This window comes from Phyllobacterium sp. 0TCS1.6A, assembly GCF_026420825.1.
In the GTDB taxonomy this organism is placed as follows: Bacteria; Pseudomonadota; Alphaproteobacteria; order Rhizobiales; family Rhizobiaceae; genus Phyllobacterium.
In genome coordinates, this window is record NZ_JAPMAB010000015.1 from 1 (window position 1) to 48,585 (window position 48,585).

51 protein-coding genes are annotated in these 48,585 nt (G+C 63.7%); 20 read left to right on the top strand and 31 right to left on the bottom strand.

Annotated elements, in window-relative coordinates; translation table 11 throughout:
• Nucleotides 1-143: 143 nt before the first annotated feature.
• The 3 genes from OSJ75_RS22450 to OSJ75_RS22460 all read right to left on the bottom strand — a co-directional run bounded on the left by OSJ75_RS22450 (nucleotide 144) and on the right by OSJ75_RS22460 (nucleotide 2,219).
• Entirely contained in the window at nucleotides 144-1,145 is a 1,002-nt protein-coding gene (locus OSJ75_RS22450) for an inorganic phosphate transporter (protein ID WP_250017529.1), read from the bottom strand.
• Complete coding sequence (locus OSJ75_RS22455) at nucleotides 1,145-1,789, bottom strand: DUF47 domain-containing protein (protein ID WP_267229614.1); 645 nt, start codon at nucleotides 1,787-1,789, stop codon at nucleotides 1,145-1,147. Before OSJ75_RS22455 ends, OSJ75_RS22450 begins: the two co-directional genes overlap by 1 nt.
• 166 nt (nucleotides 1,790-1,955) lie before the next feature.
• Nucleotides 1,956-2,219 carry a hypothetical protein gene (locus tag OSJ75_RS22460; protein WP_250017525.1) on the bottom strand — a complete coding sequence of 88 codons (264 nt, stop codon included), beginning with the start codon at nucleotides 2,217-2,219 and terminating at the stop codon, nucleotides 1,956-1,958.
• Nucleotides 2,220-2,425: 206 nt separating this feature from the next.
• Here OSJ75_RS22460 and OSJ75_RS22465 point away from each other — a divergent pair, with 206 nt between their 5' ends.
• From OSJ75_RS22465 to OSJ75_RS22475, 3 genes are all read left to right on the top strand, one after another.
• Nucleotides 2,426-2,728 carry a DUF982 domain-containing protein gene (locus tag OSJ75_RS22465; RefSeq protein ID WP_250017522.1) on the top strand — a complete coding sequence of 101 codons (303 nt, stop codon included), beginning with the start codon at nucleotides 2,426-2,428 and terminating at the stop codon, nucleotides 2,726-2,728.
• 125 nt (nucleotides 2,729-2,853) lie between these two features.
• Nucleotides 2,854-3,099: a hypothetical protein gene (locus tag OSJ75_RS22470; RefSeq protein ID WP_267229615.1), complete on the top strand. Its 246-nt coding sequence runs from the start codon at nucleotides 2,854-2,856 to the stop codon at nucleotides 3,097-3,099.
• 57 nt (nucleotides 3,100-3,156) lie between these two features.
• Nucleotides 3,157-3,786, top strand: a complete 630-nt coding sequence (locus OSJ75_RS22475) for a glutathione S-transferase family protein (RefSeq protein ID WP_267229616.1) — start codon at nucleotides 3,157-3,159, stop codon at nucleotides 3,784-3,786.
• 36 nt (nucleotides 3,787-3,822) lie between these two features.
• Here OSJ75_RS22475 and groL read toward each other — a convergent pair whose 3' ends face one another.
• Entirely contained in the window at nucleotides 3,823-5,454 is a 1,632-nt protein-coding gene (groL, locus tag OSJ75_RS22480) for a chaperonin GroEL (protein ID WP_267229617.1), read from the bottom strand.
• Nucleotides 5,455-5,494: 40 nt separating this feature from the next.
• On the bottom strand, nucleotides 5,495-5,809 hold the full coding sequence (locus OSJ75_RS22485; protein ID WP_267229618.1) for a co-chaperone GroES: 315 nt from the start codon (nucleotides 5,807-5,809) through the stop codon (nucleotides 5,495-5,497).
• A 276-nt stretch (nucleotides 5,810-6,085) separates the two neighbouring features.
• Between OSJ75_RS22485 and OSJ75_RS22490 the strand changes: the two genes are divergently transcribed.
• Complete coding sequence (locus tag OSJ75_RS22490; protein ID WP_250017501.1) at nucleotides 6,086-6,358, top strand: usg protein; 273 nt, start codon at nucleotides 6,086-6,088, stop codon at nucleotides 6,356-6,358.
• A gap of 12 nt (nucleotides 6,359-6,370) precedes the next feature.
• Here the strand turns inward: OSJ75_RS22490 and OSJ75_RS22495 are convergent, their stop codons facing one another.
• From OSJ75_RS22495 to OSJ75_RS22515, 5 genes are all read right to left on the bottom strand, one after another.
• The gene (locus tag OSJ75_RS22495; RefSeq protein ID WP_267229619.1) at nucleotides 6,371-7,159 is read right to left on the bottom strand and encodes an ABC transporter permease; all 789 of its coding nucleotides are present in this window, start codon (nucleotides 7,157-7,159) and stop codon (nucleotides 6,371-6,373) included.
• Nucleotides 7,156-8,331 carry an ABC transporter permease gene (locus OSJ75_RS22500; protein WP_267229620.1) on the bottom strand — a complete coding sequence of 392 codons (1,176 nt, stop codon included), beginning with the start codon at nucleotides 8,329-8,331 and terminating at the stop codon, nucleotides 7,156-7,158. The genes OSJ75_RS22495 and OSJ75_RS22500 overlap by 4 nt, the downstream gene beginning before the upstream one ends.
• The gene (locus OSJ75_RS22505) at nucleotides 8,328-9,395 is read right to left on the bottom strand and encodes an ABC transporter ATP-binding protein (protein ID WP_267229621.1); all 1,068 of its coding nucleotides are present in this window, start codon (nucleotides 9,393-9,395) and stop codon (nucleotides 8,328-8,330) included. Before OSJ75_RS22505 ends, OSJ75_RS22500 begins: the two co-directional genes overlap by 4 nt.
• A gap of 99 nt (nucleotides 9,396-9,494) precedes the next feature.
• Nucleotides 9,495-10,538, bottom strand: coding sequence for an ABC transporter substrate-binding protein (locus OSJ75_RS22510; RefSeq protein ID WP_250017491.1), 1,044 nt, complete (start codon nucleotides 10,536-10,538; stop codon nucleotides 9,495-9,497).
• A 105-nt stretch (nucleotides 10,539-10,643) separates the two neighbouring features.
• Nucleotides 10,644-11,192: a cupin domain-containing protein gene (locus tag OSJ75_RS22515; RefSeq protein WP_250017489.1), complete on the bottom strand. Its 549-nt coding sequence runs from the start codon at nucleotides 11,190-11,192 to the stop codon at nucleotides 10,644-10,646.
• Between the two features lie 146 nt (nucleotides 11,193-11,338).
• Here OSJ75_RS22515 and hisD point away from each other — a divergent pair, with 146 nt between their 5' ends.
• Entirely contained in the window at nucleotides 11,339-12,652 is a 1,314-nt protein-coding gene (hisD, locus tag OSJ75_RS22520; protein ID WP_267229622.1) for a histidinol dehydrogenase, read from the top strand.
• A 3-nt stretch (nucleotides 12,653-12,655) separates the two neighbouring features.
• Here the strand turns inward: hisD and OSJ75_RS22525 are convergent, their stop codons facing one another.
• The 4 genes from OSJ75_RS22525 to blh all read right to left on the bottom strand — a co-directional run bounded on the left by OSJ75_RS22525 (nucleotide 12,656) and on the right by blh (nucleotide 16,715).
• Nucleotides 12,656-13,570 (bottom strand): SMP-30/gluconolactonase/LRE family protein, encoded by a 915-nt coding sequence (locus tag OSJ75_RS22525; protein ID WP_416362607.1) that lies wholly within the window; start codon nucleotides 13,568-13,570, stop codon nucleotides 12,656-12,658.
• Between the two features lie 80 nt (nucleotides 13,571-13,650).
• Nucleotides 13,651-14,670, bottom strand: coding sequence for a zinc-binding alcohol dehydrogenase family protein (locus OSJ75_RS22530; RefSeq protein WP_267229624.1), 1,020 nt, complete (start codon nucleotides 14,668-14,670; stop codon nucleotides 13,651-13,653).
• On the bottom strand, nucleotides 14,667-15,368 hold the full coding sequence (locus OSJ75_RS22535) for a FadR/GntR family transcriptional regulator (RefSeq protein WP_267229625.1): 702 nt from the start codon (nucleotides 15,366-15,368) through the stop codon (nucleotides 14,667-14,669). The genes OSJ75_RS22530 and OSJ75_RS22535 overlap by 4 nt, the downstream gene beginning before the upstream one ends.
• A gap of 69 nt (nucleotides 15,369-15,437) precedes the next feature.
• The gene (blh, locus tag OSJ75_RS22540) at nucleotides 15,438-16,715 is read right to left on the bottom strand and encodes a bifunctional sulfur transferase/dioxygenase Blh (RefSeq protein WP_267229626.1); all 1,278 of its coding nucleotides are present in this window, start codon (nucleotides 16,713-16,715) and stop codon (nucleotides 15,438-15,440) included.
• Between the two features lie 172 nt (nucleotides 16,716-16,887).
• Between blh and OSJ75_RS22545 the strand changes: the two genes are divergently transcribed.
• From OSJ75_RS22545 to OSJ75_RS22570, 6 genes are all read left to right on the top strand, one after another.
• Nucleotides 16,888-17,220, top strand: coding sequence for an ArsR/SmtB family transcription factor (locus tag OSJ75_RS22545; RefSeq protein WP_267229627.1), 333 nt, complete (start codon nucleotides 16,888-16,890; stop codon nucleotides 17,218-17,220).
• The gene (locus tag OSJ75_RS22550) at nucleotides 17,217-17,651 is read left to right on the top strand and encodes an SRPBCC family protein (protein WP_250017467.1); all 435 of its coding nucleotides are present in this window, start codon (nucleotides 17,217-17,219) and stop codon (nucleotides 17,649-17,651) included. Before OSJ75_RS22545 ends, OSJ75_RS22550 begins: the two co-directional genes overlap by 4 nt.
• A gap of 6 nt (nucleotides 17,652-17,657) precedes the next feature.
• Nucleotides 17,658-18,113, top strand: a complete 456-nt coding sequence (locus OSJ75_RS22555; protein WP_267229628.1) for a DUF1801 domain-containing protein — start codon at nucleotides 17,658-17,660, stop codon at nucleotides 18,111-18,113.
• Between the two features lie 149 nt (nucleotides 18,114-18,262).
• On the top strand, nucleotides 18,263-19,237 hold the full coding sequence (locus OSJ75_RS22560; protein WP_267229651.1) for an ABC transporter substrate-binding protein: 975 nt from the start codon (nucleotides 18,263-18,265) through the stop codon (nucleotides 19,235-19,237).
• The gene (locus tag OSJ75_RS22565; RefSeq protein ID WP_250017463.1) at nucleotides 19,234-20,274 is read left to right on the top strand and encodes a FecCD family ABC transporter permease; all 1,041 of its coding nucleotides are present in this window, start codon (nucleotides 19,234-19,236) and stop codon (nucleotides 20,272-20,274) included. The genes OSJ75_RS22560 and OSJ75_RS22565 overlap by 4 nt, the downstream gene beginning before the upstream one ends.
• Entirely contained in the window at nucleotides 20,271-21,032 is a 762-nt protein-coding gene (locus tag OSJ75_RS22570) for an ABC transporter ATP-binding protein (protein WP_267229629.1), read from the top strand. The genes OSJ75_RS22565 and OSJ75_RS22570 overlap by 4 nt, the downstream gene beginning before the upstream one ends.
• An 11-nt stretch (nucleotides 21,033-21,043) precedes the next feature.
• On the opposite strand, the gene OSJ75_RS22575 is transcribed toward OSJ75_RS22570, so the two are convergent.
• The 12 genes from OSJ75_RS22575 to OSJ75_RS22630 all read right to left on the bottom strand — a co-directional run bounded on the left by OSJ75_RS22575 (nucleotide 21,044) and on the right by OSJ75_RS22630 (nucleotide 33,708).
• Nucleotides 21,044-21,907: a DUF3313 domain-containing protein gene (locus OSJ75_RS22575; protein ID WP_267229630.1), complete on the bottom strand. Its 864-nt coding sequence runs from the start codon at nucleotides 21,905-21,907 to the stop codon at nucleotides 21,044-21,046.
• A 150-nt stretch (nucleotides 21,908-22,057) separates the two neighbouring features.
• On the bottom strand, nucleotides 22,058-23,392 hold the full coding sequence (locus tag OSJ75_RS22580) for a sensor histidine kinase (protein WP_267229631.1): 1,335 nt from the start codon (nucleotides 23,390-23,392) through the stop codon (nucleotides 22,058-22,060).
• Nucleotides 23,393-23,397: 5 nt separating this feature from the next.
• A complete protein-coding gene (locus OSJ75_RS22585) occupies nucleotides 23,398-24,069 on the bottom strand; it encodes a response regulator transcription factor (RefSeq protein WP_267229632.1) in 672 nt (223 codons plus the stop codon).
• Between the two features lie 130 nt (nucleotides 24,070-24,199).
• Nucleotides 24,200-24,796 (bottom strand): methyltransferase family protein, encoded by a 597-nt coding sequence (locus OSJ75_RS22590; RefSeq protein ID WP_267229633.1) that lies wholly within the window; start codon nucleotides 24,794-24,796, stop codon nucleotides 24,200-24,202.
• A 164-nt stretch (nucleotides 24,797-24,960) separates the two neighbouring features.
• Nucleotides 24,961-26,577, bottom strand: a complete 1,617-nt coding sequence (locus tag OSJ75_RS22595) for a rhodanese homology domain-containing protein (protein ID WP_267229634.1) — start codon at nucleotides 26,575-26,577, stop codon at nucleotides 24,961-24,963.
• 35 nt (nucleotides 26,578-26,612) lie between these two features.
• Nucleotides 26,613-27,851 (bottom strand): acyl-CoA dehydrogenase family protein, encoded by a 1,239-nt coding sequence (locus OSJ75_RS22600; protein ID WP_267229635.1) that lies wholly within the window; start codon nucleotides 27,849-27,851, stop codon nucleotides 26,613-26,615.
• A 24-nt stretch (nucleotides 27,852-27,875) separates the two neighbouring features.
• On the bottom strand, nucleotides 27,876-29,228 hold the full coding sequence (locus OSJ75_RS22605) for an NtaA/DmoA family FMN-dependent monooxygenase (RefSeq protein ID WP_267229636.1): 1,353 nt from the start codon (nucleotides 29,226-29,228) through the stop codon (nucleotides 27,876-27,878).
• Between the two features lie 12 nt (nucleotides 29,229-29,240).
• Entirely contained in the window at nucleotides 29,241-30,251 is a 1,011-nt protein-coding gene (locus tag OSJ75_RS22610) for an NrtA/SsuA/CpmA family ABC transporter substrate-binding protein (RefSeq protein WP_267229637.1), read from the bottom strand.
• The gene (locus OSJ75_RS22615) at nucleotides 30,248-31,048 is read right to left on the bottom strand and encodes an ABC transporter ATP-binding protein (RefSeq protein ID WP_267229638.1); all 801 of its coding nucleotides are present in this window, start codon (nucleotides 31,046-31,048) and stop codon (nucleotides 30,248-30,250) included. The genes OSJ75_RS22610 and OSJ75_RS22615 overlap by 4 nt, the downstream gene beginning before the upstream one ends.
• Nucleotides 31,048-31,785: an ABC transporter permease subunit gene (locus tag OSJ75_RS22620; protein ID WP_267229652.1), complete on the bottom strand. Its 738-nt coding sequence runs from the start codon at nucleotides 31,783-31,785 to the stop codon at nucleotides 31,048-31,050. The genes OSJ75_RS22615 and OSJ75_RS22620 overlap by 1 nt, the downstream gene beginning before the upstream one ends.
• 146 nt (nucleotides 31,786-31,931) lie before the next feature.
• Nucleotides 31,932-32,534, bottom strand: a complete 603-nt coding sequence (locus tag OSJ75_RS22625; RefSeq protein WP_416362612.1) for a flavin reductase family protein — start codon at nucleotides 32,532-32,534, stop codon at nucleotides 31,932-31,934.
• Nucleotides 32,535-32,811: 277 nt separating this feature from the next.
• Nucleotides 32,812-33,708, bottom strand: coding sequence for an aldo/keto reductase family oxidoreductase (locus OSJ75_RS22630; protein ID WP_267229639.1), 897 nt, complete (start codon nucleotides 33,706-33,708; stop codon nucleotides 32,812-32,814).
• Nucleotides 33,709-33,802: 94 nt separating this feature from the next.
• Between OSJ75_RS22630 and OSJ75_RS22635 the strand changes: the two genes are divergently transcribed.
• Entirely contained in the window at nucleotides 33,803-34,714 is a 912-nt protein-coding gene (locus tag OSJ75_RS22635) for a LysR family transcriptional regulator (RefSeq protein ID WP_267229640.1), read from the top strand.
• A 94-nt stretch (nucleotides 34,715-34,808) separates the two neighbouring features.
• Nucleotides 34,809-35,084 carry a hypothetical protein gene (locus OSJ75_RS22640; protein ID WP_267229641.1) on the top strand — a complete coding sequence of 92 codons (276 nt, stop codon included), beginning with the start codon at nucleotides 34,809-34,811 and terminating at the stop codon, nucleotides 35,082-35,084.
• A 42-nt stretch (nucleotides 35,085-35,126) separates the two neighbouring features.
• On the opposite strand, the gene OSJ75_RS22645 is transcribed toward OSJ75_RS22640, so the two are convergent.
• A complete protein-coding gene (locus OSJ75_RS22645; RefSeq protein ID WP_250017434.1) occupies nucleotides 35,127-36,020 on the bottom strand; it encodes a LysR family transcriptional regulator in 894 nt (297 codons plus the stop codon).
• 124 nt (nucleotides 36,021-36,144) lie between these two features.
• Between OSJ75_RS22645 and OSJ75_RS22650 the strand changes: the two genes are divergently transcribed.
• The 4 genes from OSJ75_RS22650 (at nucleotide 36,145) to OSJ75_RS22665 (ending at nucleotide 40,578) form a co-directional block, all read left to right on the top strand.
• Nucleotides 36,145-37,332: an MFS transporter gene (locus tag OSJ75_RS22650; protein ID WP_267229642.1), complete on the top strand. Its 1,188-nt coding sequence runs from the start codon at nucleotides 36,145-36,147 to the stop codon at nucleotides 37,330-37,332.
• 87 nt (nucleotides 37,333-37,419) lie between these two features.
• A complete protein-coding gene (locus OSJ75_RS22655; RefSeq protein ID WP_250017430.1) occupies nucleotides 37,420-38,496 on the top strand; it encodes an alpha/beta hydrolase in 1,077 nt (358 codons plus the stop codon).
• Nucleotides 38,497-38,580: 84 nt separating this feature from the next.
• Nucleotides 38,581-39,327 carry an SDR family oxidoreductase gene (locus tag OSJ75_RS22660; protein ID WP_267229643.1) on the top strand — a complete coding sequence of 249 codons (747 nt, stop codon included), beginning with the start codon at nucleotides 38,581-38,583 and terminating at the stop codon, nucleotides 39,325-39,327.
• A gap of 60 nt (nucleotides 39,328-39,387) precedes the next feature.
• On the top strand, nucleotides 39,388-40,578 hold the full coding sequence (locus OSJ75_RS22665; RefSeq protein WP_267229644.1) for a carboxymuconolactone decarboxylase family protein: 1,191 nt from the start codon (nucleotides 39,388-39,390) through the stop codon (nucleotides 40,576-40,578).
• Nucleotides 40,579-40,593: 15 nt separating this feature from the next.
• On the opposite strand, the gene OSJ75_RS22670 is transcribed toward OSJ75_RS22665, so the two are convergent.
• Nucleotides 40,594-42,045, bottom strand: coding sequence for an alginate export family protein (locus OSJ75_RS22670; protein WP_267229645.1), 1,452 nt, complete (start codon nucleotides 42,043-42,045; stop codon nucleotides 40,594-40,596).
• Between the two features lie 27 nt (nucleotides 42,046-42,072).
• Nucleotides 42,073-42,732: a hydrolase gene (locus OSJ75_RS22675; protein ID WP_267229646.1), complete on the bottom strand. Its 660-nt coding sequence runs from the start codon at nucleotides 42,730-42,732 to the stop codon at nucleotides 42,073-42,075.
• Between the two features lie 145 nt (nucleotides 42,733-42,877).
• On the opposite strand from OSJ75_RS22675, the gene OSJ75_RS22680 reads away from it, so the two are divergent.
• On the top strand, nucleotides 42,878-43,744 hold the full coding sequence (locus OSJ75_RS22680) for a LysR family transcriptional regulator (protein ID WP_267229647.1): 867 nt from the start codon (nucleotides 42,878-42,880) through the stop codon (nucleotides 43,742-43,744).
• 79 nt (nucleotides 43,745-43,823) lie between these two features.
• On the opposite strand, the gene OSJ75_RS22685 is transcribed toward OSJ75_RS22680, so the two are convergent.
• Together OSJ75_RS22685 and OSJ75_RS22690 are read right to left on the bottom strand one after the other, a co-directional pair.
• The gene (locus tag OSJ75_RS22685; RefSeq protein ID WP_267229648.1) at nucleotides 43,824-46,124 is read right to left on the bottom strand and encodes a xanthine dehydrogenase family protein molybdopterin-binding subunit; all 2,301 of its coding nucleotides are present in this window, start codon (nucleotides 46,122-46,124) and stop codon (nucleotides 43,824-43,826) included.
• Between the two features lie 3 nt (nucleotides 46,125-46,127).
• Complete coding sequence (locus OSJ75_RS22690; RefSeq protein WP_250017413.1) at nucleotides 46,128-46,580, bottom strand: (2Fe-2S)-binding protein; 453 nt, start codon at nucleotides 46,578-46,580, stop codon at nucleotides 46,128-46,130.
• 256 nt (nucleotides 46,581-46,836) lie between these two features.
• Between OSJ75_RS22690 and OSJ75_RS22695 the strand changes: the two genes are divergently transcribed.
• Nucleotides 46,837-47,766: an XdhC family protein gene (locus OSJ75_RS22695; protein ID WP_267229649.1), complete on the top strand. Its 930-nt coding sequence runs from the start codon at nucleotides 46,837-46,839 to the stop codon at nucleotides 47,764-47,766.
• Nucleotides 47,763-48,389, top strand: coding sequence for a nucleotidyltransferase family protein (locus OSJ75_RS22700; protein ID WP_267229650.1), 627 nt, complete (start codon nucleotides 47,763-47,765; stop codon nucleotides 48,387-48,389). The genes OSJ75_RS22695 and OSJ75_RS22700 overlap by 4 nt, the downstream gene beginning before the upstream one ends.
• Nucleotides 48,390-48,585: the final 196 nt, after the last annotated feature.

A 48,585-nucleotide genomic window follows, 5' to 3' on the forward strand; every position in this document is an offset into this window, starting at 1 on the left:
ACCTCGACCCTGATACCACTACTGACGCGCTGAAGACCGCCCGTCTCCCCCCATTTTCAATGACCAGACGCGATTTTGCGGGCGTGGTGCGGACTTCCTGCATTCAACTGTGCAGTCCCTCTTTGGAACGTTGCATCGGAAGCCTAGACCACACCGCCCAGCCAGTAGAAGCAGGCGGCGACGAGCGCTGCCGCCGGCATCGTCAGCACCCAGGCGACGACGATATTGCCGGCGAGCTGCCAACGGACGGCTGAAACGCGCCGCGCCGCGCCGACGCCGACAATGGCGCCCGTGATCGTGTGCGTGGTGGACACCGGAATGCCGAGCCATGTCGCGCCGAAAAGCGTGATGGCGCCGCCGGTTTCGGCGCAGAAGCCCTGCATCGGCTTGAGCCGCGTTATCCTCGAACCCATGGTGTGAACGATGCGCCAGCCGCCGAACAATGTCCCGAGCGCCATGGCCGACTGGCACGTTATCACCACCCAGAACGGCACGTGGAACTCGCCGCCGAGATGGCCCTCGGAGAATAGCAGCACGGCGATGATCCCCATCGTCTTCTGCGCATCATTGCCGCCATGGCCGAGCGAGTAGAGCGATGCCGAGACGAATTGCAGGCCGCGGAACGTGCGATCGACCGCGAACGGCGTCTGGCGCACGAACAGCCAGGAGACCAGCAGGACGAGCATCAGAGCCAGGAAGAAGCCGATGGCCGGCGACAGGAAGATGGCGCTGACGGTCTTCAGGAGGCCGGTCCAGACGATGGCGTCGAACCCGGTCCTGGCAAGAGCGGCGCCGACGAGCCCGCCGACGAGCGCATGGGAGGAGCTGGACGGAATGCCGAAGAACCAGGTGATGAGGTTCCACGAAATCGCTCCCATCAGGGCCGCGAAGATCAGCCGCGGCGTGACGCTTCCCGCATCGATGATGCCAGTGCCGAGCGTTTCGGCGACATGCAGGCCGAAGAACAGGAAGGCGATGAAATTGAAGAAGGCCGCCCAGGCCACCGCATAGTGCGGCCGCAGCACCCGTGTCGAGACGATGGTCGCGATGGAATTCGCCGCGTCGTGCAGCCCGTTCAGGAAGTCGAAGAACAGCGCGATGCCGACGAGGCCGATCAACAAAGGCAGGCTGAGGGCCGCGTCCATCAGATGTTCTCGATCACGATACCGCTGATCTCGTCCGCCACATCCTCGAAGCGATCGACGACCTTTTCGAGTTCGCCATAGATCTCGCTGCCGATGATGAAGGCCATGGCATCGGACTTGCCATGGCGCTGATAGAGATCCTTCAGGCCCGCATCGTAGAGATGGTCGGCCTTGTCCTCGAGGCTCACCACTTCCTCGGCAATGGCGCCGAGACGGGCGGCATGGGTGCCGACGCGGACGAGCAGCGGCACCGCCTCCGCGATCAGCCGCGCCGCGGCGGCGATCAGTTCGCCCATCGCCCGCATGCGCGGATCGAAGGACCTTTGCTCGTATAGCTGGATCGTCTTGACGGTCTTGTGCATCATGTCGATGGCATCGTCCATCGACTGGATGAGGTCCTTGATGTCGCTGCGATCGAACGGCGTTATGAAGCTGCGGCGCACCGCCTGCAGCACCTGCCGCGTGATCTCGTCGGCTTCGTCCTCGAGTTCGACGATGCGCGCGCAATGGCCGTCGATATCGCCCTCGCCGGCGAGCAGGGCCTGCAGCGCGTCGGCCGCTTCCACGACCGTCTTCGAATGAAGTGCAAAAAGATCGAAGAACCGATCTTCCCGTGGCAGCAATGCGCGAAACCAGCCTAGCATGAGCGGCGCGTCTCCCTTTGGGCGCCCGATCGGACCTGAATGGGAACAGGGCACAGCCCCGTTTGATCTGGTCGTCTATCCGGCCGAGCGAGATTCCTTTAGCCGACTCATACCACCTGGCGGCCGCGCCGCAAAGTCAGCGGCGTATCGGTCCCGGCGCCGTGGGCTAGCCACGGTTGACGAACTTGTTGAAACGGCTGGTGGAGCCATCCTCCGTTCGCTCCTGGTAGAGAAAGGCGAGCCTGTTCCTGTCGAATATCTCGAAGAATTCATCCCAGTCTATGCGCTCGAATTCCTCGTCCGGCTCGCCGAAATCGATGCGCAGGATGCCGCCCTCGCCCTCGGCGCGGACCACCGAAGGATGGCCGCCCCGGGACTCGGCCCATTTGCGAATAGTACCGCGATTGGTTGTGGTACCCGAATTGCTCATAGGAGCCTCCTTTGAGTTCCAGATCGTCTGTCTGGTACAACCGCGATGGCGGATACTGGTTCCCCATCGCACGAAATGAGGGCTTCGTCACAAGGCTATGACGTTCGGCTGCTATGGTCTTGAACAAAGGGTGAAGCGAACAAATATCTGCGTCGCCGTGTCCGGCAATTCCCAGGAACAGCCCGTTCACCCATGCGGAGGATATGATGAACGAACGAATATTTGACCGGCCCGTCTTTGTCCGGGAGCGCCCTTTCATCGTACGCGAGGTCGCCTCGCTCGATGATGCGCTCGATTTTCTCGACCACTGGCCCGAAGCCGATCGTGGCCTTATCTACCAGACCGCCTGGAAGGCCTGCTGCGATGTTTTCGATGGCCACAAGCCCTTGCCTGTCGCGCGCCACGCCTTTGAAGGCTTTGCCAAGCGCGCCGGCATATTGGAGGATGCCGACGCGGTCCTGCCCTGGATGGGGCGGGGGAAAGGCAGCAGCGGACGCACCAGCGTCTGACCAATCCACATGGCCGCCATCGGCCAGCATCATCGGCAGCAGAAATCGTGCCTGCGCCGGATCGCCGGGAACATTTCGACGCGGCGCCGGTTGCAGACAGGAGTTGAGGCACGAAGGAGCAGGCTATGGCACATGCCGACAAGAAACACTCCGGCCGCGGATCGCAAGGCAAGGGCACCGGCGGCGGCGCGATGACCGACGAGCAGGACGTGACCGAGATCGCGCCGAATACGGTCCTGTCGAATCGTGACAAGGCGCAGCACTCGCGCGAACGGGGTGCGGATGGAAAGTGGATCGAGACCGAGCAATATCACCAGCATACTGCCAACAAGACCGAGGAACAGCTGGACCGCAAGCCGGAGCGGAAATAGGCTGGCCACGGCGCGCGCACGCCGGCGCGATCGAACCGCAGCGAGGGTAATTGCAAAATGGGAAAATATGTCCTGATCGGCTCCCGGGGCTGCGGCTCCGCCATCATCGAACTCGCCATGCTGCAGGCGGGTGCGGAGTATGAGCTCGAGGAGATCCCCTATCTCGAACCGGGGCCGGATCGCGACAGATTGCTGGAGCTGAACCCTCTCGGACAGGTGCCGACGCTGATCATGCCAAGCGGCGAAATCCTGACGGAAAGCGCCGCGATCATACTCCATCTGGCCGACACATTTCCCGATGCCGAACTTGCACCCTCAGCTGCGGACAAGCAGCGGCCGGCGTTCCTGCGTTGGTTGATCTTCATCGTCAGCGAAATTTATCCGACGTGGAATTACAGCGACGATCCCGCGCGTTGGCAATTGCCGGAAGCGAACCACAAGCGCTACCGGAAGGCGCTGGAGGATCATCGCCTCGACCTCTGGCGGCAGGTCGAGGACGTGGCGGATACGCCGTATTTCCTCGGCTCGGACCCGAGCGCACTCGACCTCTATATCGCGGTGATGCGGAACTGGACCCCGGGGGCCGACACGTTTCGCCGCCTGTTCCCGAAACTGACGGATATTGCCGACAATATTGCCGGACAGGACCTGTTCGGGAACGTGCTACGCAGGAATTCCGGCGAATAGGATAAAAAGAGGCCCGCGAACGGGCCTCTCCGGTGATCAGAAGTCCATGCCGGCGCCGGGTCCGGGCATCGCCGGTGCCGCTTCCTTCTTCGGCTTCTCCGCGATCATGGCCTCGGTCGTCACGAGGAGGCTGGCGACGGAGGCCGCATCCTGCAGCGCCGTGCGCACCACCTTGGCGGGGTCGATGACGCCCTGCGCAAAGAGATCGCCATACTCACCGGTCTGGGCATTCCAGCCCCACGAGAACTCGTTCTTCTCGCGCAGCTTGCCGACGACGATCGAACCTTCCGCGCCGGCATTCTCGGCGATCTGGCGCACCGGAGCCTCGATGGCCTTGCGAACGATGTCGACGCCGACCTTCTGGTCCTGATTGGCCGCGGCGAGGCCCTCGAGCGCCTTCACCGCGCGCAGGAGCGCGACGCCGCCGCCCGGAAGTATGCCTTCCTCCACCGCAGCGCGGGTGGCATGGAGGGCGTCGTCGACGCGGTCCTTCTTCTCCTTGACCTCGACTTCGGTCGAGCCGCCGACGCGGATGACGGCGACGCCGCCTGCGAGCTTCGCCAGCCGCTCCTGCAGCTTCTCGCGGTCGTAGTCGGAGGTGGTTTCCTCGATCTGCACGCGGATCTGCGCCACGCGTCCATCGATCTCGGCTCTCGAACCCGCACCGTCGACAATGGTGGTGTTCTCTTTCTCGATGACGACCTTCTTGGCGCGGCCGAGCATTTCCAGCGTCACATTCTCGAGCTTCACGCCGAGATCTTCGGAAATGACGGTACCGCCGGTCAGGATGGCGATGTCTTCGAGCATGGCCTTGCGGCGATCGCCGAAGCCCGGCGCCTTCACGGCCGCGATTTTCAGGCCACCGCGCAATTTGTTGACGACGAGCGTCGCAAGCGCCTCGCCTTCCACGTCCTCGGCGATGATGATCAGGGGCTTGCCCGACTGCACGACGGCTTCGAGCACGGGAAGCATCGACTGGAGGTTCGAAAGCTTCTTCTCATGTATCAGCACATAGGGCTCTTCCAGCTCCACGCGCATCTTGTCCTGGTTGGTGATGAAATAGGGCGAGAGGTAGCCGCGGTCGAACTGCATGCCCTCGACCACTTCGAGCTCGGTCTCCGCCGTCTTCGCCTCCTCGACGGTGATCACGCCTTCATTGCCGACCTTCTCCATCGCCTCGGCGAGATAGCGGCCGATCTCTGCATCGCCATTGGCCGAAATGGTGCCGACCTGCGCGATTTCCGAATTGTTCGATATCTTGCGGGCATTGCCCTTGAGATCGGCGACGACCGCATCGACAGCCAGGTCGATGCCGCGCTTCAGGTCCATCGGATTGATGCCCGAAGCCACCGCCTTGGCGCCTTCCTTGACGATCGCCTGCGCCAGCACCGTCGCCGTCGTCGTGCCGTCGCCGGCAAGGTCGTTGGTCTTCGACGCCACCTCGCGCAACATCTGCGCGCCCATGTTCTCGAACTTGTCTTCGAGCTCGATTTCCTTTGCGACCGAAACGCCGTCCTTGGTGATGCGAGGCGCACCGAACGATTTGTCGATGACGACATTGCGGCCTTTCGGGCCAAGCGTGACCTTCACCGCATTGGCGAGGGTATCGACGCCGCGCAACATCCGTTCACGCGCGTCCGTACTGAATTTCACTTCCTTAGCAGCCATTTTTCACTCCTTTTTGGCAGCAATATTGACTGTCCTGTTCTCAAGCGGCCTTTTGCCCGACGACTTCCGCATCGATGATGCCAAGCACGTCGCTTTCCTTCATGATCAACAGGTCCTCGCCATCGAGCTTGATCTCGGTGCCCGACCATTTGCCGAACAGGATGCGGTCTCCCGCCTTCACGTCCAGCGGCTGCACCTGACCCGATTCATTGCGAGCGCCGCGACCGACCGCGATCACCTCGCCCTCCTGCGGCTTTTCCTGCGCCGTGTCGGGGATGATGATTCCGCCGGCGGATTTCGACGTCGATTCGACCCGCCTGACGAGTATGCGATCGTGAAGTGGTTGGAACGTCATGTTTTCCTCCTGGACAAACAATAATGAACATCGCCCTCCGAGATCCTGCCGGTTCTCCGAAGGACCGCCGATCCTTGTGCAAGCGATCGGCGCAGGTGATCTGGTTTGGCCATGTTTCGATTTCAAGAGCCTGGCGAGAAAAAATTAGCACTCGCCTCGGAATGCTGCCAACATGCTGATAAACAACATGAATTACTCGTTCGTCGGGCAAGTTTTTCTTGATCGAATCGCTGGAAGTTGGCACGATTCATCCATTGGCAATGGAGGTTGTTCCTGATGAGCTTCACGTCGAATTTCGAGCGCCAATTGCAGGGATATGGCTTGACCACCGCGCACATCCTCTATCGGCGGCCAGACTTCAAATCCCTGCTGCAGACCTATATCTGGCAGGACTACGATCTGGCCCCGGATTTCCCGGAAATGCGCAAATTCCTGGAGTTCTGGCAGGAAAAACTGGAAGGACCGCTGCATTCGATCCGTTTCACGCATCAGCGCCTGATCGGGCCGAACGAATGGCGCAAGGTCGACGGAGAAATCATGCTGCACTGACGCAGCCGGGCTTCAGGCCTGGCCCTGCCGCATGCCGCGCGCAAAGCGCATGATGAGCGCAAGCAGGATCGTGCCGAGAATGAACACGAAGGCCACGGCGGCAATTGCCGGGCTGATATTCTCGCGGATCGTCGAAAACATCTGCCGTGCGAGCGTCCGCTGATTGGGCCCGGCGACGAACAGCGTCAGCACCACCTCGTCGAGCGAGGTCGCGAAGGCGAAGACCGCACCGGACAATATGCCCGGCAGGGCCAGCGGCAGGGTGACTTTCCGCAATACGGTCGTCGGGGAAGCGCCAAGGCTGGCCGCCGCCTGTTCCAGCCGCCGGTCGATCCCCTGCAGGGCGGCGAGGACATTGACGACGACGAACGGCACCGCCACCACCGTATGGGCGACGATGACGCCGATATAGCTGTTGGTGAGACTATACTGCGCGAACATCAGCTGCATGCCGACACCGAGCACCACCGCCGGCACCACCAGCGGCAGCAGGAACAGCGTCTTGATCGTGGCCAGCAGGAGCGAGAGCCGTTTCTCCCTCAGGCCGAGCGCGCTGATCGTGCCGAGAAGGGTGGCGAGCAGCGTGGTGCCAAGCCCGATGATCAGGCTGTTGACGATCGACCGGCGCCACACATCCGCCGTGACCAGTTCCTCGAACCAGCGGGTGGAATAGGCCGGGATCGGGTAGTTGAGGAAGACGCTGTCGGTAAAGGCCAGCGGCAGGATGGCGATGAGCGGCGCGATCAGGAAGAATATCACCGCCGCGCCGAATATGAGCCGTGCAAGAGGCAATGTTTTCATGCCCGCGCCTCCCTTTCGGACGAAAGGCGAAGGTAGATGGCGTAGAGGATCATGGTGGCGACCAGCAGCACCAGGCCAAGCGCTCCCGCCATGCCCCAATTCGCCGCGCCGGTGGCGTAATAGGCGATGACGGAGCTGATCATCTGGTCCTTGGCGCCGCCGATGAGCGCCGGCGTGATGTAATAGCCGAGCGCGGTCATGAAGACGAGAAGCGAGCCGGACACCACGCCGCGCAGCGACAGCGGCAGCAGCACATGGAAGAAGGCGCGCAGCGGATGGGCACCGAGCGACGCCGCCGCGGGCATCAGATTGCGCGGTATGCCGATCAGCACGCTGAAGATCGGCAGCACCATGAAGGGCAGCAGCACATGGGTCATGGCGATGACGACGCCGACCCGGTTGAAGATCAGCGGCAGCGGCGCCGAAACGATGCCGAGCTGCATCAATGCCGAATTGATCAACCCCCTGTCCTGCAGCAGAATGAACCAGGCGGCGGTGCGCACCAGAAGCGAGGTCCACAGCGGCAGCAGGACGGCCCCGAGCAGCAATTGGCGTTTCCAGCCATCGACCGACGCCGCGATCATCGCATAGGGAAGACCGATCAGCGCGCAGGCGATGGTCACCGTCAGCGCCATCAGGAAAGTGCGCAGCATGATCGCCCGGTTGGCCGAGGCACCGGCCGGCAGCGCCTCGATCTCGCCGGAAGCGTCGCGCTGCAGATCGACGGCGGCGAGCAGGTTGCGGTCCGTTATGCTGGAAGCTGCCGCAACGCTGACGGCGCGCCAATAGGCGGGGTCGGCCCAGCGCTTGTCGATGCCGACAAGATCGGCATTGTCGGCATTCTCCTTCACCGCCGTGCGGGTCTTGCCCATCAGCGTGCGAAAGCCGGATTTGGCGCTGTTGAGCCGGCGGACGAGATCGCCGAACAGCTGGTCGTCCTCGATCTGCCGGATATCATTGGCGAGCGCCGCCTGCATCTCGGCCGTCGGCGGGCTGGAATTGTCCCAGCCGGCGACGGCGCTGGCCGTTTCGGGCAGGGCCCGGGCCGCAACAGGATCGGAAACGGCCGATTTCATCATCGTCGCCAGCGGCATGGCGAAGAAGACGACAAGAAACAGCAGCAGCGGCGCCACCAGCAAGAGCGGGACCAGGCGTCCGTAGCGCGGCTTCATTGCCGGATCACCCAGCAATCGGCCGGCTGGAAGGAAAGGTCGACCGCGGTGCCGACAGCCGGCGGCTGCGCGCTTCGATCGGTCTTGGCGACGAAGGACGCGCCCTCGCAGGACAGCAGCAACCGCAGGTGATCGCCGTGATAGACGATGTCCGAGACCGTCGCACGCAGGGTGTTCGCCGGGCCGGCGGCGGGCCGCAGCTTGATCCGCTCGGGACGGATCGACAGGCAGACGCGCTCGTCGGGCGCATAATCCTGGCTCGATTCCACCATGATCTCCTGGCCGCCCGCCAGCTCCACCCGCGCCGTGCCGCCATCGGATTTCCGGATGGGCCCGTTGACGAGGTTGGTCTCGCCGATGAACTCCGCGACGAAGCGCGTGTTCGGATGATCGTAGATTTCCGCAGGCCCGCCGATCTGCTCGATCTTGCCGCGATTGAATATGGCGATCCGGTCCGACATGGTCAGCGCCTCGGATTGATCATGCGTGACAAATACGATCGTCAGGCCGAGGCGGCGGTGCAGCTCGCGAATGTCCAGTTGCATCTGCTCGCGCAGCTGCTTGTCCAGCGCGCCGAGCGGCTCGTCCATCAGCACGACTTCCGGCTCGAAGATCAGCGCCCGCGCCAGCGCCACGCGCTGCTGCTGGCCGCCCGACAATTGCGACGGACGCCGGTCGGAGAGCGCATCCATCTGCACCATGTCCAGCGCCTTCTTCACCCGTTCGGCCGTGTCGGCCCTGGCGGCACCGCGCATCTTCAGCGGGAAGCCGATATTCTCCGACACCGTCATGTGCGGGAACAGCGCATAATTCTGGAAGACCACGCCCATGTTGCGCTTGTGCGGCGGCAGCCCGTCGATCCGCTTGCCATCGGCCCAGATCGTGCCGCTTGTCGGGTTCTCGAAACCCGCCAGCATCATCAGGATGGTGGTCTTGCCGGAACCCGAAGGCCCGAGCAGACTGACGAACTCCCCCCGTTCGATCTCCAGATCAAGCCCCTCGACGACGGTAAGCGCGCCGAAAGATTTGGTAACGCCCTCCAAGCGGATGAATGGGTTGCTCATCGATGTCGGTCCTGACTTTGTACAATGTCCCGCAACGGTGCGGCGTCGCACCGTTGCGTCGGCGAAGGGAAAGCGGTCAGCGCTCTTCCGTGCGGATCGTCATTGTGCAAGCCATGCGTTGAACCTCTGGGTCAAAGCTTCCGAATTGTCGGTCCAGAAATCGACATCGAGGGCGATGGCGTCCTTCAGATTGTCGGGCGCCGTCGGCAGCTCCGCCTGGTACTTTTCCGGCACGAGCTTGCCCGCCTCGGTATTCGGCAGGCCGTAGGCGATATATTCCGGCAGCTTCGACTGGTTGTCCGGCTCGCTGGCAAAGGCGATGAAATCCATCGCGGCGTCCTTGTTCGGGCTGTCCTTCAGGATGACCCAGCTGTCGATCGCATAGATGCTGCCCGGAAAGACGAAGCCGAAATGCTTGCCCTCGGTCCGGTTCAGGCCGCTGATGCGGCCATTATAGGCGGTGGTCATGACCACCTCGCCGGAAGAAAGCAGCTGCAGCGGCTGCGCGCCTGCCTCCCACCATACGATGTTCGGCTTCAGTTCATCGAGCTTCTTGAACGCCCGGTCGACGCCTTCCGGCGTCGCGAGCAGCGAATAGACCTCTCCGGCTGCGACGCCATCGGCCATCAGCGCGAATTCAAGCGCATATTTGGCGCCCTTGCGCAGGCCGCGCTTGCCCGGAAATTTCGTCGTGTCCCAGAAATCCGCCCAGGATTTCGGCGCGTCCTTGAGCTTGTCGCCATCATAGGAGATGCCGGTGGACCAGACGATGGCGCCGACGCCGCATTCGTTGACGGCAGCGGGCAGATATTTGGCTTCCCCGCCCAGCTTCTCCCAATCGATCTTTTCATAGATGCCATCGGCGCAGCCGAGCGCCAGTTCCTCGGATTCGACCTGGATGGCATCCCAGTTCGGCACGCCGGCCTTTACCTTGGCCTGCAGGACGCCGTAGCCGCCGTCCCAGCTCTCGTCCAGCACGGGCTTGCCGAGCTTCTTCGAGAAAGGCTCGAAATAGATTTTCCGCTGGGCGTCCTGATAGTTGCCTCCCCAGGACACCACCGTCAGGTCGCGGGCCTGCGCCGTCGTCGCCGCGCTGCCGGCGGTCAGAGCAAGCATGATCAAGGTTGCATTCAGAAGCTTCATCGTCGTTCCCCTTTTTATTATGATGAACAGCAAGAAAACCACAGTTTGAGAGGATTGAAAGCACATTTCCGGTCGGCGGTGAGAATAATCACCGATCGGGGCCGGCTAATAGGTCGGCGGCGTGATGGCGCTGAGGATTTCGCTCTTTTCCGTGCCGACATTGCGGAAACGATGCGGCAGCCGGCTGTCGAAATAGTAGCCATCGCCTTTGCGGAGCACCTTCTTCTCGCCGCCGACCGTCACCTCCACCGCGCCGCTGATCACCATGCCCGCCTCCTGCGCCGCATGGGAGAAGGCCTCGCCGGTATCCGCGCCGACCGCATAGGTCTCGTGCAGCATGAGGAGCTGCCTGTTGGGGTGGTTGAGCCCGATCACCCGGTAGGAAACGGTCTCCACCTTGCCGATCTCCACTAGTTCCTCCGCCTGATAGAACGGCGTATAGGGCAGGCTCGACTGCAGATCGCTGAAGAAGCCGGGCAAGGTCGTGCCAAGGGCATCGAGGACCGCCCCGAGCGTATCGACCGAAGGGCTCATCTTGTCGCGCTCGATCAGCGAGATGGTGGAATGCGAAATGCCGGAACGCCCCGCCAGTTCGCGCACGCTCAGGTCGCGGCGCCGCCGCATCTCGCGCAATTTGCTGCCGATCTTCGGCATGAACAGCTTCCTCTCTCCTGTCGGTTTTCAATGCCCGGCCAGCTTTGCTGCTGGTGAGCATAATGAACAGTGCCGCTACCCCCGATTGCAGTCAAGGCGAGGCTGACTGAATGTGACGCAGGTTTCACAGGCAAGATGAGAACAGCATGGCAACGCCCCCCAGCAATCGGCCCCCCAGCAGCAACTCGATCGACACTGTCGAATATATCAAGCGACCCGGCGTCGATGCGGTGGCAGACACTGCCGCGATCGAAGGCCTGGTGAAGGAAATCATCGCCAATGTGCGGGATCGCGGCGACGCCGCCGTCCGCGACTATGCGCAACGGTTCGATTCGGTCGATATCGAGGCATTCGAAGTCGGCAGCGCCGAGCGCGACGCGGCGCTTGCGGCGCTCGATCCGCAGACCCGCAAGGATACCGAATTCGCGATCGAGCGCGTTACCGCCTTCGCCGAGGCGCAGTTGCGCACGATCCTGCCGCTCGAATTCGATGCGCTGCCGGGCCTGCATCTCGGCCACCGCGTGATCCCGATCGAGACGATCGGCGCCTATGTGCCGGGCGGCCGCTATCCCATTCTTTCGGCCCCGGTGATGACGCTGGTGCCGGCCAAGGTCGCGGGCTGCGACAATGTCATTGCCTGCCTGCCGCCCAATGCCCACCCGGCCATGATCGCCGGCTGCCACATGGCGGGCGCGGACCGGATCTTCAAGGTCGGCGGTGCGCAGGCCATCGCCGCCATGGCCTATGGAACCGAGACCATCCCGCCGGTCGACAAGATCGTCGGCCCCGGCAATGCCTATGTGAACGAGGCCAAGCGGCAGGTATTCGGCCGGGTCGGCATCGACCAGCTCGCCGGTCCGAGCGAGATATTCACCGTTGCCGACGACACGGGCGATGCGGAGATGATCGCCACCGATCTTCTCGCCCAGGCGGAACATGATGTGCGCACGCGCGTCGGCCTCATCACCACCGACCGGAGCCTGGCCGAGGCGGTTCTGGCGGAGATTTCAAGGCAGCTCCAGACCCTGCCCACCGCCGATGTCGCCGGTGCGGCATGGCGCGATTTCGGCGAGATCACCCTTTGCCAGGACGAGGCGCAGATGATTGCCTATTCCGATCATATCGCCGCCGAACACCTGCAGGTCCACACGCGCGACGCCCATGAAACCGCGCTGAAACTGCGCAATTACGGCTCGCTGTTCGTCGGCCCGCTGGCAAGCGTGGTCTATTCCGACAAATGCTGCGGCACCAACCATACATTGCCGACGATGGCGGCGGGCCGCTACACCGGCGGGCTCTGGGTCGGGTCCTATGTCAAGATATGCACGCATCAATGGCTCGACGAGCGCGGCGTCGAAGCCGTCGCGCCGCCGGCCGTTCGCCAGAGCCGCACCGAGGGCATGGAAGGGCACCGGCGCGCCGCGGCATTGCGGCTGGAGCGCCAGGGCAAGACCGCATGAGGCCTAGGGATATTGCGCCCCGGTCGCCGTCACATAGACGGAATAGAGCGATCGGGTCGCAGTGATGAAGAGCCGGTTGCGGCGCGGGCCGCCAAAGGTGAGGTTGGAGACGATCTGGGGCACCAATATCTTGCCGAGCAGGCTGCCGTCCGGCGCGAAGCAATGCACGCCATCGGCGGCGCTCGTCCAGATATTGCCGTCGAGATCCGCCCGCATCCCATCGGGATTGCCGTTGTCGATGGTGCAGAACACCCTGCCATTGGCTAGTTTCGTACCATCGACCACATCGAACACCCTGATATGGCGGGGCACGGTGCCGTCATGGCTGGCGCCTGAATCGGCGATATAGAGCTTCGATTCGTCCGGCGAGAAAGCGAGGCCGTTCGGCTGGGCGAAATCGCTCACCACCGCTTCGATCGCGCCCGTGTCGGGCTGCAGCCGGTAGACATTGCGGGAAGCCTGTTCCGGCTCCGCCTTGTAGCCTTCATAGTTCGACAGGATGCCGTAGGTGGGATCGGTGAACCAGATCGAGCCATCCGACTTGACGACGACATCATTGGGCGAGTTGAGGCGCCTGCCCTGATAGGCGTCGGCCAGTATCGTGATGCTGCCATCCGGCTCGGTGCGCGTGACACGGCGCGGGCCATGTTCGCAGGAGACCAGCCGCCCCTGCCTGTCGCGGCTATGGCCATTGGCGAAGTTGGAGGGCGAGCGGAATGTCGAAACGCCGCCCTCCGGCACCCAGCGCAGCATGCGCTCATTCGGGATATCGCTCCAGAGCAGGCAATTCAGGTCCGAGAACCACACCGGTCCCTCCGCCCACCTGCAGCCCGAATAGAGCTCCTCCAGCTCGGCGGTCTTGACGATCAGCGCATTGAAGCGCGGATCATGAACTTCGTAAGGTGAATTGGCGGCCACGGACATCTTCCCCCGGCGTTGATCGAATCGGCATCAGCTTTTCCTCAAATCGCCGATTCCGCAACCGCCGAAAGCAGGCTTCATCCCCGCTCGATGACGATCTTGAGGACGTCGCGGTTGCCGCTCCAATAGGGCAAGGCCTGTTCCGCATCGTCGAATGCGAATACCCGCGATATCAGCCGGTCGGCGGCATCGCCCATCTTCTCCATATGGGCGATGACGTTGCGGAAATCGGCAAGGGTGGCATTGCGCGAACCCATGATGTCGAGTTCCTTCAGATTGAAGAACTGCGTCTGGTAGGTGACGGGCGCCTTGGAATAACCGACATAGACGACGCGGCCGGCAAATCCGGCGAGATCTATCGCCTGGGTGAATGTCGCGGGCAGCCCGACCGCTTCGAAGGCGACATCGACGCCATCGTCGGCGGTAAGTTCATGGACCCTGGCGACCAGCTCCTCGCCGCCGGCGGGCAGCACGTGCTGCGCACCGAAGGCCTGCGCCAGCGCCAGTTTCTCATCGCTCGGATCGATGGCGATGATGCGGGCGCCGCGCGCCGCCGCCCCGATGATCACGCCCATGCCGATCATCCCGCAGCCGATCACGGCGACCGTATCGCCGGCCCCGACACGGCCGCGCTCGACCGCATGGAACCCGACGGAGAGCGGTTCGACCAGGGCGAGGTGACGCGGCTGCAGCGTATCGTTCAGGATGACCTTGTCGGCCGGCAGCACGATTTCCTCGGCAAGCCCGCCATCCTGCTGGACGCCGAGCGTCCTGTTGTAGCGGCAGGCATTGGTGCGCCCCTTGCGGCAGGACGAACATTTTCCGCAGGACGTATAGGGCATGACGATGACGCGGCGGCCGGGGCGATAGTCAGGGCCGACCCTGCTGCCGGCGGCGACGATCTCCCCGCCGATCTCGTGCCCCGGGATGCGCGGCAGCTGGACCAGCGGATTGAGGCCCTTGAACGTATTGAGATCGCTGCCGCAAAGCCCGACATGGCGCACGGCGATGCGGACATCCTCCTCGCCCATCGGCGCCCTTTCCACGGAATGGAACTTCGCCAGATTCTCTTCGACTATTCTCAGTACCTTGTTCATATCGCTTCCGTTGTCGCATCCTGGCCCTGATCCTTCCGGTAGGCCGAAAGGAGGTTGGCTTCACTATATCCGTAATGTTCGTCGAAGGCCTGCCGCGCGGCGCGCAACGACCGTTGCCGCAGGGCCTCCAATATCGCTCCGTGCTGCGCCGACGTCCGCGCGCCATTGCCGCTCTTGCCGATCTCCATGTAGAAGACCAGCGTGTGCTCGAGCACCTTGTAGAGCTTGGCCAGCACGTCATTGCCCGAGATGCGGATGATCTCGCTGTGAAAGGCATAATCCGCCAGCGCCGCCTCATGCGCCGTCAGCGCATCGCCCATCCGCCTCACCTGCTCCTCGAGGGCGGCGATATCCGCGTCGGTGATGTTCTCGACGACGCCTTGCAGCACGCCGATATCGATCATCCGCCTGAAATCGAGCAGGTCCTGGCAGGTCTTGAGGCTGCGGTCGAAATACTGGTCCATGACATGGAAGACCGCCGCGACATTCGGCGCGCAGACGCGCGGCCCGCGCTGCGTCTTCTCGATCAGCCCGAAGGCTTCGAGGTGGATGAGCGCCTCCCGAACCGTGTTGCGCCCGACGCCGAACCGCTCGGCGATCTGCCGTTCATTCGGCAGAAGACTGCCCGGCCGATAATTCTGCCGAATGTCGCTGCGAATGCTGTCGACGATGTTCTGGACGGTGCTGTTGCGGTTCATCCTGCTTCCTTGGTCCAACAATGGGACCAAGGTGGTGATAGCACAGCTCGACTTCGCCTGTCGACAGCTCTAAAGCGCGTCGAGCGGAAATTTCAGGTAGCGCCTGCCATTTTCCTCCGGCTCCGGCAGGCGCCCGCCGCGGATGTTCACCTGCAGCGCATGCAGGATCAGGCTCGGCATTGGCAGGGTCTTGTCGCGCTCGCTCCGCCGCTGGATGAATTCCTGTTCCGACAGCGCAAGGTGCGGGTTGTTCTGCCGCTGCTCGAGGACCGTGCTTTCCCAGCGGGCATGCCGGCCGCCCGGCTGGTAGTCATGGCCGGTGAACAGGCGCGTGTCGCCCGGCAGCGCCAGGATGGACTGGATCGAGTTCCACAGCACGGCGGCGCTGCCGCCGGGGAAATCCGCCCGCGCGGTGCCGCCATCCGGCATGAACAGCGTATCGTGGACGAATGCCGCATCGCCGATGACATAGGTGATGGAAGCCAGCGTATGGCCGGGCGAGAACATGATGCGACCGTCGATGGAACCGAGCCTGAACGTCTCGCCATCGGCAAAGAGATGGTCCCATTGCGAGCCGTCCGTCGCCAGCTCGGGCCAGTTATAGATCTGCTTCCAGATTTCCTGGACCTTGCCGATCCTGTCGCCGATGGCCGTGGGCGCGCCGGTCCTGCCCTTGAGATAATGCGCTGCCGAAAAATGATCGGCATGGGGATGGGTGTCGAGTATCCATTCAAGTTCCAGCCCGTTCGCCGCGATGAAATCGAGCATCTCGTCGGCGCTTCGCGTCGAGATCGCCCCGGACTTCTCGTCGAAGTTCAGCACCGGATCGATGATCGCGCATTTGCCGGTCGCCGGATCGGAGGCGACATACTGGATGCTGGAACTGCGGCTTTCGAAGAAGGCGCGCACATGCGGGCGGCGGGCAAAATGCTTCTCCAGCCATGCACTTGCCGGGCCGAGGTCGAACCCGTGCCGCCGGCCAAGGATGGGGATTTCCGCCAGCGCCAACCGCCCGTCGAGCACATCGCCGATCACTTGCAGCGTCAAAGCGCGCACGCCCGATTTGCAATGGGCGAGAACCGGGCCATCCGCCCGCGCCATGGCGTCCCGGAAGGCGCGGATGTCGGCCTCGGTGATGCTGCGCAGCGTCACCGGCACGAAATCATAGGAGAGGCCGGCCGCTTTCGCCGCGGCTTCCTCGGCCGCCGTGCCGGGCTGGTCGGCATCCTCGCCATCGGGGCGGGCATTGATCAGCGCCGCGAAGCCCTGCTTGCGAAGATCGCCGAATTCCCCGGTGTCCGGCTGCGGTGCGATCGAAAGTCTGTCATTGATGCGGATGAGTTGCATCGGCTTCTCCCCTGAAGTCATGCGCCCCAATCTAATGCACTCCTTCGATTTGGCCAGTGGACCTAGCCAGTGGATCTGGCAAGTGGATCTGGCAATGAGCATATTGGCGCGCGACGAAGCTGTTGACTATTCATAGCCATGCGGCTATATAACAATCCATAGCCAATTAGGTATGGATACGTTGCAGACCCAACATGATCTCCTTTTCAAGGCCCTCGCCGATCCCACCCGGCGCGCTCTGTTCGAACGGCTCTGCCGCGAGGGCGAAAGGACGGTCGGCGTGCTGACGGCCGGGGCCGGCGTCTCCCAGCCGGTTGTGTCGAAGCACCTTGCGGCGCTGAAGCGTGCTGGCCTCGTCAGTGACCGCCATGAGGGGCGCCAGACGCATTACAGTGCCCAGCCGGGCGGCCTCGCCCCGCTATCCGACTGGACGCGCGACATGGCCGGTTTCTGGCAAAGCCGGTTCGACGATCTCGAAACATTGCTCAACAGGATGGACCAATGACCCGGACTTCAGCCGAACTGCGCACCGTCATCGTCGAGCGCGAGCTTCCGCATCCGCCCGAAAAGGTGTGGCGGGCTCTCACCCAGCCGCACCTGATCGAGGAATGGCTGATGAAGAACGATTTCAACCTCGCCGTCGGCCACCGCTTCAAGCTGCGCGGCGAATGGGGCGGCATCCTCGATTGCGAGGTTCTCGAGGTGGAGCCGAACAGGCGGCTGGCCTATAGCTGGGATCACGCGCATGAGGATGCAGCCTATGCCCTGCAGAGCACGGTGACGTTCACGCTTCATCCGACGCCGGCGGGAACGCAGTTGCGCATGGAACAGGCCGGGTTCGGGCCCGAGCAGAAACAGGCCTATGGCGGCGCCATGGCCGGCTGGCAGAAGTTCCTCGCCGATCTCGACCGGGTGCTCGGGCAACAGATGGAGTAAGACGCCATGACCAGAAAGCCTGCGAAAACGTCGAAATCCCCGAAAGCCGGAGGCGACGGCCAGCCGGTGCTTCTTTCCGGCGGCAATCCGCAGATCGCCAAGGCCTATGGCGATGCGCCCGTCCAGGCCTATATCGCCGCCATGCCCGGCTGGAAGACCGGTCTCGGGCGCAGGCTGGACGAGATCATCACCCGCACGGTGCCGGATGTGCACAAGGCGGTGAAGTGGAATTCGCCCTTCTATGGCATCGAGGGCGAAGGCTGGTTCCTCAGCTTTCACTGCTTCGCCCGCTATGTGAAGGTTGCGTTTTTCCGCGGCGCAGCGCTCGATCCCGTTCCGCCCGGCACGTCGAAGCAGAAGGACGTGCGCTATCTCGACATTTATGAGGATGACGAACTGGACGAGGCGAGGTTCGCCGATTGGGTCAGGCAGGCGAGCCTGCTGCCCGGCGAACGCATGTAGAAATCCCGCTCGCTCGAAACATGAGCAGCCTTGTCTTGTTATCTTGAACGGCGGGGGATATACGGCGCGACAGCTTCCATAATGACAAAGCGAGTATATCCGTGTTTGAGAGACCCCTCCTCGTCGCTGCCGCGCTCTGTGCCATCCTCATGCACGCAGCCCTTCCGGCCAATGCCGCTTCGACGGCCTATCCGCTCACCATCGAGAATTGCGGCGCGAAGGTCACTTTCGCCAAGGCGCCGCAACGGGCGATCGGCCTTGGCCAGAACAGCGCGGAAATCCTCCTGCTGCTCGGACTGGAGGACCGCATGGCGGGAACCGCGTTCTGGCCGAGCAAGGTTCTCCCCGCGCTTGCCGAGGCCAATGCCAAGGTGAAGCTGCTCACGGTGGAATTCCCCACCTTCGAATCCATCCTTGCCGAAGAGCCCGATTTCGTCGCTGCCGCGCTGCCGAGCCTGCTTGGGCCGACCAGCAAGGTCGCCAAGCGCGAGGATTTCGACAAGCTCGGCGTCCCGACCTATCTTTCGCCGAGCACCTGCCTCAGCACCGCCGAGGTCAAGGATCAATATGGCAGCCGCGCGCAATTGTGGAACATGGACCTGCTCTACAGGGAGATCGACGAGCTTTCGCAGATTTTCGACGTTGCCGATCGCGGCCAGGCGCTCATCGCCGATTTCAGGGCGCGCGAGGCCGCCCTCCGCGCCGGCGTTTCCAAGGATGGCAAGGACCTGTCCTATGTCTTCTGGTTCTCCAGCCCGAGCCCATCCGCCGACGCCTATCTCGGCGGCAAGAACGGCGCATCCGGCTTCATCGCCGACGTGCTCGGCGGCCATAATGCGATCACGGCGGAGGCCGAATGGCCGACGGTCGGCTGGGAGGGCATCATCGCCGCCAATCCGGACGTCATCGTCGTCGCCAGCCTCGACCGCAATCGCTGGGAGCTGGACAAGCCCGAGGCCAAGATCGAGTTCCTGACGACCGATCCGGTGGTCAGCCAGATTGCCGCCGTCAGGAACAAGGCGCTGGTGGTGATGGATGGCCAGGCGATGAACCCCACCGTCAGGACCATCTATGGCGCCGAGCAGGTGGCGCAGCAATTGAAGGCGCTCGGCCTTTTGAAGTGACGCGCGCCAGCCAGATCCTGCGGCGGTCGGCCGCCCTCGGCGCCCTGCTCGCCGCCGCCTTCGCAGCCATCGCCCTGGTCGTCGGCATCAGCGTCGGCATCGGCGACCTGCCGATACCGCTGGCGACGACATTCCTCGCCGTGACGAACCGGCTCGGCTGGACGGCGGCGGAACTCAACCGCATCCACGAGGCCGTCATCTGGGACTACCGGCTCAGCCGGGCGCTGGTCGCGGCCTTCTGCGGTGCGGGACTGGCGCTGTCGGGAGCGATCATGCAGTCGCTGCTGCGCAATCCGCTGGCCGAACCCTATGTGCTCGGCATCTCGGCCGGCGCCTCGACGGGCGCGGTTTCGATCCTCATCTTCGGCCTTGGCGCCGGCGTGGTCTCGCTGTCGGCCGGCGCCTTCGCCGGCGCCTTTGCGGCATTCCTGTTCGTGGCCCTGCTTTCCAACGGCACCCGCGGCGGCAACGACCGCACGATCCTCGCCGGCGTTGCCGCGTCGCAGCTGTTCAATGCCACCACCTCCTATATCGTCACCACCTCCGGCAATGCGCAGCAGGCGCGCGACGTGATGTTCTGGCTGCTCGGCAGCTTCGGCGGCGTGCGCTGGCCCGAACTCGTCCTCGTCGCGGCGATCATCGGCGCGGGCCTCGTCGCCTGCCTGTTCTATGCGCGCGTGCTCGATGCCTTCGCTTTCGGCGACGAAGCCGCGGCGTCGCTCGGCGTCAATGTCGGCAGGACGCGCGTGGCGCTGTTCGCGCTGACCGCGCTGATGACCGCGACCATCGTCAGCATGGTCGGATCGATCGGCTTCGTCGGCCTCGTCGTGCCCCATGTCGCGCGCTTTTTCGCCGGGCCGCTGCACATGCGCCTGCTACCGGCCTGCGCCATAGGCGGCGCGATCTTCATGGTCCTCGCCGATATCGGCTCGCGTTCCATCGTGCCGCAGCAGGTGCTGCCCATCGGCGTGGTGACGGCGCTTGTCGGCGTGCCGTTCTTCTCCGTCATCCTCTACCGGTTCCAGCGCGCATCATGAGCTTCAGGACCGACAATCTCACCTGGAAGATCGGCAGGAAGACGATCCTCGACGGCATCAGCTTCGAGGCGCAGCCGGGCAAGATGCTCGGCCTGCTCGGGCCGAACGGTTCCGGCAAGACCTCGCTGCTGCGGCTGCTCGCCGGGCTCAAGCGGCCGCATTCCGGCAGGATCAGCCTCGGCGGCACCGATATCGGCCAGATCGGGCGCAAGGCGCTGGCCAAGCGGGTCGCCTTCGTCGAGCAACATGCCACCACCACCGCCAATCTGCGCGTCGTCGATGTCGTGCGCCTCGGCCGTTTTCCACATCGCACCATGTTTTCCGGCTGGTCGCCCGGCGACGAGGAAGCCGTCGAGACCGCCATCGAACGGGCCGGCATGGCCGAAAAGCGCAATGACCCCTGGTCCAGCCTGTCGGGCGGCGAAAAGCAGCGGACCCACATAGCCCGCGCATTGGCGCAGGCTCCGCACGAGCTGATCCTCGACGAGCCGACCAACCATCTCGACATCCAGCACCAGCTCGGCCTCATGCGCCTCGTATCGAGCCTGTCGATCACCAGCATCATCGCGCTGCACGATCTGAACCATGCCGCCGTCTTCTGCGACACGCTGATCATCCTGCAGCAGGGAAAGATCGTCGCGTCGGGAACGCCGGAAGAGGTGTTGACGGAGCGCCTGCTCCGGGACGTCTTCTCCGTCGAGGCCCGCGTCGAGCGATCGCCCTATCACGCGCGGCCCCTCGTCCAGTATCTCGGCTAACTGGTCCTCGATCAGTATGTTTTCGGCTTCTTCTCCGTCCATTGCGGCGGCAGGCCGTAATTGGAGGCGACGACGCCGAGCAGTCCCGGCGCACGGCCGTAGGATTCGCAGGCGGCATATTTCGGCTTGCCGCCGAGCCAGGATCGCACGCGTTGTCTCGACGGCAGCGCCATGGAAAACGCTTTCGGCTCCCTTCCGGCGATGAGCATCTTCGAATAGTCGGAGGCGAATTTGGTGGCTAGGCCATAGGCGTCGCCGACTTCCGAATAGCGCGGATTGTCCTGGATCGAATTCGCGCCCCGCGCCCATACCATCGCCGCGCGCTGGACGCCGACGCTGTCGACCGCTTCCGCCTCGACCGCCAGCCCGCCAAGGCCGAATGGCAGCCGCGGCACGCTGACGGGAATATTGCTCGGCATGGCAAAGCCGCTGCCGACGGTCACGGCGGCGGAAATTCCGGCCATGGCCTTGTTGGTGGGAACGACGTCGGTGATGACGGAACGGATGATGATATCCGCCGGCTGGCCGGGCTGGACCATCCGGTATTTGTCGCTGAGCGCGACGCAGAGCGCGCGATCCATGACATTGGTCACCAGGGCGCGGTCAGCTGCCGATTTGACATCGGATGCGGCGCCGGGCGCATAGGTGGTCGGCATGATGCTGGCGGTCTTCACCGCCGCAAGCGCCGGCCCGTCGACATAGATGCGCTTTTTGGCGATCTTCCCCTTGGGCGCGCCGAGATTGCCGTACGAGGTCAGCGTTCCGCCTTCCTTCAGCGGCACCGAGGCGCAGCCGGCGACCGCCAGGCTCAGGGACAAGGCCAGGCCCAGGGGCAAGGCCGGGCAGAGGGGCAAGGCAGGGCGGAGCGAGCGCATGAGCGACCGATGGGCGGAACGTCGAAACAATGAAACCGGGACTGGAACTGGTGGGTTGTTGGGCACGTCTGTGGCCTCCGTCACGAATGATCGGGCGGACCTTGCGAGCCGAGAATTGCCGCAACATTACGGCTTGAAACATATGCGTATTCAGGGGATCCGAATTGCCACGCGCGTTCCGGCGGCACCGCTTTCGAGGATGATCCGCCCGCCATGGTGCGCCACGATCTGCTTGACGAGACTGAGCCCGAGGCCGGCGCCGATACTCTTCGGCGCGACCCGGTAGAAGGGCTCGAACACGAGTTCCCGATGCTCCGGCGCTATGCCCGGCCCCTCGTCGGCCACTTCGATCTCGCCGCCGCCCGAAACCGCAACCGTGATCGTCCCGGCATTGCCGCCATGCTCGATCGCATTGCGCACGAGATTGCCGATCGCGCGCGGCAGGGTGGTCGGGCTGCCCATGCGCTGCAATCGCTCGACCTCGCTCTGGAACGATATCTGGTAGCCGCCGGCAATGGCCAGGGGCGCAAGATCGGCGACGACCATCCGGGCGATCTCGACGAGATCGACCAGTTCATGCTGGTCCGTCCCCTGGTCGTTGCGCTCGAAATCGAGCAGTTGCTCGGCCGTCTCCGCCAGGCGGGCAACGTCCTTCAGCAGCGTCGTCCTGGCCGCTCCCTCCGCCATCCCGTCGATGCGCGTCTGCATGATGGCGATCGGCGTGCGCAGCTCATGGGCGGCATCGACGAGGAAGCGCCGGCGCTTCTCGAATTCGGCCTCGAGCCGATCCAGCGCACCGTTGAAGGCGACGACGAGCGGAGCGACCTCCCGGGGGATGCCCTCGACGGGAAGGCGCGCGCCATGGCGCTGCGGCTCGATCTCCGCTGCCTTGCGCGCGACATCGTCCACCCTTGCGAGCGACCGCCTGACGATCCTCGGCACGGTCAGGAAGATCGCCGGCAGCGAAAGGACGATCAGGGGAACATAGATCGGATAGCTGGCGATCAGGAAAGCGAGGACGGGCCAGCCCTGGTGGGCGAAGCCGCCGAACAATATCCGCACTTCGCCCGCCGCCGTATCGACGCGCTCGACCGAGGCGATCTCGTCGGTCGCCGTGGCGCCGCGAATATCCGCCGCCTGGAACACATGCGCCAGCGCCGCGAGCCCGGCATAGGGCGCGGGGATGACGCCATGGGAGACCGAGGCGCCATCCCTGGTGGCGACGACATACCAGAGCCGGCTGTTGCGCCGCTTGAGGTCGCGCAGGGCCTGTGTGTCGGCGATGACGAAGCCGCCCTTGCCGTCGCGCTGCACCGCCTCGGCCATCACCGAACCGATCTCGCGTTCCACGGCGAAATTGGGCGACCTGATCGTCGTCGCCCAGAAACAGAGGCCGACGATCACCGCGGCGACGACGGCGGTGATCACCAGGCTGAGCCGCCAGCTCAGCTTCCACCAAAGCGACGGGTTCGCCGTTGTTGCCATGCGCGTCACTCTTCCTTCAGGAGATAGCCGACACCGCGAATATTGTGGATCGCCACGCCGGCACTGGCGTCCTGTAGCCGCTTGCGCAGCCGGGAAATATGCGAGTCGAGCGCGTTGGACTGGATCTCTTCCTCGTAATTATAGACCGCAGCCTCGAGCGTGGACCTGAGGACGGTCCTGCCCTTGCGCTTCGCCAGCGCCACGAGCACGAGCAGCTCGCGCCGCGGCAGGTCGAGCACGGCGGTATCGAGCATGACGTTCAGGTGCAGCGGATCGATCACCATATGCCCCGCCGCGATGCTCGGCTCGGCGAGCTGTGTCGGCCGCCGCAGCACCGCCCGCACCCGCGCGATCAGTTCTTCGACGAGGAACGGCTTGCCGAGATAATCGTCGGCGCCGATGTTCAGGCCCTCTACCCGTTCGAGCGGCTCGTTGCGCGCCGTCAGGATGATGATGGCGGACTTGACACCAGCCCGCCTGAGCTTCGGAATGAATGTCAGCCCGTCGCCATCCGGCAGGCGGCGATCGAGCAGGATCGCGTCGTAATCATTCTGCAGCGTCAGTTCGAAAGCGTTGGTCAGCTGCATCGTATGGTCTGTGACGACGCCGTGCTTCTTCAGCGCGACCGAAAGCGCCGCCGCCAGTTCTTTCTCGTCTTCTATCAGCAGAAGTCTCATTGTGCCCGCCCGTCCGTTCGGTTCTTTTCCGTAATGAAGATTGCCGCAGCATTACGGAAAGGGCCGTTCCGCTCGGGACGCGCCGCAGGTTCCGGGTGGTGCGTCCAATGTCGCGCCCAGCGAGCGCCTGCTAGTGGATCCAGAAGAGAACCGGGATCCAGCCCGCCTGCTGTCCTTGCTCGATCAGCTCGAAAAACGGTATCGAAAGCAGGAATACCAGGCCGTCGAGCAGCGTCCTGTTGAGAAGGTGCGGCCTGAATGTGACGTGGTCGTCATCCCTGAAAAGCCACGGCTTCGGGAAGAAGCGCGGCACGGAGGCCCGGTAGGACCGATACGAAGCGCCGAGCCTTGCAGTCAGATAGCGCTCTTCGCGCAGCGTCACGATGTAGAATGCGCAGGCGCACAGGACAGGCACGATCACCGTGACCGCCAGGGTGCCGGTCTGCGCGCCGACGCCGACGGATGCCAGCGTCGAGAAGAAATAAAGCGGGTTGCGCATGATCGAATAGGGCCCGGTGGTGACGACCTCCGCCGATTTGCGCCCGCCAATATAGAGCGTCGACCACAACCGCCCGCCAATCCCGATCAACATGAGGGCAAGGCCCAGCATTTCGATGCGCTCATGCGTCGGCTCGTCATTGAGTGAACCTGTGAACACGAGAAAGAGACAGATCAGGGCGATGATCATGCCCAGAACGATCCGCCTCCATGCCTGATAGGAAGACATTGCACTTGCAGACTCGCGATCCATGTGAAGAGCCCCGGTTGAGAACCCGCACAAAATTCAACTGCAACTAGGCCGATTTGCGGCGTGAAAACGCCAGCATGAAGGTCGTTCCGGCGGCCTGCAAACTGCAGGCCAGCCGGAGAACGACCGGACCACACCGAATATCAGATCACATGGAAGAAATGCGTGCCGTCGCGGTCCAACTGGCCGACAAGGCCATATTCCCATTCGAGATAGTCTTCCATGGCCCTGCGCGGCGCATCGGTCCCTTCATAGGGCCGGCGATAGCGGTCGATGCGCGGCGACGCCAGCCGTTCCTCGCCGGATGACAGCGCGCGCCCGCTCGCGGCCCATGCCTCGGTGCCGCCGGCAAGCAGGAACGCTTCGGCGAAACCCAGCTCCTGCAGGTCCTGCACCACAAATCGCGCCAGCGCTCCCGTCGCGCAGGTGACGACATAGCGCTGCGCGGGCCCGATCGCCTGCAAGGCCTGTTGCAGCTGCGACCGCAGCGCCCACCACGCGCCGGGGATATGACCCTTCACATGTCTCGCCGACGCCGTGACGTCGATGACCGCCGCCGTTCCGGCTGCCAGCCATTCCTCGAGCTGCTGCGGATCGACCTCCGGGACATCCGGCGCATGCGGGGCAAGCGCTGCGGTACTGGCGCTGCCCGCCTGCTGCTGGCCCGGTTCGGCGTCGATCACATAGGTCTCCCAGCCCATCTGTATGAGCCAGGACGCCGTCATGTCGGCGCGGGTTCCATCATCGTCGGCGAGCAGGATCGCAGCGCCGCGGACGGGAGCGGCGTGGTCGGTCTCCTGTACCAGCTGCCCGCCGGGGACATTCTGGAACCCCGGCAGATGACCCTCGGCAAACTCTTCCGCCGTGCGCACGTCGATACGGTAGACCGTCCTGCCGGGCGCGATGAGCCTGCCTGCCTCGGCTAGCGCGATATGGCGCACGCCGGCGCGCTCCGCCACGGCGCGCGCATTCTCGCGGGCAGCCTTGCGCGCGGCGGTCGAGGTCTCGTCCGCGAAGCGGCGGGTGGCGCCATGTTCGAGCGAGAGCCCGGCGAGCGTCCAGCCGATGGTGCCGTTGCGCAAGCCGGCGACCGGGTTGGGAATGCCCGCATTGATGAGGGACTGGGTGCCGATGATCGAGCGCGTCCTGCCGGCGCAATTGACGATCACCGTCGTTCGCGGGTCCGGTGCGAGATCGCGCACCCGCAACACAAGCTCGCCGCCCGGCACGGAGGTTCCTGTCGGGATGTTCATCGTATTGAATTCGTCGAACCGCCTGGCATCGAGGATGACCGGCGGCGTATCGGATTCGATCAGCCTCTGCACCTCCTCGGCCGGCAGCAGCGGCGTATGGCGCAGGCCCTCGACGAGCTCGCCGAAAGCCTTGGACGGAACATTCACGTCGATGAAGGTCTCGTAACCCGCCTGCTGCCATGCGGCGAGCCCGCCCTCCAGCAGGTGGACATTGCCATATCCCCACGCCCTGAGCTTCTGCGCCGCAATCGGCGCAAGGTCCCGCAAGCCGTCATGGCCATAGAGCACGATGAGGACGTCCGGGTTGGGTACCCGCCGCCGGACTTCCAGCTCCAGCTTGCTGAGCGGCAAATTCGCGGCCCAGAGCGGATGGGCTTCGGCGAACTGGGCTTCCTCGCGCAGGTCCGCGAACAATATTTCGCGCCGGGCCAGCAATTCGGCGCGGACCTCGGCCGGTGAGCGGGTCGGGAATGTGGAGTGGATATCGGCGGGCAATGGCTTGGTCATGTCGGTGCTTTCAGATTTCAGCGATGGGGTTTTGCTCAGAAATATGCGCCCGTGGGCGGCAACCGCCCGTCGAGCAGGTTCTGGCCGAGGAAGCGCTCCTTGTAAAGCCGGGGATTATGCGAGGCGATGACCTTGATGTTGCGCCAGTGCCGGTCGAGGCCGCGCCTGCTCGACACGGCCGAGCCGGAGCCGAGATCGATCAGCCAGCTTGCGACCTGCGGCGCGAGATCGTCGATCACCACTTTCGCTTCGCAGGCCGAGAGCGTGGCCGCCAGCACGGCATCATGTTCCGCCGGCGTGCCATGACTGTCCCAGGCCTCCTGCAGGGCCGCGATCGCCCGGTCGATGGTCGCCTCGATGGAAGCCGCATAGGCGCGGATGCGGCCGAGCTGCGATTGCAGCACCGGCTCGTCGAGCGGGTCCGGCGCCTCGCCATGGTAGAAGTTGCGCCCGCGCCGGCGCAGCACGTCGACGCCGTCGACGGCGATCCGCCTTGCGACGCCGGCGATGCAATTGGTCAGGTAGACCTGATGGAAGGTGAAGCGCCACGGCGCGGCGCCTTCATGCGGGGCGGGATCGGGCGGATAGACCCGGTCTGCCGCAATGGCGACGGAGCTGAAACCCGCAGTGCCCGAGCCGGTGAGCCTCTGGCCGAAGCCGTCCCAGTCGTCCTCGTCCGAGACGCCCTCGCCGCGCTCCAGAATATACTGGACGGTGCTGTTGCGGCGGTTCTCGATCGCGCTGCCGACAAAGGCATCATTATAGAGATTGCCCGTCGCATAGACCTTTTTGCCCGAGCCGCGGTAGACCTGGTTCGCCTCGTCCCATTCGAGCCGCGACAGCACTTTCGACGGCAATGCGCCGGCGGCGGTGGCGTCGCTGTCGGTGAAGCTCAGCCCGATGGTCTTCTTCTGCCCGGCAAGCGACAGGACCCCGGCATGGAACGGATGTTCGCGCCGGCGCAGGGCGGCCTCCACCTGCCAGAGATGATTGCGGAAGGCATGGGCGATATTGGAATCCGCCGCGGCGATATCGCGCGCGACCTCGAACAGCTCCGACAGGGAAATCCCGGCGCCGCCTTCTTCCGCCGGCAGGCGCAGGCAGCCGAAGCCGAGCCGCTTCAGTTCGGCGATTTCATCATGCGGATGCCGGTGCTCGACCTCGCGTTCGACGGCGAGCCGGGCGATGCGCTCGATCGTACCGGCAAGGCCGAGCGAGCGGGAACGGGGCGATGCGAGCCGGGAGAATTCGCCGGCGCTGGCACTGTGCAACATGTCGTTCAATCCTGTGGGTGACGCTCAGCCGGCGGCCGCGAGGCTGTTCTGCGTCCGGGCATCGAACCGCGGCAGGCCGAGATTGTCGCGCAGGGTCCTGCCCTCATAGGCGGTGCGATAGCGGCCGAGTTTCTGCAGCACCGGGATGACCTCGTCGGCGATCAGGTCGAGACCGACCGGCTGGACGTCGATATTCAGATTGAACCCGTCGGCGCCCCCGGTGTCGATCCAGTGCAGCATGTCATGGGCGAAGCCTTCCGGCGTGCCGACATAGACGCGGTGTCCGCCGGTGATGTTGGAGAACAGCAATTCGCGGATGTTCCAGCCATATTGCCGCGCCTCCTTCAGCATTTCCGCCCGGTGCCAGCGCGACGCCAGCGGCACGAGCGACGCGTTGGCCTCGCTTTCGGCATAGGGGATCGGCGCATCGAGATCGGCCAGCGACGCCGCGTCGACGGCCAGATGCCGCGCAAGTTCCGCGCGCAGGGAGATCGAATCCAGCCGGTCGTCGAGGCTGCGCTTGTGGCGCTTCGCCTCTTCTTCGCTCGAGGCGAGGATCGGAAACAGGCCGGGCATCACCAGCAGATGATCCGGGTTGCGGCCGAAGCTCTTCGCCAGCGTCTTCACCTCCGAATAGAACGACCGCGCGCTTTCGATGAGCCGCTGTCCCGTAAACAGCGCATCCGCATGGCGCGCACCGAATGCACGGCTGTCGGAGGACTGGCCGGCCTGGAAGATCACCGGCCTGCCTTGCGGCGTTTCCGGCACGGAGGAGGTGCCGCGGGCAGTGAAATGCGTGCCGGCGAAATCCAGCGGCCGCAGGCGGGCCGGATTGAGATAGACGCTGGTATCGGCATCGGCCTCGACCGCATCGTCGGGCAGGCTGTCCCAGAAGGCGGTGACGATCTGCACGAATTCCTCGGCGCGCCTGTAGCGCTCCGCCTGGTCCCAGCCCTTGCCGACACCATAGGCATCGAGCGCGGGCGGGTTCTGCGAGGTGATGATGTTCCACGCGGCGCGGCCGCCGCTGATATGGTCGATCGAGGCGATCTGCCGGGCGATCGTATAGGGATGGCCGAAAAGCGTCGTCGTGGTGCAGACGAGGCCGACATGTTCCGTATGCGCCGCGAGATTGGCGACGAGCACGGCGGGATCGAGCGCGCGCCACGGGCGGGTGTGGGATTCGGCGACGAGGCCGCCGGGATTGTCGGCGAGGAATATCGCATCGATCAGCCCGCGCTCCGCCGCTTTCGCGATGGCGACGAAATGGCCGATGTCCGTTGCGAGATGGCGCTTGTCCTCGAAGGTCTTCCAGGCGGCATCGTGACGCCCGGAGGCGAGGACGTTGACGCCGAGACGGATATGGTTTCGTGACATCGGAATACCTCCCTAGACCTGCACGCTGTGATCGGCGACCTTGAGATGCGACTTGATGATCTTGCGGTCGGCCAGCCAATCGGCGGCGCGCTGGAACTCCTGCACGAACTCCGTGTCCTTCGGCTCGTAGAACTGGTTCACGCGCTTCAGGCTGGCGAGATAGTCGCGGACCTCATCGGCATATTTGCCCTCGCCCTGGGCGATGCGCTCGGCTTCCGCCGGATTGCCGGACTGCCATTCGCCTTCCTTGTAGTAGGCGTCGAGCACGGCGCGCACCAGTTCCGAATTCTCCTCCGAGAATTGCCGCGTCGAGACGAGGGAGCTGTAATCGACGAGGAATTTGATGTCCCGGCCCTCGTTGAAGACATCCTTGGCATCATTCTCGAAGCGGGAAATATCGACCCCCGGCGACCACATGGACCAGGCATCGACCTTGCCCTGCGCGAAGGCCGGCGCCGCATCCGGCGGGTTGAGATAGACAAACTCGACCTTGCTGCGGTCGATGCCGTTCTGTTCCAGCGCGGCGACGACGAGGAACTCGCCGAGCCCCGCCTTGTTGACGGCCACGCGCTTGCCGACGAGATCGGCGACGCTGTTGATACCGCTGGTCTTCTTGGCGATCACCGCCGTCGAGCGCGGAGAATAGATGTTGAAGCCGTTGAAGACCAGTTCCGAGCCGGCCAGCATCGCGGCAAGGGCGGGCGTGGTCGATCCCCAGAAGCCGAAATCCGCGCTGCCGCCGACCACCGCCTGGAGCGAGGGCGCATGGTTCGGAAACGGGCCGACCCACTCGACCTTGATGCCCTTGTCGGCGAGTTCCTTTTCGAGGACGCCGCGCTGCCTGGCGATGAGCGGGATGCCGCCCCGGCCCCAGCCGAGCCGCACCACGTCGATATTGCGGGTGAGCTTCTTCGGTTCCTGCGCGAAGGAAGGCGCAACGCCGGCTGCCGCCGCGGCTGCGCCTGCCAGGAGCATGCCGCCGCTCTGCAGGAGCTGGCGCCGTCGCTGATCGATAGTCGTCATTTGTCGGTCCTTGATTTCAATTTGTCTGGTTTGGAAGACGCGCCCGGGGCAGAAGCCCGGGAGGCGATCACGCCGAGCTCGCTCAGCAGCAATGATCTGAGCTTCACCGGATCATGATCGATGGGGCGGTGGGATGCGGAAATCTGGCCGTCGCGCATGACGAGGATGCGGTCGGCGAGGCCGATCGCCTCTTCGACGTCATGCGTCACGATCAGCACGCCGGGGCGGTGGCGGGAGACGAGTTCGCGCACCAGCGCGTGCATCTTGATCCGCGTCAGCGCATCCAGCGCGGCAAAGGGCTCGTCCAGCAGCAGCAGTTTCGGATCGCGCACGAGCGCCCTTGCCAGCGCCACGCGCTGCGCCTGTCCGCCGGAAAGGTTGCGCGGCCAATCCTCCTCGCGGCCGGCAAGGCCGACTTCCGCCAGCGCACGAACCGCGCCGGCCCGTCCGATCGTCTTTTCATGGCCGAGCGCCACATTCGCCCAGAGCGATGCCCAGGGAAGCAGGCGGTGCTCCTGGAACACGACGCCGGGGGCGCCGGGGGCCTCGATGGTTCCGGCATCGGGCTTGTCGAGGCCCGCAAGCGCGCGCAGGAGCGTGGTCTTGCCGCAGCCGCTTTCGCCGAGCAGCGCGACGAACTCGCCTTCGCGGATGTCAAGGTCGACGGATTTGATGACCAGGCGCTCACCATAGCGCCGTTGCAATCCGCTGACCGATACGGCCAGGGGCGAACCTGCGAACAGGTCGTCGGGCAAATGGCGGTCGTGGATGCCGGTCTGGATTGCAGCAAGGTTCATCACCGCGCTCCTTTCGCGAAATTGGGATGCCAGCCGAGCAATCTCGTCTCGAGCAGCCGGGCGAGTGAATCCGCGCCGACGCCGATGGTGGCGTAGATGATGATCGACAGGAGGATGACGTCGGTCTGCAGGAATTCACGCGCATCCATGGCGAGGAACCCGATGCCCCGCGTCGTCGCCAGCGTCTCGGCCACCACGAGCGCCAGCCAGGCATGCGCCAGGGCATAGCGAACGCCGGTCAGCACCGACGGCATGGCGCCGGGGATGATGATCCGCCTGACGACGGCGAACCACGGCATGCCCGTGATCTTGCCGAGCTCCAGCAGCTTGGGGTCGATCTGGCGGATGCCCAGTACGGTGTTGATATAGACGGGAAAGAGCACGGCGAGCGACACGAGGAAAATCTTGCCGCTCTCGTCGACCCCGAACCAGACGATCACCAGCGGCAGCAGCGCCAGGAATGGAATGGCGCGGATCATCTGGATCGAGCGGTCCAGCAGCGCATGGGCGAGCGGCGAGAAACCCACCGCGAGGGCCAGCGCGAAACCGATCGTGCCGCCGAGCACGAAGCCGCCCGCGGCCCGCAGCAGGGAAGCGCCGAGATGCACGAACAATTCGCCCGTCCGCGCCAGTTCCCATGCCGTCTCGGCGACGCGGCTCGGTGCCGGCATGACCTGCGGCGCGATCCAGCCCAGCCGCGACGCGGTTTCCCAGACGCACAGGATGACCACCGGCATCAGCCACGAAAGCCACGGGTAGTGCGCCTTGTTGTGGAAGCCGGCCCTTGCGGGTTTCGGTGCAGCGATTTCTTGGTAGGGAGAAGCGATGTCAGCCATGGTTCCATTGCCGTTCGAGGAGGAGGCGCGCGATCTCGACCATCGCCCTAGACGATCACCGGCTCGTTGCGCCCATAGGCACCATATCGCCCCTGGCTATAGACCAGCGCCGGGCCAGCATCGCCGAGCCGGATGGCGCGGACCGCCCCGAAGATGAACGCATGGCTGTGGCGCTCGACCACATGTTCGACCTCGCAATCGATGGCAGCGAGGGCGCCATCGAGAGCCAGCGCCCCGGTTTCGAGCGGCAGCCAGCGGGCGCCTTCGTAGCGGGCAGGCCCCTTGAGGCCGCCGCGCCCGGCAAAGCGATCGGCGATGGCCGAATGATCGGCGCCGAGCAGATTGACGCAGAAATGCCGGTGCGCCCTGATCGCAGTCCAGGTCGACGAGCTGAGATTGATGCTGACGAGCATTGTTTCCGGCTCGACCGAAAGCGAATGCGCCGACGTGACGGTGGCGCCGGTGCGCGCCTCGCCGATGCCCGCCGTGACGACGCAGACGCCGCCGACGAGGTGGCGCATCGCCTGCTTCAATCCCGGCGCCGCATTGGCGGGTTCGTGCCGGACTCCAGCCACCGGCGTGCCCGCCGTGGATACATGGGGAGATGAATGGAGGGATGATTTCGGCGATGAATAAAGCGTCTGTGACATTCGGGCAGGTCCTCGTCAGTCAATGGGTGAGCGTGATCGCGGCCGGGCTGATAGGCAGCCCGAACCGTCGCGTGCGGCAGGATCATTGGTGGGATCGATCATCGACTCCCCGGGGTTTCATCGGTCTTGGCGATGATCCTATGGGGCGGAAGCGGGGCTTGGGGAGCAAATATCTACTAAATTAGTAGAGTAAAGGTAGAAATATATCCTGACTACACCCAGAGATGGCAGATGGGCGGGGCGGGGTTGCCTCGCCGCAATAGAGCGGCGAAGCGCTTCAGGCAGCGTGGTTCGGCCCGCTACCATCATTCCCATTGCCGATGCCGTCCAGTTCCGCCAGCACGTCGTCCGGCAGGACGAGTCGGGCCGAAGCCAGGTTTTCCCGCAGATGGGCGATGGAAGACGTGCCCGGGATCAACAGGATATTCGGCGCCCGGTGCAGCAACCATGCGAGCGCAACCTGCATCGGCGTAGCACCCAGACGCTCGGCAACGCCCGACAGAATGGACGATTGCAGCGGGTTCAGGCCGCCAAGCGGGAAGAACGGCACATAGGCGATGCCGTCGCGCCCGAGCGCTTCAATCAGCGGATCATCGGCACGCCGGGCGATATTGTAAAGGTTCTGCACGCAGACGATCCGTGTGATCCGGCTTGCCTCGGCGACCTGCGTCGCGGTGACGTTGCTCAGGCCGATATGGCGGATCAACCCGCGTTGCTGAAGCTCGGCCAGCGCGGTCAACGGCGCTTCGATCGACCCTTCCATCGGGGCAAACGCGTCGAACATGATGCGCAGATTGACCACGTCCAGCACGTCGAGCTTGAGGTTGCGCAAATTGTCGTGCACGGCCTGCGTCAGTTCCCCGGCCGAAAACGCCGGTAGCCATGCCGCATCTTCGCCGCGCCGGGCCCCAACCTTGGTGACGATGACAAGGTCGTCCGGATAGGGCGCGAGCGCTTCGCGGATCAGCTGGTTTGTCACATGCGGCCCGTAGAAATCGCTGGTGTCGATGTGATCGACCCCCTGTGCAATGGCCTCGCGCAAGACGGCCAGGGCAGCGCCGTGATCCTTCGGCGGGCCGAAGACGCCGGGCCCCGCCAGCTGCATGGCGCCATAGCCGAGCCGCTTCACCCTATGCTCGCCAAGGGCGAATGTTTCGCTGTCGATGGTGTTCATGATCGCATCCTTTCTCTAACGAGGCAAAGATGGGCATTGTCCCGGCGTGCAATAAGTCGCTACAATCGGTACAGGCTGTACGGAGAAGCGAACAGTGGCGATCGATCTTGGTGACCTGAATTCATTCCTGACGGTGGCGCGCGCCAAGGGATTTCGCGACGGCGCGCGCATGAGCGGCGCCAGCGCCTCCGGCCTCAGCGAAGCCGTCCGCCGGCTGGAAGAACAGCTCGGCGTGAGGCTGTTGAACCGGACGACGCGCAGCGTGGTGCCGACCGAAGCCGGCCGCAGTCTGCTGGAACGACTGGGCCCGGCCCTGACCGAGGTGGAAGCGGCGCTCGACGTGGTGAATGGCTACCGCGACCAGGCGGCCGGATCGTTGCGGATCAACGTTCCCGTCAGCGCCATCCGCCTGGTGCTGCCGCGCATCGTGCCGCCCTTCCTCGCCGCCTATCCGGGCATACGGCTTGAAATTGTCGCCGAGGAGAGTTTCGTCGATATCCTTGCCGCTGGCTGCGATGCCGGCATCCGCTACGAGGAACGGCTGGAGCAGGACATGATTGCCGTGCCCATCGGCCCGCGCGTCCAGCGCTTCGCCACCGCTGCTTCCACCGCCTATCTCGACCGCCACGGCCGGCCCGAGCACCCGCGCGACCTGCTGGGCCATGCCTGCCTGAATGGCCGCTTTCCAAGCGGCGCCTTGATGACGCCATGGGAGTTCGAGCGCGGCGGCGAAGTGGTGCGCGTCGATCCGGCGGGGCCGCTGATCGTCGGCCTCGGCGGCGGCGTGGACCTCGCCGTCGATGCCGCGATTGCCGGCACCGGCATCGTCGCACTGTTCGAGGACTGGTTGCGCCCCCATTTCGCCAGCGGCGTGCTGGAACCCGTCCTCGAACCCTGGTGGCAGGCGTTTTCGGGACCATTTCTCTATTATCCGGGGCGGCGTCTCGTGCCTGCCCCGCTGCGCGCGTTCATCGATTTCGTCAAGGCATCGGCCGGCCGGATTTGACCTTCGGCGCTCATTGGCCGATTATTGCGGACCGGCAGCAGAGCAGATGCTGGCGGATGATCGAAAGACGGCATAGCAAGCGAAGGAAAGACGAATGGGCAATTATTCGAAGTTGATCGGATCGATCGTCGGCGGCGTCATCGGCTGGCTCGGTTCGAAATATGCACTACCGCAAAGCCTGACATCGCCCGAGATCCAGACCGCCGCCACGATCATTCTGAGCGCGATCGCGACCTATCTGTTTCCCGCAAACGCAACAAGTGCGCCGCCGCAAGGCGAACAGCCGGCCAACCCCGCGCCCTCGCAACCAGCCAACCCAGCCCCCTCGCAGCCGGCAAATCCCACCCCTCCGCAATCCGCAAAGCAATAGACCGTATCGGCTCTGGCCGGCGTCGGAACCAGCCTGGCCGGTTCAGCCTCGGTGCCGGAGTGCGTTGACGATCACGGTCATCGCCGGGGACATCTGGCGCCTGCTTGGGTAGTACAGATGATAGCCGGTAAAGGGCTGGCTCCAGTCGTCCAGCACGGCCTGCAGCCTCCCCGCGGCAATGTCTTCTTCCACGAGGTCTTCCGGAATATAGGCGATCCCATAACCCTTCAGCGCCGCATCGATCTGGGCGATCGAGGAATTGAAGCTGAGCTGCCCGTCGACCCTGACCCGCAGCTCCCTTCCGTCCTTTTCGAATTCCCATGAGTAGAACCCGCCCCACGTCGCCTGGCGCGTATTGATGCACACATGCCGAACCAGGTCCTGCGGCGTAAGCGGGATGCCCTGCCGGGCGAAATATTCCGGCGAAGCCACCGCCCGGAGCCGCCAGTCCGGGCCGATGCGTACGGCGATCATGTCCTTGTCGACGCTCTCTCCAAGCCGCACGCCCGCATCGAAGCGCTCCTCCACGATATTGCGCATGCCGTTATCGCTGTAGAGTTCCACCCTTATATCCGGATAGTCGGCCAATACGCGGCTCAGCTTCGGCCACACCGTCATCTGCTGGGCATGGTCCGACAATGTCAGTCGAATGGTGCCGGACGGCTTCTCGCGAAAGGCGACCAGGGCTGCCAGATCCGCCTCGATCTCCTGAAATCGTGGAGCCAGGGACTGGAACAGCCGCTCGCCCGCTTCTGTCGTCGCCACGTTTCGCGTCGTCCTTGTAAGCAGCCGCACGCCGAGGCGGGTCTCCAGCTGCTTGATCGTATGGCTGAGCGTCGGCTGCGACGTTCCAAGCGCTGCCGCAGCCTTGGTGAAGCTTTGCTCCCTCGCCACCTCCAGGAACCAGAGCAGGTCCCTCATATCCTCGCGCTGCATCGCCTATACCCTGACTTATATTGAAAATAGATAAGTTCATGTGGATTAGCACGGATAGTCCACAAAGTCTCGCAACATTACCTTGTGCCCATCAGCAAGCAATTGCCAATCAGGATCGAGGCACATGACACTGACCTATGACGAGACCATTCGCGACCGACGCTCGGCGTGGGGCGCTGTCTCCTCCATGACATTATGCGTATTCGTGCTCATCGCGTCGGAGTTCATGCCCGTGAGCCTGCTGACGCCGATTGCCGCGGATCTCGGCGTATCCGAGGGAAACACCGGGCAGGCAATCTCCATCTCGGGCGTTTTCGCCGTATTGACCAGCCTGTGCATTGCCGCGCTCGCCCGCCGCCTCGACCGGCGCGTGGTCGTGCTGGCCTTGACGCTACTCCTGATACTCTCGGGCATCGCCGTCACCTTCGCGCCTTCCTATCCCGTATTGATGCTGGGCCGGGCATTGCTCGGAATTTCCATCGGCGGCTTCTGGTCGATGTCGACGTCGATCGTGATGCGCCTCGTCCCGCAAGACCAGGTGCCGAAGGCGCTTGCCCTGCTCAATGCCGGCAATGCGATCGCGGCGACCGTCTCCGCACCTTTGGGCAGCCTGCTTGGCTCCTATATCGGCTGGCGTGGCGCCTTCTTCCTCATCGTCCCTGTCGGACTGCTCGCGCTCCTCTGGCAGTGGATCAGCCTGCCGACGCTTCCGCCGCGCCGCGACCCGGCAAGCTCGAACGTCTTCCGGTTGCTGGGGCGTCCTCCGGTCGCCATCGGCATGGCGGCCATCCTCATGCTGTTCATGGGCCAGTTCGCGCTCTTCACCTATCTGCGGCCGTTCCTGGAGCAGGTGACGCGGCTCGGCATCGAAACGCTGTCGCTCGTCCTTCTGCTGATGGGACTGGCGGGAGCTGCCGGAACCTGGGCCGTTGGCCGGCTGCTCAACCATCGCCTGTTCAGCATCTTGATAGCCATCCCCTTCCTCATGGCCTTTATCGCCCTGGCGATGATCGCATTCGGCGACATGCCGGTCCCGGTGTTCATGTCCCTGATCGGCTGGGGCTTCCTCGGAACCGCGGCGCCCGTGGGCTGGGGCACCTGGCTGAGCCGCGTTCTTGCCGACGATGCCGAAGCCGGGGGCGGCCTGCAGGTCGCCGTGATCCAGCTTGCCATCACGGCCGGAGCGTCTCTCGGCGGGCTTCTTTTCGACGTTGCGGGTTGGCAATCGACCTTCGTGCTCAGCGCCGCACTTCTGGGCGGTTCCTCGCTCGCCTCCTTCGCCGCATGGCGTGCGATCCGGAGCGGAAGATGAGCAGGACCGAAATTTTCCCACCCGCGATGTCCGGCATCAGCCGAGCATCCGATACATCACAACTTCAATGGCTAAGGAGACCCTGCCATGAGCAAGCACATCGATAGTGACAATACCTGCAATACCAGCAGGCGCAGCCTGATAAAGGGAGCGGGCCTCGCCGTCGCGGCCAGCATGGTCCCCGCCGCGACCGCAACACGAGCGCTGGCGCAGGCCCCGGAATGGGACAAGGTTTTTGCGAAGAGCGACAATGTCGATCACCAGAAGGTGTCGTTCAAAAACCGCTACGGCATCACACTGGTGGGCGACTTCTATCAGCCGAGGAACGGCGGCAACGCAGCGCTGCCCGCTATTGTCGTCAGCGGACCCTTCGGCGCGGTGAAGGAGCAATCGTCGGGCCTCTATGCTCAGACCATGGCGGAGCGCGGTTTCGCAACTCTTGCCTTCGACCCCTCCTATACCGGCGAAAGTGGCGGCGAGCCGCGCAACATTGCGTCTCCGGACATCAATACCGAGGATTTCAGTGCCGCAGTGGATTTCATCGGCCTGCGGCCCGAAATCGACCGCGAGCGCATCGGCGTGATCGGCATCTGCGGCTGGGGCGGCATGGCATTGAATGCCGTCGCCGTGGACAAGCGCGTCAAGGCGGTCGTTGCAAGCACCATGTACGACATGACCCGCGCCATGTCGAAAGGCTACAATGACAGCGTCACTCCGGAGGCGCGCGCCAGAACGCTCGAACAGTTGAGCCTCCAGCGCTGGGCGGATGCGGAGAAAGGAACGCCGGCATATCAGCCGCCATATAACGAACTCAAGGGCGGCGAAGCGCAGTTCCTCGTCGACTATCACGATTATTACATGACGCCGCGTGGCTATCATCCCCGCGCGGTCAATTCCGGCAATGCCTGGTCGCAGACGACGCCGCTGTCGTTCATGAACATGCCGATCCTGACCTATATCGCCGAGATTTCCCCGCGCCCGCTCCTGCTCATCCACGGTGAGAACGCCCATTCGCGATATTTCAGCGAAACAGCCTTCGCGGCGGCAGCGGAGCCCAAGGAACTGATGATCATCCCGAACGCCAACCACACCGACCTCTACGACCGCATGGACAAAATCCCCTTCGACCGGATCGCGGCGTTCTTCGGCCAGCACCTGGCCTAGGCGAAGCCACTCATCGCGGCGGCGACCGGCGCAGGGTGCGCAGTCGTCGTCCCTTGCTCGACCCTCTTAATCAGGAGACATGAAATGACCGACAACATTACTGGCAAGACGATCGTCATCACCGGCGCTTCAAGCGGGATGGGCGCCGCAGCGGCGCGCCATCTCGGCGCCAGGGGCGCGAAAATCGTCCTCGGCGCGCGCCGGGCCGACCGTATCGATGCGCTTGCCGCCGAGATCGACGCCGCCGGCGGCAAGGCCATTGCCCTCGCTACCGATGTCACCAGGCAGGCGGACCTGCGGAAGCTGGTGGACACTGCAGTCGCGACCTATGGACGTATCGACGTGCTCATCAACAATGCCGGCGTCATGCCGCTCTCGCCGATGGATCGGCTGAAGGTCGACGAATGGGACCAGATGATCGACGTCAATATCAAGGGCGTCCTCTACGGCATCGCTGCCGCGCTTCCGCACATGAAGGAGCAGAAATCCGGCCACGTCATCAATCTCGCCTCCGTGGCGGGCCACAAGCTTTTTGGCGGCTCGGCCGTCTATTCCGCCACCAAATTTGCCGTGCGGGCGCTGTCTGAGGGGCTTCGGCAGGAGATGGCTGCCTACAATATCCGCACCACGATCATCTCTCCCGGCGCCGTCAAGACGGAACTGCTCGATCACATCAGCGAAAAGGACGTGCAGCAGGCGAACCAGGACTATGTGGGCCAGGTCGGCGTGCCAGCCGAGACATTCGCCCGAATGGTGGCCTTTGCGATCAGCGAGCCCGAAGATGTCGCAATCAACGAGATCCTCTTCCGGCCGACCGCCCAGGAACTTTGACGCGAGCAAAGACGGCCATCCTGATACAGCCATCCTGATACAGCTAGAGGAAACCCACAGATGAAGAAAATCGCCGCAAGCATTGCCCTATCGGCTCTCGCCGCCACGGGCGTCGACGCACAGGAAGACCGCAGGCGGGTTGCCCCGGCGGCGGTCTACGACGTCGCGCCCGGCCTCGGGCATTTCACCGACGATGTCCTGTTCGGCGAAGTCTGGGAGCGCCGGGAATTGGCCCCGCGCGACCGCAGCCTCGTCACCCTTTCGGCACTCATATCGACAGGAAAACTTGCGCAGATCGGCTCGCATGTCGGCCGCGCGCTGGACAATGGCGTCAAGCCGGAGGAGATCGGCGAACTGATCACCCAGCTCGCGTTCTATTCGGGCTGGCCGAATGCGATCTCGGCCGTGACCGAGACCAAGAAGCTGTTCGACGAACGCGGTATCGCACCCGTCGGCGACAGCAAGGCCGCTCGCATCGAACTGGAGGCCGCAGCCGAGGCTGCCCGCCGGACAGCGGTCGACAATGCGGTTGCCCCGACGGCCGCGGCGCTTGCGGAACTCACCAATCGCGTCCTGTTCGGCGATCTGTGGCAGCGTCCCGACCTTGCCGCGCGCGACCGCAGCCTGGTGACGATGTCGGCGCTGATAGCCATCGGACAGCCGGAGCAATTGCCGTTCCACGCCAACCGCGCCATGGACAATGGCCTGTTGCAGACGGAAGCTTCCGAAGTCCTGGCCCATGTTGCGTTCTACGCAGGCTGGCCGCGAGCCATGTCCGCCGTGCCGGTGCTCAAGCAGGTCTTCGAAAGCAGGAAAGGCACCGCCGTGAACGCAGCCGAGGCAGACCTCAGGATCACGCCGGCGGGAAGCGGCGCTGCGTCGGCACCGGAGCAGTATTTCACCGGGAAGGTCGAGATTTCCGGCCTCTACCAGGCTGACGCGCCTGCGCGTGTCGGTGGGGCAACCGTATCCTTCACGGCGGGCGCACGCACGGCCTGGCACACGCACCCGCTCGGGCAGACCCTGTTCATCGTCAGCGGAAACGGCTGGGTGCAGAAGGAAGGCGAACAGGTCCAGCAGGTCGGTCCCGGAGACGTGGTCTGGATTCCGCCGAACGTCAGGCACTGGCATGGCGCAACCCGGGCGGCGGCGATGACCCATTTCGCCGTGGCCGAGGCCAGGGACGGAACCTCCGTTACCTGGATGGAGAAGGTTTCGGACGAGGATTATGGTCGAGCCGCCGGGCTTTGATCGATAGGCCCGACACTACCAGGCGAATTTCAGTTCCGCCCGGAAGTAGTTGCTGTCGCGGCCTCCGGCGTCGCGAAGCGTCGAGCCGACCCGGTAGTGGACCGCTTCGACCGAGCCCGTGAGATTTTGATTGAACCTGTAGTCGGCCCTCACTTGGGCGTAGGCCCCGGTCCACGGCGAACCCCCGGCAGCGGTTCCGGCGACCGGGACACTCGGCATGGTATAGACGGCATCGTCCGTCGTCAGGCGCCACAGCAGCCCGGCTCCGGCCATCAGGGTCAAATCTTCTGACGGCTGGACGGTGATCGATGGCTTGAGGTGGACGAGGTTGGCGTATCCGGTATGGCCGCCGAGCGAGAAATAGAAGCCGTTTGGAAACAGCGGATTGAACGTGCCAAGCCTGCCATCGTCCGCATCCCGGTCGCCTGATGCCATGTCGAACTGCAGGCCGATCCTCGGCGACCAGCCAATATTCTGGAATGTATAGCCTGTCCTCGCTCCCACCGCCCAGGCCAGCACATCGGCCGAACCGACCTTGCCGACCTGGCCCATTGCCTCCACATCCCAGTCGAAGCCGGCATATTTGCCGGCCGTCCGGATATTGAGCATATGCCTGTCCTCCTCACCCGACGCGGCGAGAAAAGCGGCGTCCTTGCGCTGGTAAAGCGCGTAATAAGTCGAGGCTTCGATATCCTGCGAAAGCTGCCATTCAATGCGCGCGCCGCTGAACAGCACATCGCCGCTTGAGCGATCGTCAAATGGATCATCATCCCGATTCTCGACGGGTTGGCTGACGAGACCGTAGAAGCGCCATGCCTCCGTCTCCCATCCGGCCCAGATCGCATCGAACGACTGACGGACATTCGGCCCGTCACGCAACGATACGAAGCGCTCGAGGTCAAACGCGAAGTCCTGGCGGCCGATCCTCGCCCTGAACGTTCCCGCGTCGGTCTCCTGCGTGTAGCCGATGAATGCCAGCCGAAGGTCGAACCGGTTTGCGTCATTGGGGCCGACCACCGTCTTGTCGAAGGCACGCACATCCTCGAACTGCGTGAACAATTGCCAGTTTTCATTCAGGTGAACGTCGATATGGAACTGCGCGCGCTGCAACCAATAGGAATCGGCGGGATTCGCAGGCACGGTTCCGAAAGCCGGCGCGTCGCTGACTTCGAATATTTCGCGAAGGTTGAGCCCCAATGAGATGTAGCTGTCGCGATTGGAGGAAAACAGCGGAATGTATTTGAACCCATCCAGCGGTTGCGTACGCAGTTTCGGATCGGCCAGAAACGACCAGTCCTCCTGCGACCGGTCGGTTTTTATCGTGGGCCTCTCCAGCGTGGATGCGTCGTTCGCGAAGGCCGCTTCGTGGTCGATCTGAAAGAGGGCAAGTGCTGCCAGGGATAGAGCAAGCTTCCGGGAGGGACGACGAGAATGGACCGATCGTCCGCAATCTTGCGACGCATTCATCGATATCCTCGTCGTCCCGGCCAGGTTCTAGTGCCCGCCCTTGGTCGTCGGGATCGGCGTGTTGAGCAATTGCTGCTCCCACAGATAGGCGATGCCGCTGCCGCTCATGTGCGAAATGAGCACTTCCGTAAGCTCTTCGACGTGTTCGAGGCGCGCCCAGTCCCGCTGCCATTCGCCGGCAAGCGCCATCCAGGTCATCATGTTGACGCCGGCAGCGATCATCCGCTGGATGGCGACCTGGTGAGACTCGGTCGAGCTTCCGCCCGATGCGTCGGTGATGACGGTCACGTCCCAGCCTTCGCCGGCGGCCTGAATCGCGGGCATCGCCACGCAAACCTCGGTCCACAGGCCGGCGATGATCAATTGCTTGCGGCCGGTCGCCTTGACCAGGTCCACCACCTTCTCGTCCTCCCAGGTATTCACCCAGGTGCGGTCGATCACTTCCTGCTCCGGGAAGACATCGGTGATTTGCTTGAAGAGCTTGCCACCACGATCCGCGATCACGCTGGTGAGGATCGTCGGGACATTGAACGCTTTTGCCAGCTTTGCCAGCGCGGTTACATTGTTGACGACGGCCTGAGGATCATGGCTATTGAGGTTGGCCAGCTGGTATGCCTGATGATCGATCAGAACGAGGACGGAATCTTCGGGACGAAGCAGAGAATTGAGGCCGTTACGAAAGGTCATGAATATATCCTTTATTGGCGGTTCGTTGAGGCATTTTGTGAGGACACCCTCATCGGAGAGCCATCCGCGGCGAACCTGTCATTCTCGCCTGCCACCGGGTAGTCCCCGGTCGCGTAACGCCCTGTTGCAAGAAACGGAACGCGAAGTGGAACTTGAGGATCTGAAAATATTCGTCGAGGTTGCCGATGCGGGCGGCGTATCGTCAGCGGCGCTGCGGCTCGGCATCTCCAAATCGGTGGTCAGCCGCAGGATCACCCAGCTCGAGGCAGAGCTCGGTGCGCAATTGCTTTCGCGAACGACCCGCGGCATAGCGCTCACGGAGGCAGGCGCTACGTTCCGGGACTACGCAGCCCGGATTTCCGCCGAACTGGATGTGGCGCGCGAAACGATCCTCCCTGCCGGCGAGCTTCGCGGCCGCATGCGCATAGCCGTGCCACTCTCGTTCGGCCCGACGCATTTTGCGCCCGTCCTCTCCCGGATGGCGCTTCGGCATCCGCAACTGCACATTGATTCCTCCTATACCGATCGCTTCGTGGATCTTGTCGGAGAGGGTTTCGATTGCGCTATTCGCGTAGGACATCTGCCGGATTCCAACCTCCTCGCGCGGCGGGTCGGACCGATCTTCGGCAAGCTGGTTGCGAGCCCCGCCTATATCGAGGCGCACGGCGTTCCCGCAACACCGGACGATATCATGAACCACCAGACCGTGATGCGGCCCACCGAGACGTGGCAATTCATGGATGGCGACAAGATCGTCTTGATACGTCCCCAGGGACGTTTCGTAGCCGATAACGGAGTATCGCTCGTCGCGGCTGCCCTGGAGGGGGTCGGCGTCGCCTATCTGCCGGAGCCGCTCGTCGCCGATCATATTCGTTCAGGCGCGCTGGTGCCGATCATGGCGCATCATCCGATTCCGCCGGCCGGCATCTTCGTCCTCCGGCCGCCCAGCCAGTATCCCTCCCGGAAAGTGAGGATTCTCACCGAGATGCTCATCGAATGTTTCCCCGGTTAGCCTCTGGTCAGGGCCAGCAACAACAAGCCGGAGCGATCTGATCGCTCCGGCTTGTTGCTTGTAACAGGCGTCGTGCGCCCTATGCGAGTTGGTCGCGGATCGGCAGTGCCCTTATTCGCTTGCCCGTCGCCGCGAAGAGGGCGTTGGTCAGCGCCGGAGCCACCGGAGGCAGTCCGGGCTCGCCGACGCCGCCAAGCGGTTTGTCGTAACCCGACTCCATCAGATGGACATGTATCTCCTTCGGCGCCGCATCGATCCGCGTCACCTCGTAGCCGTCGAAATTGGTCTGTTCGGTACGGCCGTTCTTGAAGGTGATTTCGCCGATCGTCGCAAGGCTGATGCCCTGCAACACCGCGCCTTCGAGTTGCGACTTCACACGGTCGGGATTGATCACCGGTCCGCAATCGAAGGCGATGTCCACCCGGGGAACCGTGAATGCGCCGCCGTCTTCCACGGCAACCTCGACCACGACCGCCGTGTAGCTGACGAAGCTGCGATGGGCGGCGATGCCCAGGCCGCGTCCGGCCGGCAATGAGCGACCCCAGCCGGCTTCCTTCGCCACCCGCTCGACGACCTGCCGCAGACGCGCGGTTTCGAACGGGTACCGCTTCGGATCTTCTCCATAGTTCCACGCCAGCGGGGAATTCTCGAAGGCGCTTCTGTCAGACCCGATCAATTCCAGCAGATAATCCTTGGGATCGCGCCCGGCAGCCGCGGCGAGTTCGGCCGCAAAGCTCTGGATCGCGAAGGCGTGGGGAATGTTGGAAACCGACCGGAGCCAGCCGATGCGCGTGTGGGCCGGCGCCTCGGGATTCTCGATCCGTATGTTGGGTATGGCGAAGGGCACATCGACAGCGCCCATCTCAAGCTCGAATTGCGACTCGTGCTTGGGGTCGGGCATGAAAATCGATGTGATCGATGGCGCGACAGTACGATGCAGCCAGGCGACGGGTTTTCCGTCCGCATCCAGCCCCGCTTCCAGCCGCTCCACCGATACCGTATGGAAAAAGCTGTGCTGGATATCGTCTTCGCGGGTGAAGACCAGCTTGACCGGCCGGCCCTCCATCGCCCGCGAGAGGATTGCGGCCTCGCTCGCGAAGTCCGGCTTGGACTTGCGCCCGAACCCGCCACCGAGCAGCATCGTGTGGACAGTGACCTTCTCGAGCGGAATGTTGAACCGCTTGGAAAGATCGATGCGGATCGCCTCCGGCGCCTGGACGCTGCTCCAGACCTCGCATTCGTCACCGGTCACGCGCGCAGTTGCCGTTGGCGGCTCCATCGGCGCCTGGGCCAGGTGGGGGATGTAATAGGATGCGTCGAGCCGTTTCGTGGCGCTTTCCAGGGCGGCGTAGGCATCGCCGTCATTGCGCACGACCTTGCCATCCTTGGTTGTCGAGGCCGTCTCAAGGGTTTTCCTGTATTCGACCGAATCATAGCTCCCGTTCGCGCCGTCATCCCACTCGATCTTCAGCAGGGAGCGCCCCTTGATCGCGGCAAAGGTGTTTTCCGCCACCACCGCAACGCCGCCAAGGGGCTGGAATGCAGACGGAATTCCCGGCGCGTCGATCGGAACGACCTTGAGGACGCCCGGCACCTTCAGGGTCTCGGTGTCGACAACGCTCCGCACCTTGCCTCCGAGGACCGGAGGCCGGGCGACGACGGCATAGGCCATGCCCTCGACCCGAACATCCATGCCGTAGACAGCCTTGCCCGTCGTGATGTCGAAATTGTCGACCAGGGAAATCTTGTCGCGTCCGATATAGCGGAACTGCTCCGGATTCTTGAATGCGAGCGTATCCTGGGCCGGGACTGCTCTTTTCGCGGCTCCGTCGGCGAGTTCACCGAAACCGAGACGGCGTCCACTCGCGGCGTGGACGATTTCATGATTGTCCGCCTTCACCTCGGTGGCGGCGACATTCCAGCGTGCGGCCGCCTCCTGCTCCAGCATCTGCCGGGCGGCGGCGCCGATGCGGCGCAGCGGCTCATAATGATGACGCATGCTTCGCGAACCATCGGTATTCTGGTTGCCGAAACGCGTCTCGTCACCCGGCGCCTGAAGCACCGTCACGCGCGCCAGATCTGCTTCCAGTTCGTCGGCGACCACCATCGCCCAGCTGGTTCGCACCCCCTGTCCCATCTCGGCCCGATTGCAGAGCAGGGTGACAGTTCCGTCATCCCCGATCGACAGGAAGATTCGAGGATCGTCCTTGAGACCACCTTCCATTGCATCGCCGCCGTATTTCGTCGGCTTTTCCTGCGCCAGAGCGGAAGGCGATCCTATCGCCAGAACCAGGGCGCCGGCGCCGAGCCCGAGCAGCAGTGAGCGACGGCTGAGGTTAAGGACCCCGGATGCTTCGCTCGTCGGTATGTTGATGGTCATGGTTCACGCCCCCCCGGCTGCAAGTTTGATCGCCGCGCGAATGCGGGGATAGGCGCCGCACCGGCAGATGTTTCCACTCATCGCCGCATCGATATCGGCATCCGTGGGGTTCGGCGTATCGTTGAGGAGGGAGACCGCCTGCATGATCTGGCCGACCTGGCAATAGCCGCACTGGGCGACATTGAGTTCGCGCCACGCCTTCTGCAACGGATGCATTCCGTCCGGAGAAAGTCCCTCGATCGTCACGACGGCCTGACCTTCGATGTCACCCATCAAGGTCTGGCAGGAGCGAACCGCGGTTCCTTCGACATGTACCGTACAGGCGCCGCAAAGCGCTTGCCCGCAGCCGAACTTGGTACCCGTCATTCCTGCAACGTCGCGAAGATACCAAAGCAAAGGCATCTCCGGGTCGCCATCAAATGTGTGAGCTGATCCGTTGATGGTGAATGTCGCCATGAACTCGCCTCCATCTGCCGTGATGATCCAGGTTGATCCCGCCCGCGTTCAAACAGTGAGACGGTCGTCGAAATATAACGCGGCCGGCGTTTCTTTGTAAGGGCCGGAAAGCTGATTGAACTTATCGATGCAGCACATAAATGTGACTGCGTGCGCCGGTTCAGTCGACTATTCAACGCATTGCCCAGCACCTATCTTGCCGCGTATGTTGCACTTTCGGCAAGCCCGAAATCAGCTCCAGGACAGGATGTCGCCGATGCGAGCAGTAAATCGCTACTCAAACCTCGCAGAAATCGAACTGCGGCCGGTCGCACCGGTTGACCGTCCGAGGGAGATATTCGCCTTCCTTCGCGACGCCGTTGCGGACGGGCAGCGATGCGCCCTCGTGACGTTGGCCGAGATCACCGATGGTGCCTCGCGCGCGCTCGGCGCGCATATGGCGGTCACCGGGGACGGCCGCTATTGCGGTTACGTGTCCGGCGGCTGCATCGAAGCCGCGGTTGCGCGCGAAGCTCTCGAAGCGATCGCCGAAGACGCCGACCGTGTCTGCCGCCTCGGCAAGGGTTCACCATTTTTCGACATTGTCCTGCCCTGCGGAGGCGGGCTCAGCCTGACGATCCATGTCCTGCGAGAGGCTGCGACCATCGACCATCTCCTCGACGAAATGGTCGTCGCACGCAAGCCCGTCAGCCTGGTTTACGATCCCGGCGGCCAGCGGCTGTCCGTTCGGGCGGGGCTGTCCGCGACGGGCTGGGAAGACGATCGCCTGGTGACGACTTACAGGCCCGATCCTCGGATATTTCTTGCCGGAAAGGGCATCGAAAGCCGCGTATTTTCCGACATTGCCACCGCGGCCGGCCTCGAGATCGTTCCGATCGATGCCGATGATATCGCAAGGCAGGCCGATGGCGAATCTGCGATCGTCCTGCTTCATCATGACATCGAGAAGGAACTGCCGGTGTTGCGGCACGCGCTGGCGTCGCCGGCGTTCTATATCGGCTGTCTCGGCGGCCGGCGAACGCATGCCAACCGACGCCAGCGACTGCTCGAAGATGGACACTCGCCCGAACAGCTCGACCGTATTCGCGCACCCATCGGCCTGTTCGGACCGGCGAGGGAAGCACGGTCACTTGCCGTTTCCGTACTTGCCGAGATCATGTCCGTGCTCGAATCGCGAAGACCATGATCGACCTTGCGGCATCGCATTCGACGGCCGTTCTCGTGCTGGGCGCGGGATCGGGTTCCCGTTTTCACCGTGACGACAAGCTAGGTGCCGAGCTGGGCGGCGCGCCGGTCGCCCATCATGTGCTACGCACGCTGCAGCCGTTCCGATGGGCCAGGAAAATACTGGTTTGCAGGCAGAGCACGGACTGGACCGCGGCCTTCCGGGAGGATGGCTACTCGATCGTACACAACGATGCGCCCGAGGAAGGCATGCTCGGATCCCTGCGACGCGGTGTTATGGAAGCGAGCGGCCTTGAAAACGTCCTCGTCTGCCTTGGAGACATGCCGTTCATTCGACGAGAGCACATAGAACGGCTGTTGTCCAAGGCCGCCCAAAGGCGCGGCCAGGTCGTCGCATCGCGCGCGGGCGACCATCGCGGCCCGCCGGCGATCTTCCCGCTCAGTGCATTGGCATACCTGCCGGCAAGCGGCGAAGGCGGTGCAAGGTCGCTGCTCGGCGAGGCAGCATTCGTCGATTGCCGTCTGGACGAAATCTCCGACATCGACACGCAACAGGATCTGGCCGACGCCGAAGCTCACATGGCGGGGACAAGGGTGCCAGTGAGCCAACCTCCCTCATGCTGAGCCTGTCGAAGCACGCACTATTTTGATGCGGTGCCATAAAAAAGCGATTGCACAAACGTTGCTGCGCCCTTCGTGGTTCGACTAGCTCACCATGAGGGCTCAGGATGAGGGAGAGTGGAGTTTGGCAGGGGGATAATTCTGCGAGGTTTCCAACCTGGGCTCCCTGCTTTTCTGCAATCAAATCAATCATCCTCAT

Coding starts and splice junctions, on each gene's coding strand:
- OSJ75_RS22570 (WP_267229629.1), top strand. CDS start 20,271: ATGAGCTTCAGGACCGACAATCTCACCTGGAAGATCGGCAGGAAGACG.
- OSJ75_RS22550 (WP_250017467.1), top strand. CDS start 17,217: ATGACCCGGACTTCAGCCGAACTGCGCACCGTCATCGTCGAGCGCGAG.
- OSJ75_RS22685 (WP_267229648.1), bottom strand. CDS start 46,124: ATGACCATCAACATACCGACGAGCGAAGCATCCGGGGTCCTTAACCTC.
- OSJ75_RS22620 (WP_267229652.1), bottom strand. CDS start 31,785: ATGCCGGTGGTCATCCTGTGCGTCTGGGAAACCGCGTCGCGGCTGGGC.
- OSJ75_RS22485 (WP_267229618.1), bottom strand. CDS start 5,809: ATGACGTTCCAACCACTTCACGATCGCATACTCGTCAGGCGGGTCGAA.
- OSJ75_RS22645 (WP_250017434.1), bottom strand. CDS start 36,020: ATGCAGCGCGAGGATATGAGGGACCTGCTCTGGTTCCTGGAGGTGGCG.
- OSJ75_RS22600 (WP_267229635.1), bottom strand. CDS start 27,851: ATGTTGCACAGTGCCAGCGCCGGCGAATTCTCCCGGCTCGCATCGCCC.
- OSJ75_RS22450 (WP_250017529.1), bottom strand. CDS start 1,145: ATGGACGCGGCCCTCAGCCTGCCTTTGTTGATCGGCCTCGTCGGCATC.
- OSJ75_RS22515 (WP_250017489.1), bottom strand. CDS start 11,192: ATGCCGAAGATCGGCAGCAAATTGCGCGAGATGCGGCGGCGCCGCGAC.
- OSJ75_RS22500 (WP_267229620.1), bottom strand. CDS start 8,331: ATGAAGCCGCGCTACGGACGCCTGGTCCCGCTCTTGCTGGTGGCGCCG.
- OSJ75_RS22495 (WP_267229619.1), bottom strand. CDS start 7,159: ATGAAAACATTGCCTCTTGCACGGCTCATATTCGGCGCGGCGGTGATA.
- OSJ75_RS22535 (WP_267229625.1), bottom strand. CDS start 15,368: ATGAACCGCAACAGCACCGTCCAGAACATCGTCGACAGCATTCGCAGC.
- OSJ75_RS22610 (WP_267229637.1), bottom strand. CDS start 30,251: ATGACGACTATCGATCAGCGACGGCGCCAGCTCCTGCAGAGCGGCGGC.
- OSJ75_RS22580 (WP_267229631.1), bottom strand. CDS start 23,392: ATGGCAACAACGGCGAACCCGTCGCTTTGGTGGAAGCTGAGCTGGCGG.
- OSJ75_RS22555 (WP_267229628.1), top strand. CDS start 17,658: ATGACCAGAAAGCCTGCGAAAACGTCGAAATCCCCGAAAGCCGGAGGC.
- OSJ75_RS22575 (WP_267229630.1), bottom strand. CDS start 21,907: ATGCGCTCGCTCCGCCCTGCCTTGCCCCTCTGCCCGGCCTTGCCCCTG.
- OSJ75_RS22585 (WP_267229632.1), bottom strand. CDS start 24,069: ATGAGACTTCTGCTGATAGAAGACGAGAAAGAACTGGCGGCGGCGCTT.
- OSJ75_RS22665 (WP_267229644.1), top strand. CDS start 39,388: ATGAAGAAAATCGCCGCAAGCATTGCCCTATCGGCTCTCGCCGCCACG.
- OSJ75_RS22655 (WP_250017430.1), top strand. CDS start 37,420: ATGAGCAAGCACATCGATAGTGACAATACCTGCAATACCAGCAGGCGC.
- OSJ75_RS22530 (WP_267229624.1), bottom strand. CDS start 14,670: ATGAACAAGGTACTGAGAATAGTCGAAGAGAATCTGGCGAAGTTCCAT.
- OSJ75_RS22690 (WP_250017413.1), bottom strand. CDS start 46,580: ATGGCGACATTCACCATCAACGGATCAGCTCACACATTTGATGGCGAC.
- OSJ75_RS22595 (WP_267229634.1), bottom strand. CDS start 26,577: ATGACCAAGCCATTGCCCGCCGATATCCACTCCACATTCCCGACCCGC.
- OSJ75_RS22560 (WP_267229651.1), top strand. CDS start 18,263: ATGCACGCAGCCCTTCCGGCCAATGCCGCTTCGACGGCCTATCCGCTC.
- OSJ75_RS22470 (WP_267229615.1), top strand. CDS start 2,854: ATGGCACATGCCGACAAGAAACACTCCGGCCGCGGATCGCAAGGCAAG.
- OSJ75_RS22475 (WP_267229616.1), top strand. CDS start 3,157: ATGGGAAAATATGTCCTGATCGGCTCCCGGGGCTGCGGCTCCGCCATC.
- blh (WP_267229626.1), bottom strand. CDS start 16,715: ATGCAACTCATCCGCATCAATGACAGACTTTCGATCGCACCGCAGCCG.
- OSJ75_RS22615 (WP_267229638.1), bottom strand. CDS start 31,048: ATGAACCTTGCTGCAATCCAGACCGGCATCCACGACCGCCATTTGCCC.
- OSJ75_RS22460 (WP_250017525.1), bottom strand. CDS start 2,219: ATGAGCAATTCGGGTACCACAACCAATCGCGGTACTATTCGCAAATGG.
- OSJ75_RS22675 (WP_267229646.1), bottom strand. CDS start 42,732: ATGACCTTTCGTAACGGCCTCAATTCTCTGCTTCGTCCCGAAGATTCC.
- OSJ75_RS22630 (WP_267229639.1), bottom strand. CDS start 33,708: ATGAACACCATCGACAGCGAAACATTCGCCCTTGGCGAGCATAGGGTG.
- OSJ75_RS22490 (WP_250017501.1), top strand. CDS start 6,086: ATGAGCTTCACGTCGAATTTCGAGCGCCAATTGCAGGGATATGGCTTG.
- OSJ75_RS22625 (WP_416362612.1), bottom strand. CDS start 32,534: ATGTCACAGACGCTTTATTCATCGCCGAAATCATCCCTCCATTCATCT.
- OSJ75_RS22640 (WP_267229641.1), top strand. CDS start 34,809: ATGGGCAATTATTCGAAGTTGATCGGATCGATCGTCGGCGGCGTCATC.
- OSJ75_RS22700 (WP_267229650.1), top strand. CDS start 47,763: ATGATCGACCTTGCGGCATCGCATTCGACGGCCGTTCTCGTGCTGGGC.
- OSJ75_RS22505 (WP_267229621.1), bottom strand. CDS start 9,395: ATGAGCAACCCATTCATCCGCTTGGAGGGCGTTACCAAATCTTTCGGC.
- hisD (WP_267229622.1), top strand. CDS start 11,339: ATGGCAACGCCCCCCAGCAATCGGCCCCCCAGCAGCAACTCGATCGAC.
- OSJ75_RS22660 (WP_267229643.1), top strand. CDS start 38,581: ATGACCGACAACATTACTGGCAAGACGATCGTCATCACCGGCGCTTCA.
- OSJ75_RS22510 (WP_250017491.1), bottom strand. CDS start 10,538: ATGAAGCTTCTGAATGCAACCTTGATCATGCTTGCTCTGACCGCCGGC.
- OSJ75_RS22670 (WP_267229645.1), bottom strand. CDS start 42,045: ATGAATGCGTCGCAAGATTGCGGACGATCGGTCCATTCTCGTCGTCCC.
- OSJ75_RS22455 (WP_267229614.1), bottom strand. CDS start 1,789: ATGCTAGGCTGGTTTCGCGCATTGCTGCCACGGGAAGATCGGTTCTTC.
- OSJ75_RS22605 (WP_267229636.1), bottom strand. CDS start 29,228: ATGTCACGAAACCATATCCGTCTCGGCGTCAACGTCCTCGCCTCCGGG.
- groL (WP_267229617.1), bottom strand. CDS start 5,454: ATGGCTGCTAAGGAAGTGAAATTCAGTACGGACGCGCGTGAACGGATG.
- OSJ75_RS22695 (WP_267229649.1), top strand. CDS start 46,837: ATGCGAGCAGTAAATCGCTACTCAAACCTCGCAGAAATCGAACTGCGG.
- OSJ75_RS22545 (WP_267229627.1), top strand. CDS start 16,888: ATGGATACGTTGCAGACCCAACATGATCTCCTTTTCAAGGCCCTCGCC.
- OSJ75_RS22590 (WP_267229633.1), bottom strand. CDS start 24,796: ATGTCTTCCTATCAGGCATGGAGGCGGATCGTTCTGGGCATGATCATC.
- OSJ75_RS22465 (WP_250017522.1), top strand. CDS start 2,426: ATGAACGAACGAATATTTGACCGGCCCGTCTTTGTCCGGGAGCGCCCT.
- OSJ75_RS22650 (WP_267229642.1), top strand. CDS start 36,145: ATGACACTGACCTATGACGAGACCATTCGCGACCGACGCTCGGCGTGG.